General features: G+C 70.3%; 52 protein-coding genes, 1 tRNA gene and 1 pseudogene. 32 read left to right on the forward strand and 22 right to left on the reverse strand.

The window, feature by feature from the left end; genetic code table 11:
• Positions 1–352: 352 nt before the first annotated feature.
• The gene (locus tag ET989_RS13495; protein WP_131169865.1) at positions 353–1,657 is read left to right on the forward strand and encodes a DUF4062 domain-containing protein; all 1,305 of its coding nucleotides are present in this window, start codon (positions 353–355) and stop codon (positions 1,655–1,657) included.
• Positions 1,658–2,023: 366 nt separating this feature from the next.
• Positions 2,024–3,122, forward strand: a pseudogene (locus ET989_RS13500) (IS256 family transposase); the annotation flags it as partial.
• Positions 3,123–3,709: 587 nt separating this feature from the next.
• Here ET989_RS13500 and ET989_RS13515 read toward each other — a convergent pair.
• The 6 genes from ET989_RS13515 to ET989_RS13540 all read right to left on the reverse strand — a co-directional run bounded on the left by ET989_RS13515 (position 3,710) and on the right by ET989_RS13540 (position 7,726).
• Positions 3,710–4,042 carry a TraR/DksA family transcriptional regulator gene (locus tag ET989_RS13515; RefSeq protein WP_131169867.1) on the reverse strand — a complete coding sequence of 111 codons (333 nt, stop codon included), beginning with the start codon at positions 4,040–4,042 and terminating at the stop codon, positions 3,710–3,712.
• Between the two features lie 33 nt (positions 4,043–4,075).
• Positions 4,076–4,516 (reverse strand): tautomerase family protein, encoded by a 441-nt coding sequence (locus ET989_RS13520; RefSeq protein ID WP_131169869.1) that lies wholly within the window; start codon positions 4,514–4,516, stop codon positions 4,076–4,078.
• Between the two features lie 100 nt (positions 4,517–4,616).
• Positions 4,617–5,678 carry an ABC transporter ATP-binding protein gene (locus ET989_RS13525; RefSeq protein ID WP_131169870.1) on the reverse strand — a complete coding sequence of 354 codons (1,062 nt, stop codon included), beginning with the start codon at positions 5,676–5,678 and terminating at the stop codon, positions 4,617–4,619.
• Positions 5,675–6,493 carry an ABC transporter permease gene (locus tag ET989_RS13530; RefSeq protein ID WP_131169871.1) on the reverse strand — a complete coding sequence of 273 codons (819 nt, stop codon included), beginning with the start codon at positions 6,491–6,493 and terminating at the stop codon, positions 5,675–5,677. Before ET989_RS13530 ends, ET989_RS13525 begins: the two co-directional genes overlap by 4 nt.
• Entirely contained in the window at positions 6,490–7,206 is a 717-nt protein-coding gene (modA, locus tag ET989_RS13535; RefSeq protein WP_241656361.1) for a molybdate ABC transporter substrate-binding protein, read from the reverse strand. Before modA ends, ET989_RS13530 begins: the two co-directional genes overlap by 4 nt.
• Before the next feature lie 112 nt (positions 7,207–7,318).
• Positions 7,319–7,726: a TOBE domain-containing protein gene (locus tag ET989_RS13540; protein ID WP_131169875.1), complete on the reverse strand. Its 408-nt coding sequence runs from the start codon at positions 7,724–7,726 to the stop codon at positions 7,319–7,321.
• A 240-nt stretch (positions 7,727–7,966) separates the two neighbouring features.
• On the opposite strand from ET989_RS13540, the gene ET989_RS13545 reads away from it, so the two are divergent.
• The 3 genes from ET989_RS13545 to ET989_RS13555 are packed head-to-tail and all read left to right on the forward strand — an operon-like array spanning position 7,967 to position 10,227.
• Positions 7,967–8,218 (forward strand): hypothetical protein, encoded by a 252-nt coding sequence (locus tag ET989_RS13545; protein ID WP_131169877.1) that lies wholly within the window; start codon positions 7,967–7,969, stop codon positions 8,216–8,218.
• Positions 8,219–8,221: 3 nt separating this feature from the next.
• Positions 8,222–9,352, forward strand: a complete 1,131-nt coding sequence (locus ET989_RS13550; protein ID WP_131169879.1) for a cupin domain-containing protein — start codon at positions 8,222–8,224, stop codon at positions 9,350–9,352.
• Entirely contained in the window at positions 9,349–10,227 is an 879-nt protein-coding gene (locus ET989_RS13555; protein ID WP_131169881.1) for a sucrase ferredoxin, read from the forward strand. Before ET989_RS13550 ends, ET989_RS13555 begins: the two co-directional genes overlap by 4 nt.
• Positions 10,228–10,245: 18 nt before the next feature.
• Here the strand turns inward: ET989_RS13555 and ET989_RS13560 are convergent, their stop codons facing one another.
• Positions 10,246–11,145, reverse strand: a complete 900-nt coding sequence (locus tag ET989_RS13560; protein WP_131169883.1) for a DUF2510 domain-containing protein — start codon at positions 11,143–11,145, stop codon at positions 10,246–10,248.
• Positions 11,146–11,457: 312 nt separating this feature from the next.
• Here ET989_RS13560 and ET989_RS13565 point away from each other — a divergent pair, with 312 nt between their 5' ends.
• The 4 genes from ET989_RS13565 (at position 11,458) to ET989_RS13580 (ending at position 14,097) form a co-directional block, all read left to right on the forward strand.
• Positions 11,458–12,312, forward strand: coding sequence for a MetQ/NlpA family ABC transporter substrate-binding protein (locus tag ET989_RS13565; protein ID WP_131169885.1), 855 nt, complete (start codon positions 11,458–11,460; stop codon positions 12,310–12,312).
• Between the two features lie 15 nt (positions 12,313–12,327).
• On the forward strand, positions 12,328–13,311 hold the full coding sequence (locus ET989_RS13570) for a methionine ABC transporter ATP-binding protein (RefSeq protein WP_131169888.1): 984 nt from the start codon (positions 12,328–12,330) through the stop codon (positions 13,309–13,311).
• Positions 13,308–13,979: a methionine ABC transporter permease gene (locus ET989_RS13575; RefSeq protein ID WP_131169890.1), complete on the forward strand. Its 672-nt coding sequence runs from the start codon at positions 13,308–13,310 to the stop codon at positions 13,977–13,979. Before ET989_RS13570 ends, ET989_RS13575 begins: the two co-directional genes overlap by 4 nt.
• 44 nt (positions 13,980–14,023) lie before the next feature.
• A tRNA-Ile gene (locus ET989_RS13580) sits at positions 14,024–14,097 on the forward strand.
• A gap of 225 nt (positions 14,098–14,322) precedes the next feature.
• Here the strand turns inward: ET989_RS13580 and ET989_RS13585 are convergent.
• The 4 genes from ET989_RS13585 to ET989_RS13600 all read right to left on the reverse strand — a co-directional run bounded on the left by ET989_RS13585 (position 14,323) and on the right by ET989_RS13600 (position 17,126).
• The gene (locus ET989_RS13585) at positions 14,323–15,054 is read right to left on the reverse strand and encodes a MerR family transcriptional regulator (RefSeq protein ID WP_131169892.1); all 732 of its coding nucleotides are present in this window, start codon (positions 15,052–15,054) and stop codon (positions 14,323–14,325) included.
• 224 nt (positions 15,055–15,278) lie between these two features.
• On the reverse strand, positions 15,279–16,010 hold the full coding sequence (locus ET989_RS13590; RefSeq protein ID WP_131169894.1) for a hypothetical protein: 732 nt from the start codon (positions 16,008–16,010) through the stop codon (positions 15,279–15,281).
• A gap of 185 nt (positions 16,011–16,195) precedes the next feature.
• Entirely contained in the window at positions 16,196–16,456 is a 261-nt protein-coding gene (locus ET989_RS13595) for a hypothetical protein (protein ID WP_131169896.1), read from the reverse strand.
• Between the two features lie 130 nt (positions 16,457–16,586).
• The gene (locus ET989_RS13600) at positions 16,587–17,126 is read right to left on the reverse strand and encodes a hypothetical protein (protein ID WP_131169898.1); all 540 of its coding nucleotides are present in this window, start codon (positions 17,124–17,126) and stop codon (positions 16,587–16,589) included.
• Positions 17,127–17,416: 290 nt separating this feature from the next.
• Between ET989_RS13600 and ET989_RS13605 the strand changes: the two genes are divergently transcribed.
• The 7 genes from ET989_RS13605 (at position 17,417) to ET989_RS13630 (ending at position 22,005) form a co-directional block, all read left to right on the forward strand.
• Positions 17,417–17,815 carry a hypothetical protein gene (locus ET989_RS13605; protein WP_131169900.1) on the forward strand — a complete coding sequence of 133 codons (399 nt, stop codon included), beginning with the start codon at positions 17,417–17,419 and terminating at the stop codon, positions 17,813–17,815.
• A 57-nt stretch (positions 17,816–17,872) separates the two neighbouring features.
• Positions 17,873–18,031 (forward strand): hypothetical protein, encoded by a 159-nt coding sequence (locus tag ET989_RS15045; protein WP_165490184.1) that lies wholly within the window; start codon positions 17,873–17,875, stop codon positions 18,029–18,031.
• 312 nt (positions 18,032–18,343) lie between these two features.
• Positions 18,344–19,111, forward strand: coding sequence for an IclR family transcriptional regulator (locus ET989_RS13610; protein ID WP_131169902.1), 768 nt, complete (start codon positions 18,344–18,346; stop codon positions 19,109–19,111).
• Between the two features lie 70 nt (positions 19,112–19,181).
• Positions 19,182–20,225 (forward strand): thiamine pyrophosphate-dependent dehydrogenase E1 component subunit alpha, encoded by a 1,044-nt coding sequence (locus ET989_RS13615; RefSeq protein WP_206662374.1) that lies wholly within the window; start codon positions 19,182–19,184, stop codon positions 20,223–20,225.
• A gap of 1 nt (position 20,226) precedes the next feature.
• Positions 20,227–21,246, forward strand: coding sequence for an alpha-ketoacid dehydrogenase subunit beta (locus ET989_RS13620; protein ID WP_131169904.1), 1,020 nt, complete (start codon positions 20,227–20,229; stop codon positions 21,244–21,246).
• Positions 21,243–21,476: a biotin/lipoyl-containing protein gene (locus ET989_RS13625; protein ID WP_131169906.1), complete on the forward strand. Its 234-nt coding sequence runs from the start codon at positions 21,243–21,245 to the stop codon at positions 21,474–21,476. Before ET989_RS13620 ends, ET989_RS13625 begins: the two co-directional genes overlap by 4 nt.
• A 175-nt stretch (positions 21,477–21,651) precedes the next feature.
• Positions 21,652–22,005: a metallopeptidase family protein gene (locus ET989_RS13630; protein ID WP_241656362.1), complete on the forward strand. Its 354-nt coding sequence runs from the start codon at positions 21,652–21,654 to the stop codon at positions 22,003–22,005.
• On the opposite strand, the gene ET989_RS13635 is transcribed toward ET989_RS13630, so the two are convergent.
• The 6 genes from ET989_RS13635 to ET989_RS13660 all read right to left on the reverse strand — a co-directional run bounded on the left by ET989_RS13635 (position 22,002) and on the right by ET989_RS13660 (position 29,589).
• Complete coding sequence (locus tag ET989_RS13635; RefSeq protein ID WP_131169907.1) at positions 22,002–23,150, reverse strand: cytochrome P450; 1,149 nt, start codon at positions 23,148–23,150, stop codon at positions 22,002–22,004. The two genes, ET989_RS13630 and ET989_RS13635, sit on opposite strands and share 4 nt — an antisense overlap.
• 15 nt (positions 23,151–23,165) lie before the next feature.
• Positions 23,166–25,190 (reverse strand): glycosyl hydrolase, encoded by a 2,025-nt coding sequence (locus tag ET989_RS13640; protein ID WP_131169908.1) that lies wholly within the window; start codon positions 25,188–25,190, stop codon positions 23,166–23,168.
• Complete coding sequence (locus ET989_RS13645) at positions 25,187–25,924, reverse strand: HlyD family secretion protein (protein ID WP_131169909.1); 738 nt, start codon at positions 25,922–25,924, stop codon at positions 25,187–25,189. Before ET989_RS13645 ends, ET989_RS13640 begins: the two co-directional genes overlap by 4 nt.
• Entirely contained in the window at positions 25,921–27,807 is a 1,887-nt protein-coding gene (locus tag ET989_RS13650; RefSeq protein ID WP_131169911.1) for a glycosyltransferase family 2 protein, read from the reverse strand. Before ET989_RS13650 ends, ET989_RS13645 begins: the two co-directional genes overlap by 4 nt.
• A gap of 157 nt (positions 27,808–27,964) precedes the next feature.
• Positions 27,965–28,792, reverse strand: a complete 828-nt coding sequence (locus ET989_RS13655; protein ID WP_131169913.1) for an HAD-IIB family hydrolase — start codon at positions 28,790–28,792, stop codon at positions 27,965–27,967.
• A complete protein-coding gene (locus tag ET989_RS13660) occupies positions 28,789–29,589 on the reverse strand; it encodes a hypothetical protein (protein ID WP_131169915.1) in 801 nt (266 codons plus the stop codon). Before ET989_RS13660 ends, ET989_RS13655 begins: the two co-directional genes overlap by 4 nt.
• Positions 29,590–29,687: 98 nt before the next feature.
• On the opposite strand from ET989_RS13660, the gene ET989_RS13665 reads away from it, so the two are divergent.
• From ET989_RS13665 to ET989_RS13680, 4 genes are read left to right on the forward strand one after another with little or no spacing between them, the layout of a single operon-like run.
• Positions 29,688–30,743: an AAA family ATPase gene (locus ET989_RS13665; protein ID WP_131169917.1), complete on the forward strand. Its 1,056-nt coding sequence runs from the start codon at positions 29,688–29,690 to the stop codon at positions 30,741–30,743.
• 58 nt (positions 30,744–30,801) lie between these two features.
• Positions 30,802–31,800 carry a DUF58 domain-containing protein gene (locus ET989_RS13670; protein ID WP_241656366.1) on the forward strand — a complete coding sequence of 333 codons (999 nt, stop codon included), beginning with the start codon at positions 30,802–30,804 and terminating at the stop codon, positions 31,798–31,800.
• Between the two features lie 11 nt (positions 31,801–31,811).
• On the forward strand, positions 31,812–32,756 hold the full coding sequence (locus ET989_RS13675) for a VWA domain-containing protein (protein WP_131169959.1): 945 nt from the start codon (positions 31,812–31,814) through the stop codon (positions 32,754–32,756).
• A complete protein-coding gene (locus ET989_RS13680) occupies positions 32,756–33,718 on the forward strand; it encodes a VWA domain-containing protein (RefSeq protein WP_131169919.1) in 963 nt (320 codons plus the stop codon). The genes ET989_RS13675 and ET989_RS13680 overlap by 1 nt, the downstream gene beginning before the upstream one ends.
• A 135-nt stretch (positions 33,719–33,853) precedes the next feature.
• Here the strand turns inward: ET989_RS13680 and ET989_RS13685 are convergent, their stop codons facing one another.
• The 3 genes from ET989_RS13685 to ET989_RS13695 form a co-directional block, all read right to left on the reverse strand.
• Positions 33,854–34,558 carry a YggS family pyridoxal phosphate-dependent enzyme gene (locus tag ET989_RS13685; protein WP_131169921.1) on the reverse strand — a complete coding sequence of 235 codons (705 nt, stop codon included), beginning with the start codon at positions 34,556–34,558 and terminating at the stop codon, positions 33,854–33,856.
• A gap of 124 nt (positions 34,559–34,682) precedes the next feature.
• The gene (locus tag ET989_RS13690; protein ID WP_131169923.1) at positions 34,683–35,369 is read right to left on the reverse strand and encodes an exonuclease domain-containing protein; all 687 of its coding nucleotides are present in this window, start codon (positions 35,367–35,369) and stop codon (positions 34,683–34,685) included.
• Positions 35,369–37,249 (reverse strand): putative nucleotidyltransferase substrate binding domain-containing protein, encoded by a 1,881-nt coding sequence (locus ET989_RS13695; protein WP_131169925.1) that lies wholly within the window; start codon positions 37,247–37,249, stop codon positions 35,369–35,371. The genes ET989_RS13690 and ET989_RS13695 overlap by 1 nt, the downstream gene beginning before the upstream one ends.
• A gap of 132 nt (positions 37,250–37,381) precedes the next feature.
• Between ET989_RS13695 and ET989_RS13700 the strand changes: the two genes are divergently transcribed.
• From ET989_RS13700 to ET989_RS13710, 3 genes are read left to right on the forward strand one after another with little or no spacing between them, the layout of a single operon-like run.
• Entirely contained in the window at positions 37,382–39,034 is a 1,653-nt protein-coding gene (locus tag ET989_RS13700) for a CTP synthase (RefSeq protein ID WP_131169927.1), read from the forward strand.
• 16 nt (positions 39,035–39,050) lie between these two features.
• Complete coding sequence (locus tag ET989_RS13705; RefSeq protein ID WP_421958229.1) at positions 39,051–39,746, forward strand: NUDIX domain-containing protein; 696 nt, start codon at positions 39,051–39,053, stop codon at positions 39,744–39,746.
• Positions 39,743–40,672, forward strand: a complete 930-nt coding sequence (locus ET989_RS13710) for a site-specific tyrosine recombinase XerD (RefSeq protein ID WP_131169931.1) — start codon at positions 39,743–39,745, stop codon at positions 40,670–40,672. The genes ET989_RS13705 and ET989_RS13710 overlap by 4 nt, the downstream gene beginning before the upstream one ends.
• 1 nt (position 40,673) lies before the next feature.
• Here the strand turns inward: ET989_RS13710 and ET989_RS13715 are convergent, their stop codons facing one another.
• Complete coding sequence (locus ET989_RS13715; RefSeq protein WP_131169933.1) at positions 40,674–41,150, reverse strand: MarR family winged helix-turn-helix transcriptional regulator; 477 nt, start codon at positions 41,148–41,150, stop codon at positions 40,674–40,676.
• 131 nt (positions 41,151–41,281) lie between these two features.
• Here ET989_RS13715 and ET989_RS13720 point away from each other — a divergent pair, with 131 nt between their 5' ends.
• Genes ET989_RS13720 through ET989_RS13765 form a run of 9 tightly spaced genes read left to right on the forward strand, consistent with a single transcriptional unit; the run spans position 41,282 to position 49,427 of the window.
• The gene (locus tag ET989_RS13720; RefSeq protein WP_241656364.1) at positions 41,282–42,175 is read left to right on the forward strand and encodes a ParA family protein; all 894 of its coding nucleotides are present in this window, start codon (positions 41,282–41,284) and stop codon (positions 42,173–42,175) included.
• A complete protein-coding gene (locus tag ET989_RS13725; protein WP_131169937.1) occupies positions 42,160–42,543 on the forward strand; it encodes a hypothetical protein in 384 nt (127 codons plus the stop codon). The genes ET989_RS13720 and ET989_RS13725 overlap by 16 nt, the downstream gene beginning before the upstream one ends.
• Positions 42,540–43,361 carry a segregation and condensation protein A gene (locus ET989_RS13730; RefSeq protein ID WP_131169939.1) on the forward strand — a complete coding sequence of 274 codons (822 nt, stop codon included), beginning with the start codon at positions 42,540–42,542 and terminating at the stop codon, positions 43,359–43,361. The genes ET989_RS13725 and ET989_RS13730 overlap by 4 nt, the downstream gene beginning before the upstream one ends.
• Complete coding sequence (gene scpB, locus ET989_RS13735) at positions 43,354–44,088, forward strand: SMC-Scp complex subunit ScpB (protein ID WP_206662375.1); 735 nt, start codon at positions 43,354–43,356, stop codon at positions 44,086–44,088. The genes ET989_RS13730 and scpB overlap by 8 nt, the downstream gene beginning before the upstream one ends.
• A complete protein-coding gene (locus ET989_RS13745; protein ID WP_131169941.1) occupies positions 44,088–44,828 on the forward strand; it encodes a pseudouridine synthase in 741 nt (246 codons plus the stop codon). The genes scpB and ET989_RS13745 overlap by 1 nt, the downstream gene beginning before the upstream one ends.
• Before the next feature lie 3 nt (positions 44,829–44,831).
• On the forward strand, positions 44,832–46,235 hold the full coding sequence (locus ET989_RS13750) for a proteasome accessory factor PafA2 family protein (protein WP_131169944.1): 1,404 nt from the start codon (positions 44,832–44,834) through the stop codon (positions 46,233–46,235).
• A gap of 15 nt (positions 46,236–46,250) precedes the next feature.
• Positions 46,251–47,264, forward strand: a complete 1,014-nt coding sequence (locus ET989_RS13755; RefSeq protein ID WP_131169946.1) for an FKBP-type peptidyl-prolyl cis-trans isomerase — start codon at positions 46,251–46,253, stop codon at positions 47,262–47,264.
• Positions 47,265–47,291: 27 nt separating this feature from the next.
• Positions 47,292–47,678 carry a DUF6394 family protein gene (locus tag ET989_RS13760; RefSeq protein WP_131169949.1) on the forward strand — a complete coding sequence of 129 codons (387 nt, stop codon included), beginning with the start codon at positions 47,292–47,294 and terminating at the stop codon, positions 47,676–47,678.
• A 9-nt stretch (positions 47,679–47,687) separates the two neighbouring features.
• Positions 47,688–49,427 (forward strand): potassium channel family protein, encoded by a 1,740-nt coding sequence (locus tag ET989_RS13765; protein WP_131169951.1) that lies wholly within the window; start codon positions 47,688–47,690, stop codon positions 49,425–49,427.
• Between the two features lie 86 nt (positions 49,428–49,513).
• Here the strand turns inward: ET989_RS13765 and ET989_RS13770 are convergent, their stop codons facing one another.
• Positions 49,514–50,203, reverse strand: a complete 690-nt coding sequence (locus tag ET989_RS13770; RefSeq protein WP_277751376.1) for an HNH endonuclease signature motif containing protein — start codon at positions 50,201–50,203, stop codon at positions 49,514–49,516.
• Positions 50,204–50,345 lie beyond the last annotated feature (142 nt).

Below are 50,345 nucleotides of genomic sequence, written 5' to 3' on the forward strand. Positions count from 1 at the left end.
CAACGTCAACCTCGAAGCACCCGACGAAGACGCCTACAACCTGGTCATTGCACTCGCCTCCGGCACCGCGAACTACCAGGACGCCGCGGCTCTACTCACCGAATGGCACTGACGGAGCGCGGCATGACCGGATGTATCTGTCTCGATGCCGGATCAGCTTGATACAGGCGCGGTGACGCCTCCCCCGACGCTCGGGGGTGTCCTCCCCGGAAGGGACCCAGCCAACGGCTTCCAGGCGGCCGGTAGATCGCAACTTCCGTCGACCTGCCCAAACACGGGCCAGAGGAGGGTCATCGACGGAGCAAGTCGAGTCCTTGACCGCGATCGTCACCGCGGATAGTAGGCCGGAGCCATGATCTTCGAGGCAGACGTGGGCGGAGAACGCGGCTGGTCGCATAACGTTCACGAGCACAACCATTCTGTTACCGTTTCCTTCGTGCCTCCACTTCGCGTCTTCGTATCATCCACGGCCTACGACCTAGCTCCGGTGCGTGAGCAGCTTCGCACTTTGATAAACTCCTTGGGCCATGTCGCCGTGCTCAGCGACTACTCAGGGGTGCTGTACGACCCCAATTTGCACACACACAAGTCTTGCGTCGAAGAGCTGCGGAGTTGTGACGTGGTAGTGCTCATCATCGGCAACCGGTGGGGAAGTCAGGCCCGACCGGAGTTTGTTGACGATTTGTCCGTCGACCTACTTCAGGGCGATGATGCTTCCATCGTTGAAGATCTTGTAGAAGGCAAGCATGTATCAGTCACGCAGTTGGAGGCCCTCACCGCCTTCCAGCACAAAATTCCCGTGTTTGCATTCGCCGAGCGGCAAGTACTCGAAGAACGCCGGTTCTACGAGGCGAATGAGGAGTTGGCCAAACGCGGCGAGTTGCGGTTGCCCTCTGGCAATGACTGCGCGGTTGCAGGTTACATAGTTAGCTTCTTGCGGTATTTAGAGGGTCGCGCAAGCGGCAATGCAGTCATCTCTTTCACCAAAGTGGAGGAGATTCAGGCGCATCTGCGGTCCCAGTGGTCGGCATGGCTCCAGCGCATGCTCGCGCAGCGCCTGCATTTCGAGGACCAACAGACGCTGCTCGAGGTAATGAGCGAGCGGTTGGAGGATCTCAAGACGGTCTTGGTCGCGACAGTCCCGGACGCTGATGCTAGGCGGGTCGCTTCAGGCATTATCCGATATCGGCTCCTGTGTGAGTTCCTTGGCTCTCTGGACCGCGGAGGATCCGTAGCTACGAATTCTCCTGAAGGTACTACCCTCGCGGAGGCTCTAGATCGATGCGGAGTTCAGGCCATCGGAGAGGTGAATCTTGCAGACGAGAAGTACCGCGATAATTCATACGGCAGGACCTACTTAGTGATGAAGGATGGGCGGAAGCTGCGGCTTCGAATGCCCCAAAACCGAGTTTCAAGCCTAGAGTCCGATTGGAATGGCTTCAACACCCTCCGGCCAGAGGAGCGTCGCGTGATATTTGATGCACTCTTGAGCGAACGTCGTCCGATTCTCTTCTCACTCGGCGAGACCGATGCGGCCGAGATCACAACCGCTGATATCCAAAGTTGGCTCGATTCAAGAGGCGAACATCCCGACTCCGGGCCTCCTAAGCAGAAGGGCGCTGAAAAGGAAGGAGATCTCGCGCAGGCTGATGCCTGAGGTGGTTGTTCCTTAGTTGCCAAGAGCCGCCCGGTTGCGTGCAACGTGCAAGGAGCGCCACAGTGGGGAGCTGAGCAAAGTCATGCACTTGGGCGACATCGCGATGTCCCGCCGTGGACGCCCCCATGGGCCTGAGGGCAAGGTCACGACCGTCGGCATGTGTCCGCGAGGTCGCACCCGGCTCGAGTTCGACGCGCGACTCTGGGCAGATCCGTGATGTCACGACCGTCAGCCTGTGCGTGAGGTCTCGACCAATGAGGTCGAGGTCCGCCGTGACACCTCGGGGAAAGCAGCAGGTCAGGCGACCTGGGTCTATCGCAGGAACGGTGTAACTGGCCCTACGGCCCGGTTTGGGCAGGAGGGGTCATGATGACCGAAACACTGATGGCTGTGGAGCCACACGAAGAAGGCAAGGCGGCGCCGGCGGCGTTGGTCTCTGACCAGCCACCGCGACTCGAGCACCCGGGAGGCGGCCAGGTGGCCGAGCCGGTGGTGCTGTCACGTCAGGAGGCCGAGTTGTTGCGCGGGCTGGTGCGCCGCACCCGTGGCGCGGGCGGTGACCTGACCGGCCCCGACGGGCTGCTCAAGCACCTGACCAAGACGGTGATCGAGTCCGCCTTGGAGGAGGAGCTGGTCGACCACCTGGGCTATGACAAGCACGACCCGGTCGGCCGCAATGGCGCCAACTCACGTAACGGCTACCGGCCCAAGACGGTGGTCACCGACAACTGCGGCGAGGTGACGATCGCCGTCCCGCGGGACCGGGACGGCAGTTTCGAGCCGGTGATCGTGGCCAAACGGCAGCGTCGCCTGTCTGATCTGGACACCCTGGTCATCAGCTTGTACGCCAAGGGCCTGACGACCGGAGAGATCTCGGCGCACCTGTTCGAGGTGTACGGCGCAAACGTGTCCAGGGACACGGTGAGTCGGATCACCGACAAGATCGTGGAGGAGATGCAGGCCTGGTGGGCCCGCCCACTGGAGCGGGTGTACGCGGCCATCTTCATCGACGCGATCATGGTCAAGGTCCGCGACGGCCAGGTCGCCAACCAGCCGCCTCTCAGCCGCTATCGGGGTCGACCTGGACGGCCACAAGGACATCCTCAGCATCTGGGCCGGCGGCAACGGTGACGGCGAGTCAGCCAAGTACTGGCTCAACGTCCTCACCGAACTCCGCAGCCCCCAGCTGGCGCGGCAGGTCAACGACGACCTCGCCCTCGCGTTGTCGCGGGCGTCGGTCCGCACCGAAGCGTTCTTCACCCTGGTGGTCCCCGAACCCCGGCTCGGTCGGGAGGCCCGCGAAGCCGGCGGCGGCCTCGACGGCCGGGCCCGCGTCCTCTACGGGCTGATGGCCGAGGTCGAGGGCCAGCTCCGCGGCGGACTCGGGATGACCGCCGTCAGCTGGCTCACCTCCCCGGAACTGGCGTTGGCGGTGCGGACCGGGTTCGCCCCCGGGGACCGCGCGTGAGCTTCATTTCGTCGGCGCTGCGAGACAGGATCAGTAAGGCCGACATCCGGCATGCCGTGGAGCAGGTGGCATACGTGAGTGAGCCTAATGATGACTCCCCGGCAAAGCGGTTCCTGCTGGGTTCGACACCGGCGGGCGACTGCTCGAACGGACGATCCTGACGTTCGACGGTGGCAATCAACTCGTGGTCCATGCCATGAAGGCCCGCCGCAAGTACTGGCACCTGCTCGACTAAACGGCCCCTCGTGAGGGGACGGCCCGGCTGTACCGAGTTTGGTACCGACCATCCCTGAAACGCGACCATGTGAGGGTGGCTAGAGGGGATGCTCGAGACGGCTTGTCTTGAGCGTGGCGGCTAGGGGAGACGTGTTCCGCTGATGGGCGTGTGGGGGTGTCGTCCGGCCAGTCAGAGGGTTACTGGTTCGAGTCCAGTCGGGGGAGCCAAAACACCTAGTGAAACCACTATTGGGTTGGCTCCACAACTTCGGTTTCTCCTCGTATCACCAACACCCCGCGCCCTCATAGCCGGAATGGCCGGGCGTGCTTGTGCAGCGCTGTGCACCAGGAGGAGTGAACGTCCGGGGTCAGGCGTGTTTCATGCAGCAGGTCGACCAGGGGCGGAATTCCAGCCGGTCCTCGTCGATCGGTTCACCGCACACATCGCACTGCCCGTAGGTGCCGTCGGCCAGCTTGGCCTTGGCGCGCAGCACGGCGTCGAGGGTGGCGTGGAGCGTCTGCGCCGATGAAGCGTCGGCCATCTGCTGGATCGCCTGGGTGGTGCCCTCGCCGATGCGCTTGCCGAACCCGATCGTTGCCCCGTCGCTGACCGGCGCCGTCAGCCGGTCGATGGAGCGCCGCAGGTCGGCTTCCTTCGCGTCCAGTTCCGCCCGCATCTCCGTCAGGTCGAGATTCGTCATCGAGTCATTATGCCGCTGACGGAGCGTTGACGGTCAGTTGCCAAGGGATTCAAGGTAGCTGCGGTCGTCCGTCTCCAGCGAGGCCAGCCACGCGAGCTCATCGCCTGCTTCGGGCAGGACGTGCCCGTACTCGACCATGTTCGTCGGGGGGAGGTCCAGCAGGTAGATCCACACCGCCCGCCGCCGGACACCGAGGGTCGCGGTCACGGCATGGGTGAGGGCGTCCAACAGGATGCGCTTCTGCTCGGGGGAACGGCCTGAGCGGATCTGGCCGTGGACGAAGACGAGGTCCTCCGCGACCGGGACGCCGCCGACGAAGTGCTGGTCGGCGGCGAGTTCGGTGAAGACGACTTGGGCGAAGAAGCCCTGCGCGCCCGTGGCGGCGGTGTGCGCGTGGGTGATCTCGCGCGCGAGTGCGGCGCGCGTCCCAGCATCCAGACGTCCGGCTGGAGTGCGAACGGTGTAGGTCGGCATGAGCTGGAGGCTATCTGACGCGGCCGGGGGGTTGCTCCAGGGTGTTTCCCGGGCTGGCGGCTGCCACCTTGGTTTGGTGTCGGTCAGCGTAGTTCCGGCCTCACCGCGGGTAGAGCGCCACCTGCGCGGCCTTGACCACCAGCCACACCTCGCGTCCTGGGACGAGCCCCTCGTCGACGGACGCCGCGAGCGTGAGGTCGGCGGACACCCGGCTGCCGTCGGAGAGTTCGCCCGTCAGGCGGACGAGCGAACCGCGCGGTTCGATGCCCGTCACGGTCACGCGCAGGTGGTTGCGGGGGCTGCCCGACGGCTCGGCCGTGTGTACCGCGACGGACGCCGGCGCGAACGACGCGATGGCGGCACCGCCGCCCAGGGCGTCCGCGGGGACGCCCACGACCCGGTCGCCGGTGGCGAGCCGGATGGCGTCCGGCCCCGTGGCCGTCCCCGCGAGGAGGTTCACCCCGACGAGGTCGGCGACGAAGGGCGTCCGGGGGCGGGCGAGCAGGTCGGCGACCGGCCCGGCGGCCAGGACCCGTCCGGCCTCCATGACGGCCAGTTCGTCGGCCAGGGTCAGGGCGTCGACGGCGTCGTGGGTGACGAGCAACGCCGTCCGTCCCTCCCCGCGGATGCGCCGGCGCAGCAGCGACCGGATGGCCGGGGCGACCGACACGTCGAGCGCCGCGAGGGGCTCGTCGAGCAGAACCAGGCGCGGGTCGGTGGCGAGCGCGCGGGCGATCGCGATGCGCTGCGCCTGGCCGCCGGAGACCTCCCACGCCCTGGCGCCGGCGAGCTCGCCGCAACCCACGGCGTCCAGCTCGCGTTGCGCGCGGGCGAGGGCCTCGGCCGCCCGGACGCCGCGGGCGCGCAGCCCGAACGCGGCGTTCTCCGCGATGGTGAGGTGCTCGAACAGGAGGGGGCGCTGTTCGAGGACGGCGATGTTGCGGCGGTGCACCGGCACATGGACGCGTGGCCCGCTGACGACGGCGCCGTCCACCGACACGGTGCCCCCGTCCGGCTGCAGCTGGCCGCCGACGAGCTGGAGCACCGAGGACTTGCCGGCGCCGTTGGGTCCGACCAGCGCCACGACCGTGCCGGGGGCGACATCGAGGGCGGCGTCCAACCCGCGCGCCTCGACGCGTGCGTGCACGGAGACGGCGCTCACGGCACTCGCCTTCGGACGGTACGGCGCGAGAACCAGCCGGTGACCGCCACCGTCAGGGCGGCGACCACGATGAGCACCAGGGCGAGGGCCAGGGCAGCGTCGGTGTCGAGTTCGCGGAGCAGGTAGATCTCCAGCGGCAGGGTGCGGGTCACTCCCTGCAGAGAGCCCGCGAAGGTGATCGTGGCTCCGAACTCGCCCAGCGCCCGAGCGAACGTGAGCGCGCTTCCGGAGGCGATCGAGGGTGCCAGGAGCGGCAGCGTGACGCGGCGCAGGGTGTAGCTCGGTGAGGCGCCGAGCGAGGCGGCCGCCCCTTCGAACCCGCTGCCCGAGGATCGCAGCGCGCCCTCGACGGCGGTCACCAGGAACGGCATCGCGACGAAGACCTGCGCCATGACGACGGCGACGGTCGAGAACCCCACCTCGATGCCGAGCACCGACAGGGGAGCGCCGAGGACGCCGCGGCGTCCGAACGTGATGAGAAGGGCGAGGCCCGACACCACAGGGGGCAGCACCATCGGGATCGTCACGAGCGTGCGGACGACCCCGGCCAGGCGGCCGTCGGAGCGGGCCAGCACCAGCGCGAGCGGCAGCCCGATCGCCAGGGCGATGAGGGTGGCGACGACGCAGGTCAGCAAGCTGAGCGCCAGTGCGTCCACGGAAGAGGGGGTGGAGAGCAGGGCCGGCACCTCGGCCCAGGGCACCCGCGCCGCGATGCCGAGCAGCGGCACGGTGAGGAACAACGTCGCCAGCGCGGCGGGGACGAACAGCCACCGGGGCAGCCCGTCCCCGAGGCGTGCGGAGGTGGTCAGGGTCATGGGGCGCCGAAGCCGTGGGTGGCGAGCACCGCCTGGCCCTCCTCGCTCAGCACGAGGTCGATGAAGGCCCGCGCGGCCGCGGGGTTCTTCGCCTCGGTCACGATCGTCATCGGGTACCGGGCCGCGAACCTCTTCTCGGGGTCGACCGCGATGGTCTCGACGGCGTCGCCCGCGGCCTGGGCGTCGGTGGCGAAGACGATGCCTGCGTCGGCCTCGCCGGACGAGACCTTGCCCCGCACGTCGGTGACCTTCTGCTCCTCCGACACGGGTTTGAGGGTGACCCCGGCAGCCTCGGCGATCTTGTGTGCCGTGGCTCCACAGGGCACGGCGCGGGCGCAGACGACGAGCTTGGTGCCGTCGAGGGAGCCGTCGACGCCGGAGACCTGGGCCGGGTTGCCCTTCGGCACGATGAGCACGCCGGAGTTGGTGGCGAAGATGGTGGGGTCAGGGGCGACGATCGCGGCCTCGGTGGCCCTCTGCATGCTGGCCTCATCGGCCGTGGCCAGGACGTCCGCGGGCGCGCCGCTGGTGATCTGGTCGACCAGGGTGGGGGAGCCGTCGAAGTTCAGGGTGACGTCCAGGGAGGGGGCCAGCTCGGCGATCTCGGTGAAAGCGGCGGTGAGCGACGCGGCGGCGAACACGGTCACGGGTCGGGGCCCGGTGGGGGCGGACGCCGCGGGCCCGGTGGAGCAGCCGACCGATGTCAGTGCCAAGGCGACCACCGCGACGGCGCTGCAGAGGGCAGGTGCACCTCGAAAGTGAATCTGCACCTGCTCCAGCGGGTGCAGATTCACTTTGGAGGTGCGTCTGCTCGGAGAGTGCATGTCAGGACCGTCCTCGGGGGGTCTCGACATGGACGTTGGTGGCCTTCACCACGGCGGTGGCGACCGACCCGACCTCGAGCCCCAGGTCGCGGACGGCCTCGGTGGAGATCAGCGACACGACTCGGAACGGCCCGCACTGCAGGGTCACCTGCGACATCACGGTGTCGGAGACGACGCCGGTCACCAGCCCGGTGAAGTGGTTGCGGGCAGAGCGGTGGGCGGAGTCCCGGTCGGTGAGCGCGTCCTGGACCAGTTGCTCGGCCAGCCGGGCCAGGTCGGCGCCGGGCACGACCTTGCGTCCGGAGTCGTCGAGGTCTGTCGAGAGCCTGCCCGCATCCACCCAGCGGCGCACGGTGTCGTCGCTGACGCCGAGAAGGGCGGCGGCTTCGGAGATCCGCAAGTGCGTCATGGAAGCGAACGTTACACCGCAACTGCGGATAAGGGGGGGGAAGGGGAGGAACCACGATGCGCCGAGAGCCCCGGCTCTGACCGTCCACAGCCCCTGCTCTGTACGCCCACAGCCCCTGCTCTGTACGCCCATAGCCCCTGTCTGTACGCCCACAGCCCCGTCCCTGACAAGGGTCTAGGCACGGGCCACGGAAACCTCTAGGGTCGGCGCATCGGTCCCGAAACCACCGGAGGAGCTGCGATGACGAACGACGCCCGCGACGAGGAGATCACCCTCACCGACGACGAGATGTCCACCGACGACCCCAGCGCCCTGGCCGGCGCGGCCCCGGGCGATCCCGACAAGGTCGGCGATGCCGACGGCATCGACGGGGGTGACGCCGACGGCACCGATGGTGGGGACGCCGACGGCACCGACGGCGATTCCACCGACGGCGATTCCACCGACGGGACCGACGGCGACTCGGGTGACGCCGACGGCACCGACGCCTGAGGCATGGACCATCTCGCACTACTCTCCGGCGACCCCGCGACCTTCCTGAGGGAGGTCTGGGGTCGCCGGACCCTCGTCCACGAGGCCGACACCGAGACGCTGGCGTCCCTCTTCAGCCTCGAGGCCGCCGACGACCTCATCACCACGCGCTCGCTCCGGACCCCCCAGGTGCGCCTGGCGCAGGACGGCAAGGTCCTCGACCAGTCCCGCTACACGCGGCACGCGACGATCGCCGGCCAGGCGATGACCGGACTGCTGGACGCCCGCAAGGTGCTCGCCCTGTTCGAGGGCGGCGCCACCATCGTCTTCCAGGGGCTCCAGCGCTACCATGAGCCGCTGCGCCTCCTCGTCCGCGATCTCGAGCGTCAGATCGGCCACCCCTGCCAGGCCAACGCGTACCTGACGCCCCCGGGCTCGCAGGGCTTCGCGCTGCACTCCGACACCCACGACGTCTTCACCTTCCAGACCCACGGCACCAAACAGTGGGAGGTCCACGACAACGAGGGTGCCCGCCCGGTGCACATGCGTCCGGGCACCTGCATGTACCTGCCCACCGGCACGCCCCACATGGCGCGCACCGGAGCCGACACCGCCTCGCTGCACGTGACGGTCGGCATCAACCAGTTCGTCTGGTCGGAGGTGCTCCGTGACGTGGTGAACCGCGCCATCGAGGCGGACGCCGACCTCCGCGAGCACCTGCCCGCGGGCCTCTTCGCCGATCCGGACGCCCTCGCCACGGCCCTGCGCGAGCGTCTCGCGCACGTCGCCGGCCTGCTCGGCCAGGTGGACGCCGACGCGGAGGTCGACCGCCTCGAGACCATCTTCGGCACCCGCCGCCAGCCGGTTCTGGCCGGCGCGCTCCTGGACGTGCTCGACGTCCGCCACCTCGCCGCGGACACCCGGCTGCGGCGGCGTCCGGGCAGCCAGGCCACACTGCGGACGCGCGGCGAGACGCTCGAACTGCTCCTCGGGGACCGCCGCCTCACCCTGCCCGCCCGCGTGGGGCCGGCGGTCCGCTCGGTGCTGGATGCGGGCGTCCTGACCCCCGCCGACGTGCAGGGGCTCGACGAGGCGGGCGCCCTCACCCTCTGCCGACGACTGGTGCGCGAGGGGTTGCTGGAAGTCGTCCGGTGACGTTCCGCTGCTCGGAGGCCAGCCGCGAACGCGACGAGTCGCTCTCGGCCACGGCGTCGACGGTGCCCGCTTTCCTTCTGCTCGAGGACCCGGGCCCGTGGGGCCCCGACATCCTGCGCAGCCGCCGGTTGCCGGACGCCCTGCGTGCCACCCTGCGCGGCTGGCAGCGCGACCTGGGGCTGCGGACGCTGCTCATCCGCCGGCCGGGCCGCGACCCGGGCGGGCCGCGCCGGGTGTTCGTCGCCAGCGCCCGGCACGCCTGGCTGGAGACCACCACGGTGGTCGACCTCGGCGAGGTGGGGGAGTTCGACCTCTCCGGGGTGCGCGGGCCGGACGGGGTGGGGCTCGCGGCGCACGCGGGGCCCGTCCTGCTCGCCTGCACCCACGGCGCGCACGACCGCTGCTGTGCCGAGCGCGGGCGTCCGCTGGCGGCGGCTCTGGCGCGACGCTGGCCCGAGGAGCTCTGGGAGGCGTCTCACCTCGGCGGCGACCGCTTCGCCGGCAACCTCGTCGCGCTGCCGCGCGGCGACTACTTCGGCGGGCTGGACGCCGACACCGGGCCGGACGTCGTGGCCCGCTACCTCGACGGCGTGCTCGACCTCGCTCATCACCGCGGGCGCTCCAGCCACGCGTGGGTCGTCCAGGCCGCGGTGCACGCGGCGCGCGAGCGGTTTGGCGCCCTGGGCGTCCGGGACGTGGTGGTCCGCGCCGTCGGGTCGGACGCCGAGGGTGTGGTCGTCCGGCTGTCCGTGCGCGGGGAAGACCGGGTCGCCCGCGTGCGTACCCAGCACGGGGAGGCCGCCCACCTCACGTGCAGCGCCTCCCGCGCCGAACCCCCGTTGCGCCACCTCGTGACCTGGCTCGACGCGCCGTGAGCACCGGATCGCGGTGGGTCAGGCGCGGCGGACGGTGGCGAGGATCTCGCTGATCATGGCTCGGGACCCCTCGTCCTGGGCGCCGGCCGAGGTGACGATGATGGTCGGCGCCGCGCCGGAGCCGATCGCGATGACGGTGAGCTCGTCCAGGCGGTCCTCGACGGACATGGTGCCGGTGACCATCCAGCCCTCCATGTCGGCGACCTGCACCGGCGTGGACGTCTGGGTCAGGGGCTGGGGGATCGCCGCGTCCAGCAGGGCGATGCCCCACGCGGCCTCGGCGGCCGCCTGCAGGTCGTCGGCCGGGAACGGCGAGACGCCCAGAGTCACGGTCGCGGTGGCCGTCGTGGAGGCGACCGAGCGGGTGCACTCGAGCCACGCGAGGCTGTCCACCTCGGCCCAACCAGTGGGCAGGGTGAGTGTCACGCGCCCGTCCGACAGCGCCGTCGGGTCGCTGGCGGGCGGGCAGCCGAGGTCGGCCGCGGGCGGCGGCGTCGCCGGGATGCTGGGCATCGGGGTCGGCCTCACGACCGGCCCGCCCGTGTGGGGCGCGGCCGTCGCGGGCGGCAGCTTCGCCACCGACGGCTGTGGGCTGGACGCGATGCGCGGCGAGGGCCGGGCGAACGCCGCGGGCGACGGGCTCTCGGCGGGCAACGGGGTGGCCCGATCCGGTTCGCGGAGGCCGAACAACCCCAGCACGAGGCCCACGACGAGGGCCCCCACCAGGGCCGTCACGAGGCCCAGCCCGATCCAGGGCCACGGGCCGCGTTTCGGCGAGGGCGCCACCGACGACCCACCGGTACCCGGGGCGTCCGGCTGGGGACCCCCGTGGATGTGTTCGGTCCACCGGGTGCCGTCCCACCAACGCAGGCGCTGCGGCGTCCCGTCGGGGTCGTCGTACCAGCCGGGTTGGGGCATCGGGCTCTCACTCTCTCGCTCGCGCCCATCGTAGGTGGCAGGGGAGAAGGATCCGAGGGGTGGACCGATGTGCCGTGCCAGTGATCAGGGGGACTAACCTGTGCCCCATGGGTCACATCATCTCCGCGGCGAACGCCGTCTGGATGATGCCCCTGTGCTGTCGGCGAATGTGCGCCTGACGGCACGGATCCGGTCGCTCCCCGGGAGGGTCGAGCGAATCTGGACCCACTGAACCCTGCCAGCGTTCGCTCGCGGTTCCGTGCTGTCGGCCTGCGTTCCACCAGTCCCTGAAGACGAAATGAGAGAAGAAGCATGTTCCGCCGTGTCACCACCACCGTTGCCACCCTCGTCGCTGCCGGCCTCCTGCTGACGGGCTGCGGCGCAGCCCAGGGTGGAGGACCGGGCGCGCCCGACGCCACCCAACCGCTGCGCATCATCGCCGACGTCACCCCCCATGCCGTCCTGCTGGAGGAGGCCGAGAGGCAGGGCCTGCTCGGCGACGTGAAGATCGACGTCACCGAGATCTCGGGCGACATCGACCCCAACCAGCTCGTCAACGCCGGCGATCTTGACGCCAACTTCTTCCAGCACGTGCCCTACCTCAACGACTGGAACGCCAAGCACGAAGGCGCCGACCTGGTCGCGCTCGCGCCGGTCCACGTCGAGCCGCTGGGCCTGTACTCCGAGAAGGTCACCCTCGACACCGTCCCGGACGGTGCCGTCATCGCCATCCCGGCTGACGCCACCAACCAGGCCCGCGCCCTCTTCCTGATCGCGGACGCCGGCTTGATCACCCTCGACGTGAAGGCCGACGACCCGGGCCTGGACTACAGCCAGATCACCCCGGAGACCAACGTCACAAGCAACCCCAAGAACATCTCCTGGCTGAAGATCGACCGCCCCCAGCTGGCCGCCACGCTGAAGGACCCCAAGGTCACCCTCTCGATCATCAACGGCAACTACGCCCTCGAGGCCGGGCTCACCCCGGCGACCGACGCCCTCAAGCTGGAGTCTGCCGAGAACAACCCCTACGCCAACGTGCTGGTGGTCAAGGAGGCCCTCAAGGACGACCCGCGCGTGGTCAAGGTCAATGAGGCGCTGACCAGCCCCGAGCTGCAGAAGTTCATCGAGGACAGCTTCAAGGGCTCCGTCCTCCCCGCCAAGTGATCGGTTGAACCACTCGTGATCGAGGTCACCTCACTGACGAAGGTCTACGGCACCGGTGACGGCGCCGTGACCGCGGTCGACGACGTCTCGCTGAGCGTCCCGTCCGGCCAGGTCTTCGGGATCCTGGGCCGGTCGGGCGCCGGCAAGACAACCCTGATGCGCTGCCTGACGGCGCTCGAGCGCCCCACGTCGGGGAGCGTGACCATCGGCGAGGTGAACCTCACCGAGCTGTCGGCGTCCGGGCTGCGCAAGGCCCGCCACCGGATGGGCATGATCTTCCAGCACTTCAACCTGCTGGGCAGCCGAACGGCCGCCGACAACATCGCCTTCCCCCTCGAGGTGCAGGGCGTGCCCGCCGCCGAGCGACGCGCCCGCGTGGCCGAGCTGATCGAGCTCGTGGGCCTGCAGGGGCGCGAGCACGCGTTCCCGTCGCAGCTGTCGGGCGGCCAGAAGCAGCGCGTCGGGATCGCCCGTGCGTTGGCCGCCCACCCCGACGTGCTGTTCTGCGACGAGGCCACCTCGGCGCTCGACCCGGCCACCACGGAGCAAATCCTCGACCTGCTCAAGGAGATCAACCGGCGCACGGGCGTGACGATCGTGCTCATCACGCACGAGTCCGAGGTCGTGCGCCGGATCTGTGACGCGGCCGCGCTCATGGCGTCCGGCCGGGTCGTCGAGCAGGGGCCGCTGCTGGAGTTGCTGGCCGACCCCGACTCCCGCCTGGCGGACATCCTGCTCCCCGTCGGCGACGTGTCACTCGACCCCGAGCACACGTCCGTCGTGCTCGGCTTCGCGCACGGAGGCACCACCGAGCCGGTCATCTCGGGGCTGACCCGCCGCTTCGGGCTCGACGTGTCGATCCTGGGCGGTGCGGTCGAGACCGTGGCCGGGCACAAGGTCGGACGCCTCCGCGTCGCCCTGACGCACCCCGACGGGGGCTACGACCGGGACGCCGTGGCGGCCTACCTCGCCGAGCATGAAGTGAGCGTGCACCTGTGAACCAGAAGACGTGGATCGAAGCCCTCCCCGAACTGCTCGAGGCGCTGGGGGAGACCGCCTGGATGGTCGGCTGGGCGTTCCTGATCGTGGTGCTGGTCGGCACCGCCGTGGGCGTCCTGCTGCGCCTGTGGGCGTCCGACGGGCTGACGCCCTCGCGGGGGCTGTACGCCGTGGTGGGCGCCGTGGTGAACATCGCCCGCTCGCTGCCATTCCTGATTCTGATGATCGCGCTGATCGGCTTCACCCGGTGGCTGGTCGGCACCGCCTACGGGCCCACGCCCGCCATCGTGCCGCTGGCGGTCGGCGCCATCCCCTTCTATGCGCGGGTGGTCGAAGCCGCCCTGCGTGAAGTCGCGCCCGGCAAGATCGAGGCGGCCCAGGTGATGGGCGCCACCACGTGGGACATCGTCCGCAAGGTGCTGCTGCCCGAGGCCCTGCCCGGGCTCGTCGCCGGGGCCACCCTGACGTTGGTGACCCTGATCGGGTACTCGACGATGGCCGGCGTGATCGGCGGCGGAGGCGTCGGTGACTTCGCCATCCGCTACGGCTACCAGCGGTTCAACGAGCCCGTGCTGCTGATGTCGGTGGTCGTGCTGATCATCATCGTGCAGCTGGTGCAGTCGATCGGTGACTGGCTCGTGTCGCGTATGGCCCACCGGCGGGGCTGACACCGCGCCGGGCTGCTCCTGCCGGTAGGGTTGCCCCGCGGTTGGGGGCGTTAGCTCAGCCGGTCAGAGCAGGGGACTCATAATCCCTGGGTCGCGGGTTCGAGCCCCGCACGCCCCACCGGTTGTCGGCGTGCTGTTCATGGTTGCGGGTGGCACGTGGCTGTTGGACCGGGAGCGGCAGGGGACCGAAGAAGTTCCAAGCCGATGGTCGTGACAGCGCGGATCTGCCCATGTGCGACCGTTCGCGGTCGAGCCGATGGTCGTGACTTCGCGGATCTGCTCAGTAACGGAAGCTCTCACACGCCGAGATTCGAGCGTCCTGGGAGGATGGCTCAGGGAGGCTTTATCCCTGGTAGAGCCAGACCCAGTTGCCGTCGAGATCAGTGACTGCGCTGGCGCGGGGCATCCCTTCGGCGTCAGTGATCGGTACTGTTTCGGTCGCCCCGGCTGCGAGAGCTTGGTGGTGAATGGTGTCGAGGTCGGGTACGAGCAGGCCGAGGGTGCTGCGTCCGGGGCAGTCGAAGTCGGTGTCGTCGACCAGGAGTAGCAGGAAGAAGCCTGGCTGGCCGTAGTCGCCGAACAGGTAGCCGTCGTAGTCCGCGTCTTCCGTGTGGCGGATCACCTGTGCTGCTAGGCCGAAGGCGTCCTCGTAGAAGCGCCGTGCTCTGTCCTTGTCGGCGACGCGGATCTTCAGCTGGACCGGAACAACGGTGGTGGCGACAGTGGGCATAGGTACTCCTTCGGAGGCGTAGGCGCTGCACTGGGCGATCTGCTGATCGAGATGCTTGCGGGTGCGAACAAGGCGGTCGGCATGTGACTCGAGCAACGCCCGCACCCGGTCTGAGGAGGGTGCCGCGACGATGTCGCGAACGTCGGGGAGGGGCACGTCGAGCCAGCGCAGATCGGCGATGAGCCTTGCCGTCGTGAACAAGCTGGTGGAATAGCGGCGGTAGCCGGTGTCGGGGTCGACTTCGGTGGGCTTGAGCAGGCCCAATGCGTCGTAGTGGCGCAGCGCATGCACGCTGAGCCCTGCGCGCTTGGCGAACGGCCCGACGTTGAGGAGATCGTCACTCATAACTCAAGAGTCGGGCTTCGGGTTACCTGAGAGTCAACCCCTGTCCCGGGTGGTCTATAGGGTCACTGGCGGGTCCTCCTCCGACCTGACTCCGGCAGCTGACGCACGCTATTGCCGCACACCGCACGGACGACATCCTCCGGTTCGCCCTCGTCGTCATGCCGTGACGCGCGAGCGAGCGCCCCCGTCACCAGAAGCGCAGGAAGAAGTGATACTCCCCTGAGCTATCCGTCTCCCGATGTGCTCTCTACATCCAGGGGTCGGGGGCCGCGAAGCACCCTGAGAGCCACTTTGCCAACTACCTGAGTCAGCGCGTAGTTTGAGATTCCGGCGACACCGACGCCGATGCCAAACGGGATGACTTTAGCCGCTGCCTTCTGGGTGAACGTGATGGCAACTTTACGGAACAAAGTTTTGATGAACTGGAGAGTGGGTCCACGCAGATACTGGTAGACCAGTTTGGCGGCCACCTTCTCTGCGAAAGGCTTCGCAGTCCGGCTAACCCCCTGTTCAGCTGCACTTGCCACAGCGATGACGATTGCCAGATCTTCAGCATCCTGAGGATTCAAGGTTTCATCGAAAAGCTCCACGAGGCACAGTGCCATATCTGCCTGCAGCTTGATGGAAGCGCCAACGTCGAGAGCGCCTCCTCCCAGCGCTGCTGCTGTGCCCCACCCAGGGATGATGCCGGGAGCCGCAGTACCGACGCCGATCAAGCCGGTGTAGGCCGCGTAGCGAGAGATGATGGCTCGCGCAATCTTCAGCCGGTCCTCATCGGTCAGCGGATCACGCCAAGGGTTTCCATTGGAACCCTTTCGCTTGCGATACCTGTGCTCTTGGGAGCTGACAAAGGTATTCGCCTGTTCAGGGGTGATCATGAACTTCCTGACAAACGCCTCGACCTGGTTACCGGTCTCGGCTACTTTGTCAGAGTCCTTCGGATCATTGAACGTCACGGTTCAGTGTCTCCCTCTTCACTTGGCACTCTTGACAATTCGTCACCCAGCAGCACCCTCGAGTCTCAACGAAGGATACGTTCACACATGCCGCACTTGCGAATCGTAGCCCTTCCCTGGCCCGCGGACCCTGAACGACGTCCGGCCTTGCCGCACCCTGACGAGATGCCCGCTCAGCGGCCCACTCAACCGCGGACGCGTGGATCCATGAGGATCGCGTAGACGTACGAAGGTCCCTGGAGATCTTGGAGCGCGCCCGGGCCAGAGACGGGCATTCTCTCGAACGCCTTCTTGAAGTCGGCACGCGGCACGGCGCGCTTCGTCGTGTTCATGCTGATGCCGCCGTTCGCAGCGCGGTAGCTGAACTGCTTCCCTCGGACGGTGGTGAAGGTGGCGTCAGTGAGACTCTTGACGCGTTCCCAGGTGGCTTCGAAGGTGTCGTTCACGCTTGCGAGTTTGATTGGTAACAATGGGGTGCTGTCAAGGGCCGACGGAGCGTCCCAGCATCTGGCTGAGGCAGTGGTCTCCCGTAGTCGGCTTGGCCCGTCAGGGCGCTGGAGCATCCGTCCACGCCCCTTAGGCCTTGAATAGGGCCAGTAGTGAGCGTTGCTGATCGTCGAGGGGTAACAACGAGCTGGTGGGTGTGGGCCAGATCTCGGAGGCCTGCCAGACGTGCCGACGGACGCTGGTGGCCTCCCTGACCGCGACACCACTCGTGCGGAGCTCGGACATTAGGGTCAGCGTGTCAACGAGGTAGACAGCGTTGATGGTCCATGGGCGGTGTGTTCCGCGGGAACTGGCTGCGGGGGTGCGTGGGCCGGCCAGGACGAGGTAGTAGTCGGGCGCAATGGACTTGCCGATGTCGAGCAGCCCCTCGAGCTTGGGGTACCACTTCACGTTGACCGTCTTGGAGACGAGAGGCCCCGAGCGGAATCGTCCATCGATTCCGGGCGCGGTGGCGGAGGCTTCGAGTTCGATGTCGAAGATGTGAGCGGCGATCCATTCGCCAAGGTGGCCGGCGCTCATCGGTCGTTCGGTGACTTCGGCGATGCGTGCGTCGATGAAGTTGCGCTGCCTCAGGAGGGCAGCCACTTCGACGAGTTCGTCACTTCCCACTCGCCAAGACTGACATAGCCGATGCAGGAGGCGCGCGTCCCATCAGGCCACGGAGCGGGCTCATCCCTCCACTCCGACGCTGAGCAGCCTGTACGACACATCCGATCATGCCGCTGTGGCGTCGCGGATGCGATCGGTCGACAATGTGGACATGAGCATTGAGGCGTGGTGGCCGAAGCTTCGGCAGGAGTCGCGTGAGTACCCAGCTCGAACTGGAAGAGCTGCGGTGCGGGGTTGCAGGGACCGCCTCCCACACACCTCACCGACACGACAACGAAGGGAACGCCCCAGTGAATGATCTCTCCTCGCCGAGGCTGCAGGTAGTCATCAACGGCGCTACGGCACCCGCACGGGTGCTGACCGTGTTGAAGGACGCGACGGGGCTGGGGTTCAGCGAACTGCGGGCGCTGATCGCGGTGGGCGCTCCCGTGCTCGACGTCGAGATGTTCACCAACGACTGGTACGACAGCGACGCGGTACGCATCCTCGACCTACTTTTGGGCTGGGATGCCCAGGGCGTCGGCTACATCCTCTGCGAGACGTTTCCCGAACCCGACGGCGGAGAGGCAACGGGTGACGCTTCGCGGATCACCGTGGATGAGCTGCGCAACATCATCCGCTCCGGTGAAGAAGAACGTGCCCGTCAGGAAGAGCTCGACAACCTCAAGTACGGCGTGCCCCGTGACTGAGCAGGGAACGCCCCCGAGAACGCCGCGCCGCAATCATCTCGTCGATTACGTGCGGTGATGTACGGAATCGCCGGGCTGCTGCTGCTCGCCGCCTGGTATGCCACCGCACGGCTCCCCTTCACACGACTGGGAAAGCGTCGCGTCTGGTGGATCCTGCTCCTCGCTGTGGGCCCGGCCGTGCTCTTCGCGATTGTCGCCTTGGATGCAATCGCCTGAGAAACCACAGGGATACGACCGCCGTGAGAGAGGCATCGCCCGACCAGGAAGGGATCATCATGCCGGGCAGTGACGGAGCTGGTGGCACAGCGCCACCGGTGCTCCGGGTGGGGAGCCGGGGTGCGCGGGCCCGGGGCCATCACGCTGCCGTACCTGCCGCCCTTGGCCACGGCCGGCGTGGAGGGCATCGTGGCCCAGCGCATCGCCGAAAGCCTCGGGGGTCAGGGGTTCGCCATCGTATCTTTCCGTCATGAGGTCGCCGCAACGAAGCTGTAGTCCGACGGGTTGGCATGACGTAGGCAGGAGGTGTCCATGGCTACCGAACCGACACTGATCAACTCGGTGGTGCGAGCCCTGACCCTGCTGGAACTGGTGGCCGACGAGGGTCGACCGGTCTCGGCCAAGCGGCTGGCTCGCCTCGCCGGCCTGCCCCTGCCGACGACGTACCACTTGCTGCGGACCCTGGTGCACCAGGGTTACCTCGTGCGAACCGACGAGGGCTACGTCGTGGGGGACCTCCCGGGCCACCTCGCGCGGGCCAGCCACGGCTCGACGCACAGTCAGCGGGTGAGGGCGGTCCTGCGGACCCTGCACCAGGACCTCGACGCGGCTACCTACCTCGCGGTGCTGGTGGATGGCGAGGTGGAACTGGTCGACATCGTCGACTCCCCGAGTGTCCCGCGGACCGACCTGTGGGTGGGGCTGCACGATGCTGCGCACGCCACGGCGCTGGGGAAGGCGATCATCGGGTCGCTCCCGGATGACGAGCGCCGCGCGTACCTGCTGCGGCACCCGATGTTCGACCTGACGCGGCACACCAAGACGCGGGTTCGCGCGCTGCTGGCCGAGCTGGACGAGCACAGTGGGGTGGTCGTCGACGACCAGGAGTACGCGATCGGGACCGCCTGCGTCGCGGTGCGCCTGCCGAGCCGACACGTGACGGGTGCGGTGGCCGTCTCGGTGCCGAGCGGGGAGGTGCACCGGGTCCTTGACCAGGTGCGCAGCTTGCGCCGGGCGGCGCACGTGATCGGCGTGGCCTACGGGGTCGATGGTGGGGACGTGTCTCCTATCACCATGTGAAATGTCGGGCTGGAGGTTGGGCCGGGCACGTCGCAGGGTGGGGGCACCGTCCAATGGAGGAGGTAGTGAGATGACCACAGTCACCGACGCTCCAGTACCGGAACCCACCGAGACCGGAGTTGGTCACCAGCTGGCTGACGAGGTGCGCCTGGACCTGTACCGGACCATGGTGCTGGCCCGCACCTATGAACTCGCGATCCTGCGTGAGTACCACGCCGACAAGGGGCCGGGCTTCGACATCGGCAAGGGGTTGATTCCCGGGGAGATGCACCTCGCAGCCGGTCAGGAGCCCGTCGCTGCCGGGGTCTGTGCCCACTTGGTCCCAGGAGATGCCGTCACCGCCACGCATCGCCCCCACCACTTCGCAATCGCGCACGGTGTGGACCTGGACAAGATGACCGCCGAGATCTTCGGTCGGGAGACCGGGCTGGGCCGTGGCCGCGGGGGACACATGCACCTGTTCGATCCGGACGCCCACTTCTCGTGCTCGGGGATCATCGCCGAGGGGTATCCGCCGGCCTTGGGGCAGGCGTTCGCCTTCAAGCGTCGCGGATCCGGCAACATCGCAGTCGCGGTGACCGGAGAGGGAGCTGCGAACCAGGGCGCGTTTCACGAGTCGTTGAACCTGGCTGCGGTGTGGAAGCTTCCGGTCCTGTTCGTGGTGGAGGACAACGAGTGGGGCATCTCCGTACCGCGCACGGCGTCCACAGCCGTGCCATCGAATGCCGACCGCGCTGCCGGCTACGGCATCCCGGGCCACCGGGTCGAGGACAACGATGTCGATGCCGTGTACGAGAAGGCGGGGGAGTTCATCGAACGTGCCCGGCGTGGGGAGGGACCCGCCCTCTTGGAAGTGGCGACCCTGCGCCTGTTCGGGCACTTCGAGGGGGACGCCCAGGGCTATCGGCCGGAACTGGTGGATGTCCCCAAGCTGGACGCCATCCCGCGCTACGAATCACGACTCATCGAGGCCGGCGTGCTGGACGATGCCCTGCGTCAGGAGATTGCCGAGGCGGCCTCCGAGCGCGTCGAGGCGGCGATCACGTTCGCCAAGGACAGCCCACTGCCCAGTGCCGATGAGGCCACGAAGTACGTCTTCACCGAGGAGGCATGAGATGACCACCACCGCGCCGAGCGGCCGCCGGCTCAACACCAGCAAGGCGATGGCAGAGGCGATCGCCCAGGAGATGCGCGCCAATCCCGAGGTCTTCTACATGGGCGAGGACGTGGGCAGTTATGGGGGCATCTTCGGATCCACCGGTGGGCTGCTCGAGGAGTTCGGGCCCGAGCGCATCATCGACACCCCGATCTCCGAAACGGCCTTCATCGGTTTGGGGATCGGTGCCGCGACCGAGGGGATGCGGCCCATCGTGGAGTTGATGTTCGTCGACTTCATGGGGGTGTGCCTGGACCAGATCTACAACCACATGGCGAAGATCCACTTCGAGTCCGGTGGCAACGTCAAGGTCCCGATGGTCCTCACCACGGCCGTCGGCGGTGGGTACTCCGACGGTGCCCAACACAGTCAGTGCCTGTGGGGCACCTTCGCCCACCTTCCCGGCATGAAGATCGTGGTGCCGTCCAACCCCGCCGACGCCAAGGGCCTCATGACCGCTGCGATCCGGGATGACAACCCGGTGGTGTACATGTTCCACAAGGGAGTGATGGGGCTGCCCTGGATGGCCAAGAATGCACGCTCGATCGGCGTGGTGCCCGAGGGGGAACACGTCGTCCCGATCGGCAAGGCCGCCATCGTGAAGCAGGGCAGCGACGTCACGGTGGTGACCTTGTCCCTCTCGGTCCACCACGCCCTGGACGTGGCCGAGCAGTTGGAGGGCGAAGGCATCTCGGTGGAGGTGCTGGACCTGCGATCCCTGGTTCCCCTGGATCGCGAGGCGATCCTGGAGTCCGTGGGTCGGACGGGTCGCCTGGTCGTCGTCGACGAGGACTACCAGAGCTTCGGGCTGAGCGGCGAGGTCATCGCGACGGTCGCGGAACGAGGCCTGGCCCTCAAGGCAGCCCCCTCGAGGGTGGCGATGCCCGACGCACCCATCCCGTACGCGCAAGTGCTCGAGTACGCGGTGTTGCCGCGGCATGAGCGCATCGAGGCCGCCATCAGGGAGGTGATGGGATGACGGAGGTCCGGTTCCCCCAGATGAGCGACGAGCGCCCCGATGCCGTCGGCGTGCTCGCCACTTGGTATGCGCTGGAGGGCGACACCGTTGCTGAGGGGCAGTTGATCGGCGAGGTGCAGCTCGACAAGGCCGACGCCGAGGTCACCGCTCCGGCAGCCGGGACGATCAAGCTCCTGGTCGCCGAGGGCGACGAGGTCGCCCAGGGGGCAGTCATCGCCGAGATCACCTGACCTGCCGGCCCCTACCTGCCGGGTGTGCCGGTCGCCGTCCGCGGCCGGCACGACCCGGGGCGTCCGGCGGCGGGGCACCTACGCTCAGACTGCGATCGACCGCCTGCGACTGGGAGGGCACCGGCACCGGGGTGCAGCGCCTCATCCCGAGGCCGGTCGGAACTAGGGTGGGGCCGTGGCGATCGAGATGTCTGCGGACGCGTTCGAGGAACTGGTCAACGACGCGCTCGACAGCGTGCCCGACGAGATCTTCGCGCTGCTGGACAACTGCATCATCGTCATCGAGGACGACGCGCCCGCCGACGACCCCCAACTGCTCGGGCTGTACGAGGGGATCCCGCTGACCGAGCGGGACAGCCACTACGGGGGCGTCCTGCCCGATCAGATCCGCATCTTCCGCAACCCGACGCTCGCGATCTGCGACACGTTCGAGGACGTGGTGGACGAGGTGCACATCACGGTCGTCCACGAGATCGCCCACCACTTCGGTATCGACGACGACCGCCTGCACGACCTCGGCTACGCCTAGGTGAGCACCACCGGCACGCGCGCGTAGCCCCCGACCGGGGCGACCTCGCGCTCGGCCTGCTCGCCCGGCGCCCAGTCGATCCACTCGGTGGCCGCGAGGGCCTCCTGCACCGCGACGCGCAGCTCGAGCGTCGCCAGCGGACGCCCCGGGCACACGTGCGGACCGATGCCGTAGACGAGGTTGTGCTCGGCGTTCGCCGCGGGGTCGAACGCGTCGGGGTCGGAGAACACCGCGGCGTCGCGGTTGGCCGAGGTCCAGTGCAACTTCACGTGGGCGCCCTCGGGGATGTCGACGCCGGCCACGTGCACCGGACAGGTCGTCTTCCGCCGGTTGCTGAGGAACGGGTCGTCGATGCGCAGCACCTCGTCGATCGCGGCGTCCAGCTCGGCGTTGCCCACCCCCGCCCGCAGCCGACGCTGCACGTCGGGGTTGTCGGCCAGGAACGCGAACAGGACGCCGACGCACAACGCGATCGAGCCCAGGTCGCCGCCGGTCCAGTTGCGCAGGATCGACACGATCTCCTCGTCGGTGAACGGCCGGCCCTCGACGGTGTCGCGCATGAGCTGGGTGGTGAGGTCATCGGGGGCGGCGTCCAGGTCGGTGCGCCGGGGGTCGGTGATCGAACGGATGATCGCGTCGAAGTCGGACGCCACCACTGCGGTCCGCGACCGGTCGCCCGAGCGGGTCGCGGCGTGGTTGTCGGCCATCCACGCGAGCAGGTGCGGCTCGTGGTCGGCGGGCCAGCCCAGCCACGCGCTCTGCGCGCGGACCGCGAACATCGCGCCGACATCGTGCACGGCCTCCACCGTCCCGCCGCGCGGGAGCGAGGCGAACAGGTCACGCGCGATCCCGCGGAACACCGGCTCGAACGGGGCCAGCGCCTCGTCGGTGAAGTAGCGGTCGAGGGTCGCGCGGGCCGCGCGGTGGGCGTCCCCGTCGAGGCCGTTGGGCACCTGCAGGTGCTGGGAGACCGCGTTGCTGAACCGCTCGGCGTCCGAGGCGGCCTCGACGACGTCGGCGTGGCGCAGCAGCACCCACTCGCCGCGGGCGTTGCGCACGACGCGGTGGTCGGGTCGCAGTTCGTCGGTGTACGCGCGCAGGTCGCGGCCGGACGGGTCCAGTTCGTCGGGGATGTGGTCGCTCATGCGTCTATCCTGCCGTCAGGAGGCCGCCGACATGAGGAAGGCGAGCAAATACGTGCGGGTGCTGCCGTCGTCGATCGCCTCGTCCGAGACCTCCCGCGCGGTGGCCAGGGCCTCGGCCCGGTCCTCCTCGCCGGCCAGCGCCGCGTACATGAGGAGGTAGTCGCCGTACTGCTGGTCGAACCCGCGCGTGGCGGTCGCCTCGGCCACGTTGGCGCGGATGCGCTCGGGGTCGCCCGCGAGGTGGTCCGACGACGGGCTGGCCGGGATGATGAGGATCGCCAGCGCGGCCGCCGGCTCGGCGGAGAACCACGTCGCGTAGTCCCGCTTGCCCCCGAAGTTCAGCGGCAGGATCGTGTGCGCCAGACCCTCGTACACCGGGTCGGCCCGGTCGAAGTCCGTCCAGTAGGCGCGGGCGGCCTGCGCCTCGAGCGCGTGCATCCAGCGGGCGTGGTCGGCCAGGGGGGCGTTGCCGCGCGCCCGGGCCCACAGGGTGAGGCCGGCCCAAGCGTTGACCGCCTCCGAACTCGACTCCTGGTTGTTGCCGTCGGCGAACGGGCTGGTGCCCGACGCCCACGAGTGCGACGCGTAGACGTCGAACGTCCGGCGCTCCGGGTAGAGGTCGGACGCCGGCGACGCGGCGATGTCGGCGGCCAGCAGGTCCATCACGGGCGCCCACCGCTCGGCGAGCTCCGGGTCCTCGGCGGCCAGCACGCCGCCGGCGTAGAGGAAGTACCCGTAATGGAAGTGGTGGTCGTTGAACTCGTCCGAACCGAACGAGGGCGTCCGGCCCACGATGCCGCGGTTGGTGGTGTCGTAGGTGAAGCAGAACGCGTCCCCCGTGGCGCAGCCGTCAGGGTCCATCCACCGGTCGAGCGTGCTGACGAGCCGCTCGCGCAGCACCTGCTCCTGCTCGGTGGCGCCCAGTTGGCGGGCGATGTGCCACAGCTGTGCGTCGCGGTAGAGCGCCTTGCCGCCGAAGTAGGTGTCGGCGGGGTGGGGCTGGGCGGACGCCACGTCGGCGGCCAGCTGGGTGGCCAGCTCCTCGCGCTCCGCGTCCGCCAGACCCGACAGGTCGAGCCCGGCGCGCGCCGCGTACAGGGGCGCGGTCCACGCAAGCTCGGTGCCCTCGCACAGGGCCAGCGTGCCGAAGATGCTCGGGTAGGTGCCCAGCTCGCAGCCGGACGCCCCGCCCGCGGTGTGGTGCGGCAGGGCGGCGATCGCGGTGGGGCGCGCGCCTTGCGTGGCGTAGACGAGCCGGATGCGCGCCTGGTCGTCGACCGACCAGTGCGCGGAGGTCCCCTCGAGGGGGACGGCGAGCTCGGCCAGCCGGGTGGCGTCGCCGCCGGCCGGCAGCACGAACCAGGTCGCGCGACCGCCGGCGGGGACGGTCACGTCGTCGCCGGAGACCACCAGGCCCTCGCCGACCAGGGCGTACTCGTCGTTGCCCAGCTTGGTGCGCCACACGTCGCCCTCGGCGCGCCAGCCGGCGCCGGCGGCGGACAGGGTGGTCTCCTCGCCGGCGGTGAACCACACGTAGGGGGAGCCCTGCGCGATCGTGACCGCGCCTCCGGAGACGGTGTCGGTGACCGTCACCGACGCCTCGTCATACGCGCTGACCTGCCAGCTGGGGCGTTGGGGCAGGACCAGGTCGAGAGCGGGGTCGTTGCTGCCCATGATCGTCTTCCCGGTGGTCACGACGACGGGGACGCCGAAGCCGAACCCGTCCTCGACCAGGGAGAACACGTAGGGCAGTGGGAAGACCGGCTGCGGGGTGTCGCCGAAGGCGAGGCCGGAGAACCAGCGGTTCGTCGGGGGCAGAAGGCCCTCGGCGAGCCGGGTGGGCTTCAGGTCGAGCCCGTCGCGCTGCGGCAGCGTCCGGGTGGCCTCGGCGACGGCGTCCGGCGCGAGGACGGGGGAGCCGGAGGCCCCGCCCGGACGGGGTGCCGACGGAGAGATCGGCGCCTGATCGGGCCCGGCCGTGCAGCCGGCCAGCGCGAGTGCGGCGACGGTGAGCGCGGCGGCGAGTCGCGGGGCCCTCATCGCAGACCCACCTTCACCAGGAACTGCAGCAGGGCGTCGGTCGGGCCGGCCAGGATGCCGTCATCGCGCAGCGACATCACGGCCTGGACGGGGGAGCCGGACCGGGTGAGGGCCTCGTGTCGGGGGTCGGTCAGCCCCTCGGACTCGACACGCACCTGGGTGATCGCGCGGCCGTCCTGGGTGGTGACGGTGACGTCGGCGACCGATCCCTGCACCTGCGCGTTGTTGGCGAGGTTGATCGTCACGGGCGCGCCCCGCTCGACACGGCCGTAGTCGACGGCCTCCAGGTCGAAGCGGGCCAGCACCGACTTGGGGTCGGTCGCGGAGATGGTGGCCAGGGACACGCCGGGCGTGAGGTAGGAGCCGAGGACGCCGCTGACCTGGGTGACCTGCCCGTCGATGACGGCGAGGTAGGTGATCGCACCGGTGGTGGTGTCCACCTGGTAGGCGGCGGTGGACTGCGGCTCGACGCCCTGCTGGCGCTCGCGGTTCACGTCCGGGCTGATGACGGTGAAGAGGGGGTCGCCGACCGCGACGGTGTCGCCGGCGCGCACGAACTGCTCGGTGAGGACGCCGCCGTAGCCCGAGCCGACCTGGGCGGTGGGTGCGTTGACGGTGGCCTCGAAGCTGGCGACGCGGGCCTGGCGGTGGTTGAACAGCAGGGTCAGGCCGGCGACGAGCACCAGCACGGCGAGGATGCCGCCCAGCAGGCGGAAGCGGTTGGACCAGGTCATCGGGAAACCTCCGATAGGGGATTGGGGGTGTCGCCGGGGGCGATCGCCCGGCGGTGGATCGGCTGGGGACGCGGGCCGGTCTCGTCCGGCTCCGGAGAGCCGTCCTGTTGGGCTGCGCGCCCGGCGAGGAGGGAGGCGACGTCGTCGCGGGCGCGCTCGATGGCGCTGCGGTCCAGCATCTCGACCTGCTCCCCGATCGGCTCCGGGGGCAGGGGCAGCGGGTCGGGGGAAGGCGGCATGGTGGCGCGGCGTCCGCGCAACCCGGCCTGCTCGCCGAAGGCGACCGCCATGAAGGCGGACAGCGCGATCAGGTTGATGCCGTTCCAGAAGGTGGCGATGTTGAGGTATCCCAGCGTCATGTCGCGGTAGATCGACACGGCGGTGGTGCCGAGCAGGAACACCCACACCAGCACCTGCGGGATCATGAAGTTGAACGGGGACGACGAGCGCCCGGTGGCGCCGGTGACGCTCCACTTGGTGTCGGCGCCGACGAAGGCGTTGCGCAGGGCCCGCAGGTAGATTGGGAACGAGCACTGGGCCAGCATCATCACCTCCCAGCGGAAGGTGCCCATCGTCAGGGCGGCCAGCAGCACCTGCAGGAGGTAGAAGCCGGCGTAGAAGCCGAACCACTCCAGCGGCCCGACGGTCAGGTTCACCGGGCGGAGGTCGAAGAAGATCTCCAGCGCGGGCACGAACAGCAGCAGGCCCGGCGCGATGCCGGTCAGGTAGTGGCTCGCGGTGACGAAGTACATCAGCCGCTGGTCGAGCGTGAGGCGCCGGCGCGGGCTGAGCGGGACGTGGGTGAACAGGATCTCGAAGCCACCGGTGGCCCACCGCTGCTGCTGCTTGGTGTAGGCCTCGATGGTCTCGGGAGCATCGCCGACGGCGAGGGTGGCGGGGATGTAGACGCTGCGCCAGCCGCGCTCGTGCAGGGTCAGCGACGTCCACACGTCCTCGGACTTGGAGTCGACGTAGAGGCCGCCGATGTCGAGCACGGCGCTGCGCCGGTAGAGCACGTTCGTGCCGACGCTGAAGGCCGCATTGAAGCTGTTCCGGCCCGGCTGGATGAACCGGTAGAACATGGTCTGCATGTAGCCGGCGCCGCGGGAGATGATGTTGTGCATGTTCCCGTACGTTTGCGGGGTCTGCACCAACGCGACATTGGGGTCGGCCATGAACGGCAGGGTCTCCTCGAGGAACTCCGGGCGGGGCACGAAGTCGGCGTCCAGGATGACGAAGTAGGGGGCCTTGGCGACCGTGAGCGCGTTGTTGACGTTGCCCGCCTTGGCCCCGTGGTTGGTGAGCCGGCGGACGTAGTGGCAGCCCAGCTCGGCGGCGAGGTCGCGGACGGCGTCGGAGCGGCCGTCGTCCAGGATCCACGTGCCGTGGGCGCCTCGGATCGCGAGCGCCGCGGTGGCGGTGCGCCGGATCACGTCGAGCGGCTCGCCGTAGACGGTGATGAGGACGTCGACGTCGGCCGGCTCGTCGGCCAGGTGCAGGGGCCACTCGGTGGCGTCGTCGGTGTCGGCGAGTTCGGCGTTGGCGTCCGCGTCGTAGAGGCGGTCTTTCGCGGCGTGGAAGGCGAAGCTGCGGGGGTCGGACGCCGACAGCATCGTCCACATCGCCATCAGGGCGTGGAAGACGAGGATCGCCTCGGCGGCGACGACGAGCAGCCACGGCAACAGGTCGCCGCGGTTCCCGGGATTCAGCAGGAACCAGCCGTAGGCGAGGATGCCGATCAGCGCGAGCAGCGAGACGACCACCATGACGGGCGAGTAGGCCGCACGGGTCGCCCAGCGGCGGGTGTTCGGCCGGTGGTCGTCGACCGGGGCCAGGTCGTTGTGGTCGGAAAGGTGGGTGGGTACAGCAGGACGGAATCTCATGGTGGAAGCTCTCGAGTCAGGTGGTTCGGGAGCCTCGTTGCTACCGCGCGGTCGGGGGTGTGCGGGCGAGTTGGTGCTTCGGACTAATACCACTGTAACCCCGAAAGGCCGTGACGCGAAATTCGTCGCGTCAACCTTTTCCTGCGCTGCCCCCGGCTCAGCCCAGCAGGCGGCGGATCTGCGCCCCCACGCCGCCCTCGGCGTTCGACCCGATCACGGCGAAGCGTTCCAGCAACGCGGGGTGCCCGTTGGCCATCACGTAGGGCATCCCCGCGTACTCCAGCATGGCGAGGTCGTTCGGCATGTCCCCGAACGCGGCGACCTGGGCGGGCGTGATACCACGCTCCGCAGCGAGCTCGGCTATCGTCGCGGCCTTGGAGATGCCCGGCGCGCTCATCTCGAGCAGGGCGCGGCGGCCCGCGGTGACCGAGTGGGTGACCTCCGCTCGCCCGCCCAGCACATCGGTGGCCGCGGCGAGCAGGTCGTCAGGGTCGGCGTCCGGGTGCAGCGCGAGGAACTTCACCACGTCGCCGGCCTCCGCCAGCACGCACGCCCACGCCCCGCGCCGCGTCACTGACTCCTCCTGCGCCAACGAGCGGGAGGCGTCGGGCAGGTGGTAGGCCCACGCGTCCTCGGTCGAGAAGCGGCGGCCCTCCTCCAGGGCGAACAACAGGCCGGGAAGGGCGCCGCGCAGGTCGTGGGCCAGCGCCCCGATCAGCGGCACGTCCAGCGTGTGGCTGCGGACGACGGTGTCCGCGTGCAGGTCGTAGACCACCGCCCCGTTGCACGCCACGACGAGCGGGTCAGCGTCCGCGATGGGGGCCAGCACGTCCAGCCAGCGCAGGGGGCGTCCGGTCGCGACCACGACCACGATCCCGGCCTGCGACGCCGCGCGCACGGCCTCCGCCTCGGCCTCGGCGATGCGGCCCGACGGGTCCAGCAGGGTGCCGTCGAGGTCGGTGGCGATGAGGCGGACGTCGCTCACAGGCGCCGGTCCATGGTGGGCGAGGGTTGGGCCGAGCCCGACTCACCGGGCGACGGCTCGGCGGACGCAGGCGAGGGCGACCCCGACTGCGGCGAGGGGGAGCCCGAGTCGGGCGGCGGCGAACCGCTGCCGGTGGCGGACGCCGACGTCGGCACGGGCGGGGGCGGTGACTGCGGGGGCGTGGCCTGGAAGATGAGGATCGCCAGCAGCACCGCCAGGGCCATCAGCAGCATCATGATGATCCACGAGATGAGGATCGTCAGCCAGCCGGCTCGGTCGGTGCGACCCGGCCAGGGCAGCGGCCAGGCGCGGGCCGGGCCCGGGGAGACCTTGTCGATCCAGGGCAGCTGGTAGTCAGGGCCCGAGGGCGTCCCCTTCGGCGGGAGCCAGCTGAGGTCGACCTCGGCCAAGATTCGCTCGGCCTCGGCGACGGCGGCGGGGCTCCCGTCCCACGCGAGCGCCACCCAGGGCGCGATGGGCGCGGCGTCCGGGGCGGGCGGGGTGTCGGCCTGCTCCACGTACCGGTGCCCGAGGCGTCCGTCGGCCTGCCCGCGGCCCCCGCGGGCCACCACCGTGTCGATGTGCATCTTGTTGACGGTGCCGGCCAGCCGGTCGACGGCCGCGGCATCGGCGGTGGCGCCTTCGCCGAGCATGACGACCATGACCTGCTCGCCCGCCTCCGAGTGGGCGGTGTACGCGACGCCGGAGGGTGCCGCGGCCAGGCGCGCGTCGAGCCACCAGTCGCCCACCTTCGGCGGGTCGACCGCGAGGAGGGGGTACAGCAGCGGCTCGGTCATCGCCGCCCATTGTGCCTGATGGCTCCGACCCCTCCAGCAGGAGGCCCGGAACGACCGGGTAAGGTTGCCGCGTCCGAGACTGTGAGGAGACAACGCGCGTGACAACCCCCGTCCAGGCCCTCTCGACGCGCGAGGCGGCAGACGTCCTCGGTGAGGCGATCGCCGAGGTCCAGTCCGTCATCGTCGGCCAGGAGCACATGGTCGAGCAGTTGATGGTGGGCCTGCTCGCCAAGGGCCACGTCCTGCTCGAGGGCGTCCCCGGCACGGCCAAGACCCTCGCGGTGCGCACCTTCGCCCAGGTCGTCGGCGGCGACTTCGCCCGCATCCAGTTCACGCCCGACCTGGTGCCCTCCGACATCGTCGGCACGCGCATCTACTCGGCGCAGCAGGAGAAGTTCGACGTCAACCTCGGCCCCGTGTTCGTGAACTTCGTGCTCGCCGACGAGATCAACCGCGCCCCCGCCAAGGTGCAGTCCGCGATGCTCGAACTGATGGCCGAGAAGCAGGTCTCCATCGGCGGCAAGACCTACCCGGTGCCGCAGCCGTTCATCGTGATCGCGACGCAGAACCCCATCGAGTCTGAGGGCGTCTACCCGCTGCCCGAGGCCCAGCGCGACCGCTTCCTGCTCAAGGTCGACGTGCCCTACCCGCGCGGCAACGAGGAGTTCGAGATCCTGCGCCGAATGTCGGTCAGGCCGCCCACGGCCCGCGGCATCCTCGAGCCGGGCCGCGTCCAGGCGCTGCAGGACCAGGCGAGCGGCGTGTTCGTGCACAACCTCGTCGCCGAGTACGTCGTCCGGCTCGTGCTGGCCACCCGCACGCCCGCCGAGTTCGGCATGCCCGACCTCGCGCCGGTGATCCAGATCGGTGCGTCCTCGCGCGCCACGCTGGGCCTGGTCGCCGCCGCGCGCGCGCTGGCCCTGATCCACGGCCGCGACTACGTGCTGCCCACCGACGTCCAGGCCGTGGCCCGCGACGTGATGGCGCACCGCCTCGTGCTCGGCTTCGACGCAATCGCCGACAACATCTCCCCGGTGCAGGTCGTGGAGCGGATCGTCGCCATGGTGCCCGCTCCCACCCCGGTGTGGAACGAGCAGCAACGCGCCCAGGCGCGCGAGGAGCACCGCTACGCGCCACACCACGAGGCGAACTGAGGCGCCCGTGACAGGCTCGCCGGTCGACTTCACGGCCCCCCGGGACGAACTGGGGGCCGTGGCGTCCGTGCTGCGCGAGCCCACGTCAGCCACCCTGCCGCTGGGCAAGCTCGCCCCGGAGCAGGCGCTGCGCCGGCTCGAGCTGACCATCGTCCGGCGGATGGAGGGGTTCCTGCAGGGCGACCACCGCGGCCTCCTGCCCGGCCCGGGTTCGGAGACCAACGACGCCCGCGCGTACGTGCCCGGCGATGACGTTCGCAAGATGGACTGGGCGGTCACCGCACGCACCCGGACGCCCCACGTGCGCGACACGATCGCCGACCGTGAGCTCGAGGTGTGGGCGCTGCTCGACGTGACGCCGTCCATGAACTGGGGCACCGAGGGCGTCACCAAGCGTGACCTCGGCATCGCCGCCATCGCCACCATCGGGTTCCTCGGCCAGCAGATGGGCGACCGGTTCGGCGGGCTGATCATGCGGCCGGAGACCATGGTGCGCATCCCGGCCCGGTCGGGCCGGATGGCGCTGTACTCGCTGCTGTCGCGGATGCTGTCGGAGCCGATCGTGCGCGACCGCACCGAGGGGCCCTACTCGCTGGCCAAGGGCATCGACCAGCTCGCCCGCACGCAGCGGCGCCGCGGCCTGCGCGTCATCGTGTCGGACTTCCTCTCGCCCGGCGACACCGAGCTCGATCCCGATGTCCCGCCCGAGTGGGAGCGCGCGCTGCGCCGGCTCGCGGTCCGCAATCAGGTCATCTGCGTCGAGGTCGTCGACAGGCGCGAGGTCGAGCTCCCCGACGTGGGCGACATCCTCATCCGCGACCCCGAGTCGGACTTCGCCCGCTACGTCAACACGTCGGACGCCGCCGCCCGGGCCCGCTTCAACGCGGCCTCGGCGGCCCAGCGGGAGCGGATCCGCGTCGCGCTGCGCCGCGCCGGCGCCGGTCATATCCAGCTGCGCACCGACCGCGACTGGGTCCAGGACATCGCGCGCTTCGTGCTCACCTACCGCCGCGTGGCCGCCTCGCTGCACCAGCCGCCGCAGGGGGTGAGCAAGTGAACCTCGCCGACATGTTCCTCGCCCCCGAGCGGCTGTGGTGGCTGCTGCTCGTACCCGTGCTGGTCATCGCCTACATCTGGGCCACGCGCCGCAAGGGCCGCCAGGGCATGCGCTTCACCAACACCGCCGTGCTCGGGCGCGTCGTCCGCAAGCAGTCGCAGTGGCGTCGGCACCTGGCGGTGGCGCTGTCGCTGGCCTCGCTGGTCACGCTGGTGCTGGCCTGGTCGCGTCCCAACGGCGTGGAGAAGATGCCGCGCGAGCGGGCCACCGTGGTGCTGGTCATCGACGTGTCCCGGTCGATGGCGGCCACGGACGTCCAGCCCTCACGCCTGGAGGCGGCGCAGCAGCTGTCCAAGGAGTTCCTCACCCAGTTGCCGTCGCAGTACAACGTGGCCGTGGTGAGCCTGTCCGGCAACCCGGCGACCCGCCTCAGCCCCACCACCGACCGCGTCTTCGCCAACCGGGCCATCGACGCCCTGTCACTTCAGGACTCCACCGCCGTCGGGGACGCGCTGTATGTGGCGTTGTCGGCGATCCAAATGGCGCCGCGCGGAGACGACGGATCGACCGCGCCCGGCGCGATCGTCCTGCTGTCGGACGGCATGAACACCGCCGGGCGTTCGCCCCTGCAGGGGGCGGCCGAGGCACGCAGGGCCGAGGTGCCGGTCTACACGATCGCCTACGGCACCGAGAACGGGTCGGTGGACCTGGACGGCAAGCGCGAGCGCGTCCCGCCGGACCGCGAGCTCATGCAGCAGATCGCGGACAGCTCGGGCGGGGCCACCTTCACCGCCGAGTCGGCGGGTGACCTCAGCCGCGTCTACGAGAACATCGGCTCGGAGGTCGGCTACGAGGAGGTCAAGAAGGAGACCACCGCGACGTGGGCCGGCTACGGCCTGGCCTTCGCGGTGCTCGCCGCCCTGGCCGCGGTGTCGCTGGGGGCGAGGTGGCCGTGATGGTTCCCCTGATCTCGTTCTTCCACCCCGAGCGGCTGTGGCTGCTGGCCCTGGTGCCGGTGTTGCTGCTGCTGTACGGCGCGCTGCTGCAGCGCAGCCGGACGCGATCGCGCACGCAGGGCATCGACAACCTGGCGAAGGTGATGCCGAAGCAGGCGGCGTGGAAGCGCCACATCGCCGTGCTGGCGGCCGTGGTCAGTCTCGCCGCGCTCGTGGTGGCGTTCGCGCAGCCCAAGGACGCCGTAGACGTGCCGCGCGAGCGCGCGACCGTGGTGCTGGCCATCGACGTGTCGCGATCCATGGAGGCGACGGACGTCGACCCCAACCGCCTGGACGCGGCCAAGGAGGCGGCGTCCGGCTTCGTGGACCTGCTGCCGCGCGGGTTCAACACGTCTTTGGTGGCCTTCGCGGGGTCGTCGTCCATCATCACGCCGCCCACGCAGGACCGCGGCCTGGTCAAGCGGGCGATCGACAACCTGCAGCTGGCGCCGTCGACGGCGATCGGCGAGGGCATCTACTCGGCGCTGGACGCCATGCTGCTCGTGCCGCAGGACCCGAACGACCCGGAGGAGTCGACGCCCGGCGCGATCGTCCTGCTGTCGGACGGGTACACCAACATCGGCCGCTCCTCGACCGTCGCCGCGCGCGACGCCAAGGAGGCCGGCTACCCGATCTACACGATCGCCTACGGCACCCCCAACGGGTACGTCGTCAGCAACGGACGCCGCGAGCCCGTGCCGGTGAACCCCGCAGAGCTCAACGCGGTGGCCCGCGAGTCGGGCGGCGAGGCCTTCCAGGCCGGGTCGCGCGAAGAACTCCAGCGGGTGTATGCCTCGATCGCGCGCTCGGTCGGCTACGAGAAGGTCGACCAGGAGGTCACCGAGTTCTACGCCGGCATCGCCCTGGGCTTCGCCGTGCTGGCCAGCCTGGCGGTGCTCTCACTCGCTGCGCGCTGGCCCTGACCCCCTCTGCGCCGAGAGCCCCGGGCTTGTGTGTTGAGGGCCCCGGGTTTGTGTGTCGAGGGCCCCGGGTTTGTGTGTCGAGAGCCTTCGCATGAGGCGTCCGGTTTCGCGTGCCCTCACGGCGCCACCCTGCCCTCAGGGAGCGGAGAGTGCGCGGGCGCCGAAGATCGTCGTGCCCAGCCGCACGCAGGTCGAGCCGCACTCGACGGCGACCTCGAAGTCGCCCGACATCCCCATGCTCAGGGCGTCGAAGCCTCCGCCGTGCTCGTCGCGGAGCCGGGCCTGCAGGGCCGTCACCGTCGTGAAGCATGCGCGGACGGCGTCCTCGTCGTCGGTGTTGGCCGCGAGCGTCATCAGCCCACGGACGTCCAGGCCATCCAGTGCGCGCAGGTCGCGGACCGCGGCGGGCACTTCGTCAGGTGTGAAGCCGCCTTTGGTGGGCTCGCCGGACGAGTTCACCTGGACCAGGGCCGGCAGACGCCGCCCGAGCGCTTGGAGTCGGCGATCGAGCGCCTGCGCCAGCCGGAGCGAGTCGAGGGCCTGGAACTCGTCGGCGAGTTCGGCCACGACACGTGCCTTGTTCGACTGCAGGTGACCGATGAAGACCCAGCCCAGCCCGAGGTCGGCCAGGCCGGACGCCTTGGCCTCCAGTTCCTGAGGACGGCTCTCCCCGAAGCGCCTGTAGCCCGCTGCGTGCGCAGCGCGCAGGGCGTCCTGCGGGTGGGTCTTGCTGACCGGCAACAGCTCCACCTCTTCTGGGTCACGGCCCACCCGCGCGCAGGCGGCGTCGATGCGGGCGCGGGCCGCAGCGAGGTTGGCGGCGATGGCGGTCTCGGTCACGCCTCAACGTCTACCACGGGATGGGGCTCCGGGCGCACAAGACCGGGGCTGTCGGCGCACAAGACCGGGGCTGTCGGCGCACAACACCGGGGCTGTCGGCGCACAAGACCGGGGCTCTCGGCGGTCAGGAGGTGAGCGTGCCGAGGGTCTGGGGCTTCTCGAGGGAGACCTCGGCGACGTGGCCGAGGTAGAGCTCGGCGCAGGCGATGGCGTCGGTGAGGGCGCCGTGGGCCTTGTAGCGGGGGAGCCCGTAGCGCTTCCGGGCGTTGAACAGCCGCAGCTCGCCGGCCTTGGCCTCGTCGTCGAAGCCGCGGTTCACGAGCCGGTCATGCAGCACGAGCGTATCCACGACGGGGGTCACCAGGGGAGCGCCATACATCTGCTGGCACAGCAGCGACAGGAACTGCGTCTCGATCGCCGCGAAGTGCACCAGCATCGCGCGCCCGGCCAGCGCCGCGAGCACGGCGGCGACCGCCTCCTCGACGGGCGTCCCGGCCTCGACCTGGTCGTCGGTGATGCCGTGGAACACCGCCGACTGGCCCACCTCGGTGCCGGCCGCCAACACCATGTGCCTGGCAGCGGACAGGACGATCGTGTCCCCGTCGACCGGCACCCAGCCGACGCTCAGCACGGTGTCGGTCCGCGGGTCGAGCCCGGTGGTCTCGATGTCGAGCGCCAGCAGCCTCAGCTCGGACGCCGGCGTGGCGGCCGGCTGGATGGGCACGCGGTAGAAGTCCGCCAGCGCGCCGGACGCCCGCGCGGCGGCCCTGGCGCGCCGCCGCTCCACCGACGGGGAGAACAGCCCGAACATCACGAGGTCACGTCGGTGCGGTGGACGAACGCGAGGGCCTTCTGCATCGACCGGATGATCGTGAAGGCCTCACGCAGGTGCCGCCGCTCGAACGAGCTCAGGGTGGCCGGGGGGACGTGGTTGTCGGGGGACTCGCCGTCCTTCAACTGGCGGACCTGGTGGCGCAGCCGCACGTAGTTGATGAACTCGAAGGCGTCGGCCAGGTCGGCGGCCTTCTCCTCCGACAGCGCGCCCGCCACGGCGGCCGACTTCAGGCGGCCGTGCGTGTTCAGCTCCGAGCCGCCCTTGGACAGGGTGAGCAACCGCGCGATCTGGACGATCGGCGCGATGCCGCCGGCCTTGATGTCGAGCGTGTTGGCGTGCTCGCCGGAGTCCGCCAGCACGAAGTCCCGGAAGAACCCGATCGGCGGCTCGAAGCGTTGGGCCTGCTTGGCCAGGTACGCCTGGAAGCGGGTCGCCTGGGGCGCCCGTGCCACCACGGCGCCCTGGAGCGTCTCGAACAGCCGCACCTCGCCGTGCACGGGCCGCATGTCGAAGAACGTCTGCGCGTTCAGGAGGGCGTCCGGCTCGGGGGCGTTCATCCACTTCGCGAAGTAGGACCCCCACGTGGCCCGTCGCACCCGCCACTGCGGGTTGGACGCCATCATGTCGCCGGGGCAGCGCTCGAACCCGCAGGCCTCCAGCCCATCCACCACGCGGGACGCCAGCCCGGCGAACCAGGCGACCTGCTCGTCGGTGGCTCGGTCGTCGATGATGATCGCGTTGTCCTGGTCGGACTGCAGGCCGGACTCGAGGCGTCCCTGCGACCCGAGCGCCACCCAGCAGTACGGCACCGGCGCGGCACCGAGGTCGGCCTCGGCGAACTCGATGAGCTTGCGGGTCAACGCGTCGATGATCGCGGTGACGACCCGGGAGACGTCCTCGGCGGTGGCGTCCTGCGCGACCGCGTGCGACACGACCCGGGGGATGCGGTGCGAGCACGCGCCCAGACCCTCCAGGGTGGTCTGCTTCTCGACCTCGCCGACGAGGTAGCTGGGGTTGGCCTGCTCCAGACGCATGAGGTCGCCGGAGGTCACCATGCCGACCAGGCGTCCGCTCTCGACCACGGGCAGGTGGTGCCACCCGCGTCGCGCCATGAGCACGAGCACCTCGAAGGCCAGCGTGTCGGGGGCGATGGTGACCGGGTCGGGCGTCATCACCGTGCTGACCGGGTCGTCGATCGGGAGGGCCCCCGCGATCACCTTCGACCGGAGGTCGCGGTCGGTCAGGATGCCCACCAGCCGCCCCTCGGACGCCCCCGCCACGGGTTCGGTGACCAGCAGCGCCGACACCCGCCGCTCGGTCATGAGCTGGGCGGCCTCGCGGATGGTCCGCGTGGGCTCGATCGTGATGGGTGCCCTCTTCACGATGTCGGACGCCCGGGTCCGCAGGATCGCCGACCCCGACTCCTCGTGGTGGACGGCCTCGACCGCGTGCCGCAGCCGGCCCGCCTGCCGGCGCAGGAAGAAGTCGGCGAACGCCGGGTGGGCGCCCATGAGGGAGTGGAAGACCTCGCTGGGCATCAACAGGCACAGGGAATCCTCGATGGCGCGCAGGGTGTAGAGGCTGGCGTCACCCGAGAGTACGGACGACACGCCGAAGGAGCCGCCCGGGTCGGTGCGCTCGACCAGTGCGCCCTGGGCGTCCACGATGTCGACGGCCCCCGAGCGCAGCACGTAGAGGTAGCGGTTCCTCTCCCCCAGGGAGACCACCGCCGTGCCACGCCGGTAGTACTTCGCGACCAAGCGTTTGGGCAGGTCGTCCAGCACTGCCGGCGGCAACGCGTCGAAGGGTTCGTTCTGGGACAGGAAATCCCGCACCTCGGCCAGTTCGACGTCCATGACCTGATCGAACCGTCTGGCCGCACGAAAATCCACTCCCGGAGCCCGCTTGTGTTTCGAGGATGTTCCAAGTTCCGCGACAGCGGCCCCGCACCTGTCATCCGGTTGGGGGCGCCCGTATGCTGGCAGCCCGTGGGCAACGCGAACCAGACCAAGCACATCTTCGTCACCGGGGGCGTCGCCTCCTCACTCGGCAAGGGACTCACGGCGTCCAGCCTCGGCTCCCTGCTCGTCGCGCGCGGGCTGCGCGTCACGATGCAGAAGCTCGACCCCTACCTCAACGTCGACCCGGGCACGATGAACCCCTTCCAGCACGGCGAGGTGTTCGTCACTGAGGACGGCGCGGAGACCGACCTCGACGTCGGCCACTACGAGCGCTTCCTCGACGTCGACCTCACCGCGGACGCCAACGTCACCACTGGCAAGGTCTACTCGACCGTCATCGCCAAGGAGCGCCGCGGCGACTACCTGGGCGACACCGTGCAGGTGATCCCGCACATCACCAACCAGATCCGCGACGACATGATGGCGATGGCCAGCAAGGGCATCGACATCGTCATCCACGAGATCGGCGGCACGGTCGGGGACATCGAGTCGCTGCCGTTCCTGGAGGCCGCCCGCCAGGTGCGCCGCGAGGTGGGGCGCGAGCACTGCTTCTTCCTGCACGTGTCGCTGGTGCCCTACATCGGCCCCTCCGGCGAGTTGAAGACCAAGCCCACGCAGCACTCGGTCGCGGCCCTCCGCCAGGTCGGCATCACGCCGGACGCCATCGTGGCCCGCTGCATCCGGGACGTGCCGGCGTCCATCAAGCGCAAGATCGCCCTGATGTGCGACGTCGACGAGGAGGCCGTGGTCTCCTGCCCGGATGCCCCGTCCATCTACGAGATCCCGTCGGTGCTGTTCAACGAGGGGTTGGACGCCTACGTCGTCCGCCGCCTCGGGGTGAAGTTCCGCGACGTGGACTGGCGGCACTGGGACGACCTGCTGCAGCGGGTCCGCAACCCCAAGCAGGAGGTGACGATCGCTCTGGTCGGCAAGTACGTCGACCTGCCGGACGCCTACCTGTCGGTCACCGAGGCGCTGCGCGCCGGCGCGTTCGCCACGTGGGCGAAGGCCAACGTGCGGTGGGTCGCCTCCGACGAGTGCGCCACCCCCGAGGGAGCCGCGCGCCACCTCGGCGACGTGGACGGGGTCGTCGTGCCGGGCGGCTTCGGCATCCGCGGGGTGGAGGGCAAGCTGGGCGCGCTCACGTACGCCCGTGAGAACGGCATCCCCACCCTCGGGTTGTGCCTGGGCCTGCAGTGCATGGTGATGGAGGCCGCGCGCAACCTCGCCGGGCTGGAGGGGGCGGCGTCCACCGAGTTCGACCCGGACACCGCCCATCCGGTCATCTCGACGATGGCCGAGCAGCACGCTTTCGTCGAGGGGGCGGGAGACCTGGGCGGCACCATGCGACTGGGCTCCTACCCGGCCACCCTCGTGCCCGGTTCCGTGGTCGCCGGCGCGTACGGGGCGACCGAGGTCACCGAGCGCCACCGCCACCGCTATGAGGTCAACAACGACTACCGCGCCCGCATCGAGGAAGCCGGCCTCAAGGTCTCGGGCACCTCGCCCGACGGCACGCTGGTCGAGTTCGTCGAGCTCGACAGGGACGCCCACCCGTTCTACGTGGCGACCCAGGCCCACCCCGAGCTCAAGTCGCGCCCGACCAAGGCGCACCCGCTGTTCACCGCCCTGCTCGCGGCGGCGGTCGAGCGCCAAGCGAGCCAGCGGCTGGTTGAATGAGCCCGTGGTGACTTCCCTGCGTGTCCTGTCCGGCGACGAGGTGCGCGACGAGCCCCTGGCCTGGCCCGTCCGCTCGCACACGCTGCTCGGCGGGGGGCTGGTGTCCGACTTCGTCCGGGACGAGGTCGAGACGCCCGCCGGCGAGGTGATGAAGCGCGATTACCTGCTGCACCCCGGCGCCGTGGGGATCATCGCGCTCGACGACGCCGAGCGGGTCGTGGTCGTGCGCCAGTTGCGGCACCCGGTGGGGTTCCGGCTCATCGAGCCGCCGGCGGGCCTGATCGACGCAGGGGAGACGTCGTGGCTGGCGGTCGCCCGGCGCGAGCTGGCCGAGGAGGTCGAGCTCGCGGCGTCCGACTGGCGCATCCTGGTTGACTACATGACCTCGCCCGGCTGCCTGCAGGAGGCGCTGCGGGTGTTCCTCGCGCGCGGGCTGTCGCGCGTGGGGCGTCCGGACGGCTTCATCGTCGAGCACGAGGAGGCCGACATGGAGGTCTGCCTCGTGCCGCTGGATGACCTCGTCGACGCGATCTACGCCGGCCGCGTCCAGAACCCCACGATGGTGGTCGGCGCGCTGGCCGCCTACGCGGCCCTGCGCACGGGGCGTGTGGACGCGCTGCGTGCGGCGGATGCCCCGTGGCCGGCTCGCGACGCCAAGCAGGCCCGGGACGCCCGGATCCACGCGCTCGGCGGGGAGACCCGACCGCGTTGAGCTCGCTCGATCGGACCATCGGCGACTACCTCGACCACCTCGAGGCCGAGGTGGGGGCGTCAGTGCACACGGTGGCCGGCTACCGCCGCGACCTCGCCCGCTACCGGGACTTCCTGGCCGGTGAGGGCATCCAGCAGGTCGCGGACGTCCACGCCGACCACGTCGCCGCGTTCGCGCAGTGTCTGCGGGCCGGGACCGGACCGGCCCTCGCGGCGTCCAGCGTCGCCCGGGCGGTGGCGGCGGTGCGGTCGTTCCACGCCTTCGCGGTGCGCGACGGCGACGCGGAACAGAACCCGGCGGTGCAGGTGTCGCCGCCCAAGCAGGGCAAGCGGCTGCCGAAGGCGCTGTCGGTCGACCAGGTGCAGGCGCTGTTGGACGTGCCGGACCGCACGACGCCGACCGGCCTGCGGGACGCCGTCCTCCTCGAGCTGCTCTACGGCACCGGGGCGCGGGTCTCGGAGGTGTGCGACCTCGACGTCGACGACGTGTCCTCCCAGCTGGACGACCCCGACCTGGGGCTGCGGCTGTTCGGCAAGGGGCGCAAGGAGCGCATCGTGCCGCTGGGCTCCTACGCGCGGACGGCGATCGGCGACTGGCTCGTGCGCGGGCGTCCGACGTTCATCGCGAGGGCGGCCCGGCCGGGGCCGGCGCTGCTGCTGAACGCCAGGGGCGGACGCCTGTCGCGGCAGTCGGCGTTCAACGTGCTCGCCGAGTGCGCGGAGCGGGCCCGGATCGGCGTGCCGGTGAGCCCGCACACGCTGCGGCACTCGTTCGCGACGCACCTGCTGGACGGGGGAGCCGACGTGCGGGTCGTCCAGGAGTTGCTGGGGCACGCGTCGGTGACGACGACGCAGATCTACACGCTGGTGACGGCCGAGCACCTGCGCGAGGTGTTCCTCAGCTCACACCCGCGGGCGCGGGGCTGAATCAGCGGGCCGTCATCCGGCCGTCGGGGTCGATGCGGTCGAGGATGGCATCCGCGATGGCGTCCAGCTGCTCGAGCTGCTCGGGGTTGAGGGCGTCCAGGAACGACTCGCGTACCTGGGTGACGTGGCCCGGGGCGGCGGCGGCGAGGAGGTCGTGCCCGGCGGGGGTCAGGGTGACGTTGGTGGCGCGCCCGTCGGCGGCACAGGCGCTGCGGGCGACGATGCCGCGGGCCTCCAGCCGGGTGACCACGTGGGACATCCGGGTCAGCGATGAGTTCGAGCGCGTGGCGAGCCCGGTCATGCGCAGCGTCCGGTCGGGCTGCTCGGACAGCATGGCGAGCACCTGGTACTCCATGTGCGTGAGCTGGGAGTCGCGACGCAGCTGGGCGTCGAGCAGGCCGGGGTAGAGCTCGACCACGGCCCGGAACTTCAGCCAGGTCTCGATCTCGTCCTCGTTCAGCCACCGCACGCTCGTCATGGCCTCCACGATACCAAACAGTTGACAGTTCAACCAATGTTGTTGCCGGACACGTGTGCGTGCCGCGCGCCGAAGTCACTTTGTCGCCTTTTGGGCATAGGGTCGCGGTGACACCATCAGGAAGGACCACCGTGAGCCAGAACCCGGCGCTCTTCGAGGACGAAACGGACACCGCGAGCGACGCACTGGGACCGACGGGCCGCCCGTGGCCCGACCTGCCCGAGCCGTCCGCGCCGCGTCCTGGCCCCAAGAATGCCACGGTGATCGCGATGACCAACCAGAAGGGCGGCGTCGGCAAGACCACGACCACGATCAACCTGGGCGCCGCGCTGGCCGAGACCGGCCGCAAGGTGCTGCTGGTCGACTTCGACCCCCAGGGCTCGGCGTCGGTGGGCCTGGGTGTGAACCCGCACACCCTCGACACCAGCATCTACAACCTGCTGCTCTCGCGCGACGTCGACATCGAGGACGTGATCCTCGAGACCAGCGTGGAGGGGCTCGACCTGCTGCCGGCCAACATCGACCTGTCCGCCGCCGAGGTGCAGCTCGTCTCCGAGGTCGCCCGCGAGCAGACGCTGCGCCGGGTGCTCAGGCCGGTCAAGGGCTCCTACGACATCATCATCATCGACTGCGCGCCGAGCCTCGGCCTGCTCACGGTGAACGCGCTGACGGCTTCCGACTACGCGCTGATCCCGCTCGAGTGCGAGTTCTTCGCGCTGCGCGGCGTGGCGCTGCTCACCGACACCATCGCGAAGGTCACGGAGCGGCTGAACCCCGACCTGGAGATCCTCGGCATCGTCGGCACCATGTACGACGGCCGCACGCTCCACAGCCGCGAGGTGCTCGAGCGCGTCGTGGAGGCGTTCGGCGACACGGTCTTCCACACGGTCATCAAGCGCACCGTCAAGTTCCCCGAGACCACGGTCGCGGGCGAGCCCATCACCAGCTACGCCACCGCGAGTCCCGGAGCAGCCGCCTACCGCAGCCTCGCCCGGGAGGTGCTCGCCCGATGCCCCGACGCGTAGGCCTGCCCGGGGCGTCCGAGCTGTTCCGCTCGACCTCGGACGAACTCGCGCGCGAGGCGGACGCCGCCCGCGTGCCCGAGGCCCAGCCCGAGCCGCGGCCGGACGCCAAGCCGCCGCGCCGGCGTCCGACCCGGACGACCGCCGGCGAAGTGGAGCACACCGGACGGGTCCGCCACGACGAGAAGATCACGGTCTACGTGAGCGGCGAGGAACTGCTCGCGCTCGAGCACCTGCGCCTCGACCTGCGCGCCGAACACGGCCTGGCCGTCGACCGTGGCCGCATCGTGCGCGCGGCGATCGCCTCGGCGCTGGCGTCCGTGGCCGAAATGGGGGCGGACGCCGACGTCGTCCGGCGGCTGTCGCAGTGACCGCGTCGGCGGCTTTCACGCTCCGCCTGGACAACTTCGAGGGCCCCTTCGACCTGCTGCTGCAGCTGATCAGCCGGCACAAGCTCGACGTCACCGAGGTTGCCCTCAGCCGGGTCACCGACGAGTTCATCGCCCACATCCGCGCCATGGGCGACGCGTGGGACCTCGACCAGACCAGCTCGTTCGTCGTCGTCGCCGCCACGCTGCTCGACCTCAAGGCCGCCCGCCTCCTGCCGCAGGGCGAGGTCGAGGACGCCGAGGACCTGGCCCTGTTGGAGGCCCGCGACCTGCTCTTCGCCCGCCTGCTGCAGTACCGCGCGTTCAAGGTCGTCTCGGGGCTCATGGGCGAGCGGCTGGAGGCCCAGGCGCTGCGGCATGCCCGGCCCGGGGGCCTCGAGGACGCCTTCGCCCGGCTGCTGCCCGAGGTGGAGATCCCCGTCGAGCCGGACCAACTGGCCTGGCTGGCCGCCCGCGCCCTCCAGCCCAAGGACGAGCCGACCGTCTCTCTGGCGCACCTGCACGCACCCGCCGTGAGCGTGCGGGAGCAGGCCGACATCATCGTCGGACGCCTGCGTGGGGCCGGCACCGTGACGTTTCGGTCGCTCGTGGCGGACGCCGGTGAGCGGCTGGTGGTCGTGGCGCGCTTCCTCGCGCTGCTGGAGCTAGCGCGCGAGCGGGCGGTGACGTTCGAGCAGTTGACACCACTGGGCGAGCTGACGATCCGGTGGACGGGCACCGCCGAGGGCGAGCTGAGGATCTCGGACGAGTTCGACGAGGCGGACGTCCCGGCCGAGGAAGGACAGGAGAGCGATGGGTGACACGAGCGTGACCGCGCCGCTGGAGGCGCTGCTGCTGATGGCGACCGAGCCGATGGGGGCCGCCGAGCTGGCCCAGGCGCTCGACGTGCCGACGCCGGTGGTGTGGGAGGCGCTGGAGGAGCTCGCGCTGTTCTACGACGAGACCGGCCGCGGCTTCGAGCTGCGCCAGGTCGGTGGAGGATGGCGGTTCTACACCCGCCCCGAGCACCACGACCTCATCGCGGCGTGGGTGCTGGAGGGGCAGCAGGCCAAGCTGTCGCAGGCGGCACTGGAGACACTGGCCGTCGTGGCCTACCTGCAGCCAATCTCGCGCAGCCGGGTCGGGTCCATCCGCGGCGTGAACGTCGACGGCGTCATGCGGACGCTCGCCACCCGCGGGCTCATCGAGGAGGCCGGGCACTCCGAGGAGACCGGTGCCATGCTGTGGCGCACCAGCCCGTTGTTCCTGGAGAAGATGGGGCTCACCACGTTGGACGCCCTCCCGCCGATCGCGCCCCACCTGCCCGAGGCGTCCCTGCTGGAGGCCGAACTGGCCGGACTGGCCGAGACGCCGGTTGCACGGGAAGATGGAGCCATGAGCGAGAACACCGAGATCCCCAGCGCCCAGCAGGCCGCCGAGTGGGCCGACGCCGAGGCCGCCGAGAGCGCCCGCCGCAACGAGCCCGCCATCACGGCCGACGAGGTGCCCGCCGAGGAGGACCTCGACCGCCTCTCCGAGCCCTCCTGATGGCGGCTGACGACGAGGGCGTCCGGCTGCAGAAGGTCTTGGCCCAAGCCGGTATCGCGTCGCGGCGCGCCGCCGAGAACATGATCGCCGAGGGCCGCATCGAGGTGAACGGGAAGCTCGTCACTGAGCAGGGCCGCCGCGTCGACCCCGAGCGCGACGTCATCCGGGTCGACGGCAGCCGCATCCCGCCGCCGCGGCGCCACGTGTACGCCGTGCTGAACAAGCCGCGCGGCGTTGTGTCGACGATGGACGACCCCGAGGGGCGTCCGACCGTCGCCGACCACCTCGGCAAGTACTCCCGGGAGCGGCTGTTCCACGTCGGGCGCCTCGACACCGACACCGAGGGCATGCTGCTGCTGACCAACGACGGCGACTTCGCCCAGCGGATGATGCACCCCAGCTACGAGCTCACCAAGACCTATGTGGCCGAGGTGGAGGGGTTCGTCGACAACGCCACCCTGAAGCGCATCGGCAAGGGCATCCGGCTGGAGGACGGCTGGGTGAACCCCGACCACGTCAAGCTGGGCATCCGCACCGAGCAGCGCACGATGATCACGCTCGCGATCCACGAGGGCCGCAACCGGATCGTCCGCCGCCTGTTCGACGCGGTCGGCCACCCCGTCCGGACGCTCGCGCGCACCCAGATCGGGCCGGTCAAGATGGGCCAGCTGCCCTCGGGCCAGCTGCGCGACCTGACCCGCGACGAGCTGGGCGCCCTGCTGGACGCCGTCAAGCTGTAGGCGATGGCCCGGCGGCGCATCTACGGCGTCGAGACCGAGTACGGGCTCGTCGCGACCGTCGACGGTCGCCGGCTCCCGGCCGACGAGGCCGGCACCCGGCTGTTCGCACCGGTCGCGCACCGGCACGCGACCACGAACCTGTTCCACCGCGCGGGCGGGCGCCTCTACCTCGACATCGGTGCCCACCCCGAGTACGCGACGCCGGAGTGCGCGTCGGCGTCCGACCTGGTCACGGCCCAGCGGGCCGGTGACGCGCTGCTGCTGGCACTCGCCGCGGACGCCGAGGCGCTGGAGGCCGAGGAAGGGCGCGCGACGACGTTCCGGCTGGTCCGCAACAACGTGGACCCGTACGGCAACACGTGGGGCAGCCACGAGAACTACCTCGTCGGCCGGTCCACCGACCCGCGGGTGCTCAGTGACTGGCTGGTGCCGTTCCTCGTCTCGCGGCTGCTGGTCGGCGGCGCGGGACACTGGCGGCGCGGCCGGTTCGCGCTCTCGCAGCGGGGGGACGTGCTCGCCGACGTGGTCTCCAACCAGACAACCCGCTCGCGACCGCTGATCAACACCCGCGACGAGCCGCACGCCGACCCCGAGCGGCACCGCCGGTTGCACGTCATCTCGGGCGACACCAACTGCCTGGAGCACCCCATGTGGCTCGTGGTGGTGGCGACCGAGCTGGTCCTGCGCCGCGCCGAGTCGGGAGGGACGCCGCCGGTCGGCCCGGTCGACCCGCTGGGGGCGCTGCGGACGTGGAACCGCGACCCGGACGCCGGTGTCGCTTCGTCGTCGGGTGGCGTGGTGACCGCGCGGGGGCTGCAGCGCGCCTACCTGGCCGCGACGCAGGACCAAGCCGACGACGCTGACGAGACCGGCCCCGGCTGGCGCGCCTGGCGCGACCTGCTGGACGCTCTCGACGCCGGCCGCCCCAGCGGCGCGGAGTGGGATGCCAAGCGGCGCACCATCGAGGCCTGGCGCGACCGGCACGGGCTGGCCGATGCCGACCCGCGGCTGGACGCCCTCGACCTGCGCTGGCACGAGCTCGGCCTCGGCGCGGACGGGCAGCCCCGCGGGCTGGCGGCGCGCTTCCAGGCGCGCCACGGCGTCCGCCACACCACGGACGCCGCCGTGGTGGCCGCAACGAGGACTGCGCCGGGGGAGACCCGCGCCCGGGTGCGCGGCGCCCTGCTGGCCGCCGCCCAGGACGCCCGCCGCGACCACGCCGCGGACTGGTCGTCGTTCGAGGTGCGCGACCTGCCCGGCCCCGACGGACGGGGGCCCGCCACCGTCCGGCTGGAGCTGCCCGACCCCTTCGACCCGGCCGTGCCCGAGGCGTCTGACCTGGTGTCACGGATGGGCGCAGAACCGCGCCTGCGGGCGCTGGGCGGGTTCGTCCCGCCGCCCGGCTAACATGGCACGGTGCACGTGACCCGACGCCCCTCCCGCCTGGCCCTCGCAGCTACGGCTTTCCTGCTGTCCGCGACGCTGGCCGCCTGCGGTGGTCCCGCAGCCCCGGCGTCGAGCCCGGACACCACGCCCGCCGCGACGGCGACCCCGGCGGAGGCGACGCCGACCCCGACGCCCACGCGCGATCCGGTGCCGGTCTCGAACAGCATCGACACGATCACCGCGGCGGGTGAGTGGGGCAGCGCGCCCGAGGTGACCGTGCCGGCCCCGTTCGCGATCGATGAGACGCGCACGCGCACCCTCATCGAGGGCAACGCGGACGCCCCGGCCGCCGCGGCCGACAGCACCGTCGAGGTGCACTACGTGGGCATCAACGGCCGCACGGGCGAGAAGTTCGACTCCTCGTGGGACCGCGGGGCCCCCAGCCCCTTCGGCCTCGACCAGGTCGTGGCGGGTTTCACCAAGGGCCTGACCGGCGCCAAGGCCGGCCAGCGCATCCTGATCGTCATGCCGGGCACCGACGGCTACGACGCCCAGGGCGGCAACCCGCCGGCCATCGAGGTCGGTGACACCCTGATCTTCGTCGCGGACGTCATCGCCGTCTCCACCCAGGAGCCCGTCGGCGCGACCGAGACGCCCGAGCTGCCCGTGACCCTCGGTGAGGCGGACGGCAAGCCGACCGTGACCATCCCGACCGGCTCGGCGCCGCCGACCGCGTTGGTGGCTGCGCCCGTGATCCGCGGCGTCCAACCCGCCGTCGAGGCCGGCGACACGGTGGTCGTTCGCTACCGCGCCTGGTCGTGGAAGACCGGCGAGATCGTCGAGGACAAGTTCGACCAGCCCGTGTCGGGGAACATCGACGAGACCATCGAGGCCTGGAAGCAGGGCATCGTCGGGCAGCCGATCGGTTCGCGCGTCGTGCTCGTGGCGCCTCCGTCGGTGGGCTACGAGAAGGCCAGCCAGAACCAGCCGATCGAGGCGGGCGACACGGTGGTCTACGTGGTCGACATCCTGTTCGCCACCGTCGGCTGAGGCCGGGTCGGGGTCTAGGGTGGCCCCATGAACCTGGAGAAGGTCGTCTTCGGCTTCTTCGTCCTGCTCGCAGCGACGTTGAACTTCGGCTACGTCACCGGAGACCTCGGCAACCCCCAGCACCACAACGTGCTCGAGCTGTACGCGGCCGTCGTGGTCAACGTCATCGCGACGATCCTCAAGTTCGGTGACCGCACGCAGATCGGTGCCATCCACCTGGCCACCAGCCTCGTGGCGACGATCCAGCTGATCGCCGCCGCCGTCGCGTGGATCTGGTACACGCAGATCCAGGTCGGGGAGATCTCAACACACTCGATGGCCAGCGTGGTCTCGCTCGCGCTGGGCGCGCTGCTCGCCAACGTCGTGTCGGTGGTGCTCATGATCATCGAGACGGCGAACTTCCGTCGCCACTGAGCCGCGCCGATGACGCTGCCAGCCTCGGCACCCGAGCCGACCCACCCCGACGGACCGTACCGGACGCTGCGCCGCCGCTTCGTGCGGGTGCCCGCGCCGGAACCGTCCACGGATGCGGTGTTCCTGGCCCTGCGCCGCATGCGCGCCCCGCTCATCGTGGTGGTGGCCGTCTTCACGGTGTCGGTGGCGGGGCTGACCGCGATCCCGGGGCTGGACTCAGACGGCAATCCGTACCGGATGACCGTGTTCGACGCGATCTACTTCATGTCCTACACAGCGACCACCATCGGCTTCGGCGAGACGCCGTACGAACTCACCCGCCCCCAACGGCTGTGGGTGACCGTGTGCATCTTCGCGTCGGTGGTCGCCTGGGCGTACGCGCTCGGTGCCCTGCTGGCGCTGCTGCGCGAGCCGTCGTTCCGTGAGGCGCTCGACCGGCAGGCGTTCGTGCGCCGGGTCAAGCGGCTGCACCGGCCCTTCCTGATCCTGGTGGGCTACGGCCAGATGGGGCGCGCGGCCGCCGAGACGCTGGACGCGCTCGGCCGCAGCTGTGTCGTGGTGGCGGCCGACCAGGAGTCGATCGACGCGCTCGCCGGGGCGCAGCTGGCCAGCGACATCCCCGGCCTGGTGGGGGACGCCCGAGACCCCGCGGTGCTCGGCCTCGCTGGCCTGGGCAGCAAGCACTGCATCGGGGTCCTCGCGCTGACCGACGACGACGCGGTCAACCTCTCGATCGTGATGGCGGTGACGCTGCTGCGGCACGACATCCCGGTGATCTCGCGAGCGAACCAGCGCGACACGGCCAAGGCAATGCGCGAGTTCGGCGCCCAAGCGGTCGTGAACCCCTTCGAGCGGTATGGCAACTACCTCGTCATGCGGCTGCGGCGCCCATCGACCTACCGCCTGCTGACATGGCTCATCTCCGCGCCGGGCACTGCGGTGGCCCCCGACACCGAGGAGCACGAGGACGGCCTGTGGGTCATCGCGGCCGACGACCACTTCGGGCCCGAGATCGCCCAGGACCTCGAGGACGCCGGCCTGTCGACCACTGTCGTCTGGCCGGCTGACGGCGCCCCCGACGTCTCGGGTGCGGTCGGCCTCATCGCCGGTGGGGCGGATGACGCGACCAACCTCGCCATGGCCGGGCACGCCCGCCTCGTCGACCCCGAGGTGTTCCTCTCGGTGCGGCAGCGGTCGCGCCGCAACGAGCCGCTGCTGCGGGCGTTCGCCCCCGACTCGGTGTTCGTGCCGGCCCAGCTCACCGTCCAGGAGGCCCTCGCCCGGGTGGTGACCCCCGACTTCTGGCGGTTCGTCGTGCACGTCTGGGGCATGCCGGACGCCGAGGCCGAGGCCCTGCTGGACCGCCTGATCGCGACTGTGGGACGCCACTCGCCAGACAGCCACCGCGTCGTGGTGGGGGAGCGCGAGACGCCGGCCCTCCAGCGACGGTTGCACGGCGGACGGGTGTTGCTCGGCGACCTCTTCCGCGACCCCGACGACCGCGACCGCCAAGTGGCCGCGGTGCCCGTGCTGCTGATCCGGGGATCGGAGACGTTCTACCTGCCCGGCGACGACACCCCGGTGCAGCTCGGCGACGTCGTCCTGAGCGTCGGCAGCGGCCAGGCGTTCGCGATCATGGCGGACGCCCAGCACTACGACCACGTGCTGGAGTACCTCGCCACCGGCGAGTTCGTGCCCGCCACCGCGGTCGGACGCCTCCTGCGCCGGGCGGCGCCCAAGCGGGCATGAGGGCCTGAGGGGGCATGAGGGCCGGAGCGGGCATGAGCGGGATTCTCTCCGCGGGTTCGACCGCCGCTCCCCACCCAGTTCGGCCTCTATTCGATCAAGACGCTTTGAGGCGCCGCGAGCGCAGGGGCTGGTGTGAGTGTGGCTGCGGGCAAGGCTCGCTCTTCGGCCTGGCGTTGGTTCGAGCGCAGGGGTGCCTTGCCCGGGGCTTGGCCTACGCGGGTGGGTGGGGTGAAGACGGGGTGTCCGTCGTGGGCGATGTGGACGGTCCATCTCGTGGGTGGGGAGCTGTGGTCGAAGAACCGGTGGGGTTCGACGGTGCCGTGGTGGTGGGGGCACAGGAGCACCATGTTGCCCAAGGCGGTGTCGCCGCCCAGCCACCAGGGGATGATGTGGTGTGCTTCACACCCCGAAGCTGGGACCCGGCAGCCCGGGAACGCACACCGCTTGTCGCGCTGTTCGAGGGCTTTGCGGATGGCGGGGGTGACCAGGCGTTGGTCGCGGCCCACGTCGAGGGGCTGGCTGGCCGAGCCCAGCACGATTGGCACGATGGTGGCGTCGCACGCCAGCCGGCGCAGTTCGCCGGCGGTGACCTTCTCGCCGCTGGCCAGCACCCCGGCCTGCTCGACCCGGTTCAGGACGTCGTCGTAGGACAGGGTGACCACCACGGTCGGCTTCACAGGCGGGCCGGTCCGTGTGGCGAATCTTGCCGAAGCCCCGGCCTGGGACGAGGACACTTCCGCAGACTCAGGGAACCCAGGTCGGGTAGCTGAGCTCATCGAGTGCGCGCTGGCCCCTTCGACACGCTCAGGGGCCCGGTGCCCTTCGGCGGGTTCACCGAACCGGGCCGGCTCAGGGGACCGGGCGGGCCTGGGAGCGCGACCAGCAACGAGGGCGATGAGGCCGTCGGCGGTGCGCTGC

The sequence above is a fragment of the Propioniciclava sinopodophylli genome (genome assembly GCF_004324755.1).
GTDB lineage: Bacteria > Actinomycetota > Actinomycetes > Propionibacteriales > Propionibacteriaceae > Propioniciclava > Propioniciclava sinopodophylli.

Coding starts and splice junctions, on each gene's coding strand:
- ET989_RS13550 (WP_131169879.1), top strand. CDS start 8,222: ATGGACCATCTCGCACTACTCTCCGGCGACCCCGCGACCTTCCTGAGG.
- ET989_RS13690 (WP_131169923.1), bottom strand. CDS start 35,369: ATGTTCGGGCTGTTCTCCCCGTCGGTGGAGCGGCGGCGCGCCAGGGCC.
- ET989_RS13610 (WP_131169902.1), top strand. CDS start 18,344: ATGGCTACCGAACCGACACTGATCAACTCGGTGGTGCGAGCCCTGACC.
- scpB (WP_206662375.1), top strand. CDS start 43,354: ATGGGTGACACGAGCGTGACCGCGCCGCTGGAGGCGCTGCTGCTGATG.
- ET989_RS13520 (WP_131169869.1), bottom strand. CDS start 4,516: ATGCCGACCTACACCGTTCGCACTCCAGCCGGACGTCTGGATGCTGGG.
- ET989_RS13585 (WP_131169892.1), bottom strand. CDS start 15,054: ATGAGTGACGATCTCCTCAACGTCGGGCCGTTCGCCAAGCGCGCAGGG.
- ET989_RS13545 (WP_131169877.1), top strand. CDS start 7,967: ATGACGAACGACGCCCGCGACGAGGAGATCACCCTCACCGACGACGAG.
- ET989_RS13625 (WP_131169906.1), top strand. CDS start 21,243: ATGACGGAGGTCCGGTTCCCCCAGATGAGCGACGAGCGCCCCGATGCC.
- ET989_RS13770 (WP_277751376.1), bottom strand. CDS start 50,203: ATGAGCTCAGCTACCCGACCTGGGTTCCCTGAGTCTGCGGAAGTGTCC.
- ET989_RS13675 (WP_131169959.1), top strand. CDS start 31,812: ATGTTCCTCGCCCCCGAGCGGCTGTGGTGGCTGCTGCTCGTACCCGTG.
- ET989_RS13745 (WP_131169941.1), top strand. CDS start 44,088: ATGGCGGCTGACGACGAGGGCGTCCGGCTGCAGAAGGTCTTGGCCCAA.
- ET989_RS13650 (WP_131169911.1), bottom strand. CDS start 27,807: ATGAGATTCCGTCCTGCTGTACCCACCCACCTTTCCGACCACAACGAC.
- ET989_RS13530 (WP_131169871.1), bottom strand. CDS start 6,493: ATGACCCTGACCACCTCCGCACGCCTCGGGGACGGGCTGCCCCGGTGG.
- ET989_RS13660 (WP_131169915.1), bottom strand. CDS start 29,589: ATGACCGAGCCGCTGCTGTACCCCCTCCTCGCGGTCGACCCGCCGAAG.
- ET989_RS13760 (WP_131169949.1), top strand. CDS start 47,292: ATGAACCTGGAGAAGGTCGTCTTCGGCTTCTTCGTCCTGCTCGCAGCG.
- ET989_RS13540 (WP_131169875.1), bottom strand. CDS start 7,726: ATGACGCACTTGCGGATCTCCGAAGCCGCCGCCCTTCTCGGCGTCAGC.
- ET989_RS13565 (WP_131169885.1), top strand. CDS start 11,458: ATGTTCCGCCGTGTCACCACCACCGTTGCCACCCTCGTCGCTGCCGGC.
- ET989_RS13515 (WP_131169867.1), bottom strand. CDS start 4,042: ATGACGAATCTCGACCTGACGGAGATGCGGGCGGAACTGGACGCGAAG.
- ET989_RS13640 (WP_131169908.1), bottom strand. CDS start 25,190: ATGAGGGCCCCGCGACTCGCCGCCGCGCTCACCGTCGCCGCACTCGCG.
- ET989_RS13725 (WP_131169937.1), top strand. CDS start 42,160: ATGCCCCGACGCGTAGGCCTGCCCGGGGCGTCCGAGCTGTTCCGCTCG.
- ET989_RS13680 (WP_131169919.1), top strand. CDS start 32,756: ATGGTTCCCCTGATCTCGTTCTTCCACCCCGAGCGGCTGTGGCTGCTG.
- ET989_RS13645 (WP_131169909.1), bottom strand. CDS start 25,924: ATGACCTGGTCCAACCGCTTCCGCCTGCTGGGCGGCATCCTCGCCGTG.
- ET989_RS15045 (WP_165490184.1), top strand. CDS start 17,873: ATGTACGGAATCGCCGGGCTGCTGCTGCTCGCCGCCTGGTATGCCACC.
- ET989_RS13615 (WP_206662374.1), top strand. CDS start 19,182: ATGACCACAGTCACCGACGCTCCAGTACCGGAACCCACCGAGACCGGA.
- ET989_RS13560 (WP_131169883.1), bottom strand. CDS start 11,145: ATGCCCCAACCCGGCTGGTACGACGACCCCGACGGGACGCCGCAGCGC.
- ET989_RS13750 (WP_131169944.1), top strand. CDS start 44,832: ATGGCCCGGCGGCGCATCTACGGCGTCGAGACCGAGTACGGGCTCGTC.
- ET989_RS13695 (WP_131169925.1), bottom strand. CDS start 37,249: ATGGACGTCGAACTGGCCGAGGTGCGGGATTTCCTGTCCCAGAACGAA.
- ET989_RS13715 (WP_131169933.1), bottom strand. CDS start 41,150: ATGACGAGCGTGCGGTGGCTGAACGAGGACGAGATCGAGACCTGGCTG.
- ET989_RS13765 (WP_131169951.1), top strand. CDS start 47,688: ATGACGCTGCCAGCCTCGGCACCCGAGCCGACCCACCCCGACGGACCG.
- ET989_RS13620 (WP_131169904.1), top strand. CDS start 20,227: ATGACCACCACCGCGCCGAGCGGCCGCCGGCTCAACACCAGCAAGGCG.
- ET989_RS13635 (WP_131169907.1), bottom strand. CDS start 23,150: ATGAGCGACCACATCCCCGACGAACTGGACCCGTCCGGCCGCGACCTG.
- ET989_RS13495 (WP_131169865.1), top strand. CDS start 353: ATGATCTTCGAGGCAGACGTGGGCGGAGAACGCGGCTGGTCGCATAAC.